At 59.1% G+C, this 57671-nt stretch carries 44 protein-coding genes and 3 pseudogenes (2 of these 47 cut by a window edge); 27 read left to right on the top strand and 20 right to left on the bottom strand.

The annotated features are described in order from the left end of the window. From brxC to PPTH39_RS22260, 6 genes are all read right to left on the bottom strand, one after another. Positions 1-1230 carry the 5' end (the start) of a BREX system P-loop protein BrxC gene (gene brxC / locus PPTH39_RS22285; protein ID WP_198417420.1) on the bottom strand. 2250 nt of this gene lie to the left of the window's left edge, so the window shows 1230 of its 3480 coding nt (coding positions 1-1230); the start codon lies at positions 1228-1230; its stop codon lies beyond the left edge, outside the window. Positions 1231-1286: 56 nt separating this feature from the next. Next, on the bottom strand, positions 1287-1832 hold the full coding sequence (locus tag PPTH39_RS22280; protein WP_095018751.1) for a BREX protein BrxB domain-containing protein: 546 nt from the start codon (positions 1830-1832) through the stop codon (positions 1287-1289). Continuing rightward, positions 1825-2604, bottom strand: coding sequence for a hypothetical protein (locus PPTH39_RS22275; RefSeq protein WP_095018750.1), 780 nt, complete (start codon positions 2602-2604; stop codon positions 1825-1827). Before PPTH39_RS22275 ends, PPTH39_RS22280 begins: the two co-directional genes overlap by 8 nt. Then, complete coding sequence (locus tag PPTH39_RS22270; protein WP_198417419.1) at positions 2604-3497, bottom strand: WYL domain-containing protein; 894 nt, start codon at positions 3495-3497, stop codon at positions 2604-2606. The genes PPTH39_RS22275 and PPTH39_RS22270 overlap by 1 nt, the downstream gene beginning before the upstream one ends. 130 nt (positions 3498-3627) lie before the next feature. Then, positions 3628-4296 carry an inovirus Gp2 family protein gene (locus tag PPTH39_RS22265; RefSeq protein ID WP_095018749.1) on the bottom strand — a complete coding sequence of 223 codons (669 nt, stop codon included), beginning with the start codon at positions 4294-4296 and terminating at the stop codon, positions 3628-3630. Positions 4297-4773: 477 nt separating this feature from the next. Next, complete coding sequence (locus tag PPTH39_RS22260) at positions 4774-5001, bottom strand: helix-turn-helix transcriptional regulator (protein ID WP_095018748.1); 228 nt, start codon at positions 4999-5001, stop codon at positions 4774-4776. Between the two features lie 414 nt (positions 5002-5415). On the opposite strand from PPTH39_RS22260, the gene PPTH39_RS22255 reads away from it, so the two are divergent. From PPTH39_RS22255 to PPTH39_RS22225, 7 genes and pseudogenes are all read left to right on the top strand, one after another. Then, positions 5416-6273: a hypothetical protein gene (locus PPTH39_RS22255; protein ID WP_130872496.1), complete on the top strand. Its 858-nt coding sequence runs from the start codon at positions 5416-5418 to the stop codon at positions 6271-6273. Positions 6274-6588: 315 nt separating this feature from the next. Next, positions 6589-6936, top strand: a pseudogene (locus PPTH39_RS22250) (Arm DNA-binding domain-containing protein); the annotation flags it as partial. Continuing rightward, on the top strand, positions 6936-7865 hold the full coding sequence (locus tag PPTH39_RS22245; protein WP_130872495.1) for an integrase domain-containing protein: 930 nt from the start codon (positions 6936-6938) through the stop codon (positions 7863-7865). The pseudogene PPTH39_RS22250 and the gene PPTH39_RS22245, both read left to right, overlap by 1 nt. Then, positions 7862-8137 (top strand): annotated as a pseudogene (locus tag PPTH39_RS22240) (hypothetical protein). Before PPTH39_RS22245 ends, PPTH39_RS22240 begins: the two are co-directional and overlap by 4 nt. Positions 8138-8395: 258 nt before the next feature. Further along, entirely contained in the window at positions 8396-12988 is a 4593-nt protein-coding gene (locus tag PPTH39_RS22235) for an NACHT domain-containing protein (protein WP_130872494.1), read from the top strand. Between the two features lie 644 nt (positions 12989-13632). Beyond that, positions 13633-16935 carry an NERD domain-containing protein gene (locus PPTH39_RS22230; protein WP_130872493.1) on the top strand — a complete coding sequence of 1101 codons (3303 nt, stop codon included), beginning with the start codon at positions 13633-13635 and terminating at the stop codon, positions 16933-16935. Between the two features lie 497 nt (positions 16936-17432). After that, on the top strand, positions 17433-17888 hold the full coding sequence (locus PPTH39_RS22225) for a nuclear transport factor 2 family protein (protein ID WP_130872492.1): 456 nt from the start codon (positions 17433-17435) through the stop codon (positions 17886-17888). Positions 17889-17901: 13 nt separating this feature from the next. On the opposite strand, the gene PPTH39_RS22220 is transcribed toward PPTH39_RS22225, so the two are convergent. After that, on the bottom strand, positions 17902-19104 hold the full coding sequence (locus PPTH39_RS22220; protein ID WP_130872491.1) for an NAD(P)/FAD-dependent oxidoreductase: 1203 nt from the start codon (positions 19102-19104) through the stop codon (positions 17902-17904). 202 nt (positions 19105-19306) lie between these two features. Between PPTH39_RS22220 and PPTH39_RS22215 the strand changes: the two genes are divergently transcribed. Next, positions 19307-19870, top strand: a complete 564-nt coding sequence (locus tag PPTH39_RS22215; RefSeq protein ID WP_095002523.1) for an RrF2 family transcriptional regulator — start codon at positions 19307-19309, stop codon at positions 19868-19870. On the opposite strand, the gene PPTH39_RS22210 is transcribed toward PPTH39_RS22215, so the two are convergent. Next, entirely contained in the window at positions 19791-20726 is a 936-nt protein-coding gene (locus tag PPTH39_RS22210; RefSeq protein ID WP_130872490.1) for an EamA family transporter, read from the bottom strand. The genes PPTH39_RS22215 and PPTH39_RS22210 overlap by 80 nt on opposite strands. Before the next feature lie 119 nt (positions 20727-20845). On the opposite strand from PPTH39_RS22210, the gene PPTH39_RS22205 reads away from it, so the two are divergent. Then, positions 20846-21628, top strand: a complete 783-nt coding sequence (locus PPTH39_RS22205; protein ID WP_095025623.1) for an AraC family transcriptional regulator — start codon at positions 20846-20848, stop codon at positions 21626-21628. A 59-nt stretch (positions 21629-21687) separates the two neighbouring features. Here PPTH39_RS22205 and PPTH39_RS22200 read toward each other — a convergent pair whose 3' ends face one another. Both PPTH39_RS22200 and PPTH39_RS22195 read right to left on the bottom strand, forming a co-directional pair. Further along, positions 21688-24597 (bottom strand): RHS repeat domain-containing protein, encoded by a 2910-nt coding sequence (locus tag PPTH39_RS22200; protein ID WP_130872489.1) that lies wholly within the window; start codon positions 24595-24597, stop codon positions 21688-21690. Positions 24598-24774: 177 nt separating this feature from the next. Then, positions 24775-25797: an aldo/keto reductase gene (locus tag PPTH39_RS22195; RefSeq protein ID WP_153328213.1), complete on the bottom strand. Its 1023-nt coding sequence runs from the start codon at positions 25795-25797 to the stop codon at positions 24775-24777. 281 nt (positions 25798-26078) lie between these two features. On the opposite strand from PPTH39_RS22195, the gene PPTH39_RS22190 reads away from it, so the two are divergent. The 7 genes from PPTH39_RS22190 to PPTH39_RS22160 are packed head-to-tail and all read left to right on the top strand — an operon-like array spanning position 26079 to position 34318. Then, complete coding sequence (locus tag PPTH39_RS22190) at positions 26079-26666, top strand: helix-turn-helix domain-containing protein (RefSeq protein ID WP_095020666.1); 588 nt, start codon at positions 26079-26081, stop codon at positions 26664-26666. 36 nt (positions 26667-26702) lie between these two features. Continuing rightward, positions 26703-27842, top strand: coding sequence for an LLM class flavin-dependent oxidoreductase (locus PPTH39_RS22185; protein ID WP_130872488.1), 1140 nt, complete (start codon positions 26703-26705; stop codon positions 27840-27842). A gap of 20 nt (positions 27843-27862) precedes the next feature. Next, entirely contained in the window at positions 27863-29491 is a 1629-nt protein-coding gene (locus tag PPTH39_RS22180) for an ABC transporter substrate-binding protein (protein WP_130872487.1), read from the top strand. Beyond that, positions 29484-30470 (top strand): ABC transporter permease, encoded by a 987-nt coding sequence (locus tag PPTH39_RS22175; RefSeq protein ID WP_095002516.1) that lies wholly within the window; start codon positions 29484-29486, stop codon positions 30468-30470. Before PPTH39_RS22180 ends, PPTH39_RS22175 begins: the two co-directional genes overlap by 8 nt. A 14-nt stretch (positions 30471-30484) precedes the next feature. After that, positions 30485-31363 (top strand): ABC transporter permease, encoded by an 879-nt coding sequence (locus PPTH39_RS22170; RefSeq protein ID WP_095002515.1) that lies wholly within the window; start codon positions 30485-30487, stop codon positions 31361-31363. Continuing rightward, positions 31360-33066 carry a dipeptide ABC transporter ATP-binding protein gene (locus tag PPTH39_RS22165; protein WP_095024406.1) on the top strand — a complete coding sequence of 569 codons (1707 nt, stop codon included), beginning with the start codon at positions 31360-31362 and terminating at the stop codon, positions 33064-33066. The genes PPTH39_RS22170 and PPTH39_RS22165 overlap by 4 nt, the downstream gene beginning before the upstream one ends. Positions 33067-33091: 25 nt before the next feature. Continuing rightward, the gene (locus PPTH39_RS22160; protein WP_130872486.1) at positions 33092-34318 is read left to right on the top strand and encodes an acyl-CoA dehydrogenase family protein; all 1227 of its coding nucleotides are present in this window, start codon (positions 33092-33094) and stop codon (positions 34316-34318) included. Positions 34319-34424: 106 nt separating this feature from the next. On the opposite strand, the gene PPTH39_RS22155 is transcribed toward PPTH39_RS22160, so the two are convergent. From PPTH39_RS22155 to PPTH39_RS22110, 10 genes are all read right to left on the bottom strand, one after another. Continuing rightward, on the bottom strand, positions 34425-35204 hold the full coding sequence (locus PPTH39_RS22155; protein WP_232527686.1) for a type 2 periplasmic-binding domain-containing protein: 780 nt from the start codon (positions 35202-35204) through the stop codon (positions 34425-34427). Positions 35205-35232: 28 nt separating this feature from the next. Next, complete coding sequence (locus PPTH39_RS22150) at positions 35233-36012, bottom strand: ABC transporter permease (RefSeq protein ID WP_095025630.1); 780 nt, start codon at positions 36010-36012, stop codon at positions 35233-35235. 2 nt (positions 36013-36014) lie between these two features. Further along, on the bottom strand, positions 36015-36881 hold the full coding sequence (locus PPTH39_RS22145) for an ABC transporter ATP-binding protein (RefSeq protein ID WP_130872485.1): 867 nt from the start codon (positions 36879-36881) through the stop codon (positions 36015-36017). Next, a complete protein-coding gene (locus PPTH39_RS22140) occupies positions 36881-37912 on the bottom strand; it encodes an ABC transporter substrate-binding protein (RefSeq protein ID WP_095002509.1) in 1032 nt (343 codons plus the stop codon). Before PPTH39_RS22140 ends, PPTH39_RS22145 begins: the two co-directional genes overlap by 1 nt. Before the next feature lie 100 nt (positions 37913-38012). Continuing rightward, positions 38013-39344 (bottom strand): LLM class flavin-dependent oxidoreductase, encoded by a 1332-nt coding sequence (locus tag PPTH39_RS22135; protein ID WP_130872484.1) that lies wholly within the window; start codon positions 39342-39344, stop codon positions 38013-38015. Between the two features lie 31 nt (positions 39345-39375). Then, entirely contained in the window at positions 39376-40140 is a 765-nt protein-coding gene (locus PPTH39_RS22130; protein ID WP_095002507.1) for an ABC transporter ATP-binding protein, read from the bottom strand. A 25-nt stretch (positions 40141-40165) separates the two neighbouring features. Then, a complete protein-coding gene (locus tag PPTH39_RS22125) occupies positions 40166-40954 on the bottom strand; it encodes an ABC transporter permease (RefSeq protein WP_095027123.1) in 789 nt (262 codons plus the stop codon). Then, positions 40951-41853: an ABC transporter permease gene (locus tag PPTH39_RS22120; protein WP_130872483.1), complete on the bottom strand. Its 903-nt coding sequence runs from the start codon at positions 41851-41853 to the stop codon at positions 40951-40953. Before PPTH39_RS22120 ends, PPTH39_RS22125 begins: the two co-directional genes overlap by 4 nt. A gap of 80 nt (positions 41854-41933) precedes the next feature. Further along, positions 41934-43028 (bottom strand): ABC transporter substrate-binding protein, encoded by a 1095-nt coding sequence (locus PPTH39_RS22115; protein ID WP_095002504.1) that lies wholly within the window; start codon positions 43026-43028, stop codon positions 41934-41936. Positions 43029-43064: 36 nt separating this feature from the next. Continuing rightward, positions 43065-43976: a TauD/TfdA dioxygenase family protein gene (locus PPTH39_RS22110; protein ID WP_095002503.1), complete on the bottom strand. Its 912-nt coding sequence runs from the start codon at positions 43974-43976 to the stop codon at positions 43065-43067. Positions 43977-44481: 505 nt separating this feature from the next. Between PPTH39_RS22110 and PPTH39_RS22105 the strand changes: the two genes are divergently transcribed. The 11 genes and pseudogenes from PPTH39_RS22105 to PPTH39_RS22055 all read left to right on the top strand — a co-directional run. Beyond that, a complete protein-coding gene (locus PPTH39_RS22105) occupies positions 44482-44721 on the top strand; it encodes a type II toxin-antitoxin system RelB/DinJ family antitoxin (RefSeq protein WP_130872507.1) in 240 nt (79 codons plus the stop codon). Then, positions 44711-44997, top strand: a pseudogene (locus tag PPTH39_RS22100) (type II toxin-antitoxin system RelE family toxin). Before PPTH39_RS22105 ends, PPTH39_RS22100 begins: the two are co-directional and overlap by 11 nt. A gap of 123 nt (positions 44998-45120) precedes the next feature. Then, complete coding sequence (locus PPTH39_RS22095) at positions 45121-46332, top strand: CmpA/NrtA family ABC transporter substrate-binding protein (protein ID WP_130872482.1); 1212 nt, start codon at positions 45121-45123, stop codon at positions 46330-46332. 14 nt (positions 46333-46346) lie between these two features. Then, on the top strand, positions 46347-46922 hold the full coding sequence (locus tag PPTH39_RS22090) for an ANTAR domain-containing response regulator (RefSeq protein WP_130872481.1): 576 nt from the start codon (positions 46347-46349) through the stop codon (positions 46920-46922). Between the two features lie 226 nt (positions 46923-47148). After that, complete coding sequence (locus PPTH39_RS22085) at positions 47149-48360, top strand: nitrate/nitrite transporter (RefSeq protein WP_130872480.1); 1212 nt, start codon at positions 47149-47151, stop codon at positions 48358-48360. 7 nt (positions 48361-48367) lie between these two features. Further along, on the top strand, positions 48368-50038 hold the full coding sequence (locus tag PPTH39_RS22080; protein ID WP_130872479.1) for a bifunctional protein-serine/threonine kinase/phosphatase: 1671 nt from the start codon (positions 48368-48370) through the stop codon (positions 50036-50038). 318 nt (positions 50039-50356) lie between these two features. After that, positions 50357-52810 carry a nitrite reductase large subunit NirB gene (nirB, locus tag PPTH39_RS22075; protein ID WP_130872478.1) on the top strand — a complete coding sequence of 818 codons (2454 nt, stop codon included), beginning with the start codon at positions 50357-50359 and terminating at the stop codon, positions 52808-52810. Beyond that, positions 52807-53124, top strand: a complete 318-nt coding sequence (nirD, locus tag PPTH39_RS22070; protein ID WP_095002498.1) for a nitrite reductase small subunit NirD — start codon at positions 52807-52809, stop codon at positions 53122-53124. Before nirB ends, nirD begins: the two co-directional genes overlap by 4 nt. After that, a complete protein-coding gene (locus PPTH39_RS22065; RefSeq protein WP_130872477.1) occupies positions 53124-55841 on the top strand; it encodes a nitrate reductase in 2718 nt (905 codons plus the stop codon). The genes nirD and PPTH39_RS22065 overlap by 1 nt, the downstream gene beginning before the upstream one ends. Before the next feature lie 10 nt (positions 55842-55851). Next, entirely contained in the window at positions 55852-56628 is a 777-nt protein-coding gene (cobA, locus tag PPTH39_RS22060; protein WP_130872476.1) for a uroporphyrinogen-III C-methyltransferase, read from the top strand. Between the two features lie 279 nt (positions 56629-56907). Beyond that, positions 56908-57671 carry the 5' portion of a purple acid phosphatase family protein gene (locus tag PPTH39_RS22055; RefSeq protein ID WP_198417418.1) on the top strand. It continues 637 nt past the right edge of the window, so 764 of the gene's 1401 nt are visible here — the first part of the coding sequence; the start codon lies at positions 56908-56910; the stop codon falls past the right edge of the window.

The following is a 57671-nucleotide window of genomic DNA, read 5'->3' as shown; positions in this document are numbered from 1 at the left end:
ACCGGTAGTGTCGACAATACGCAGCACACGCTCCCAGAAGCGGCGGCGCACAGGCAGCAGCGGGTAATCGGCCAACATGACTTTTTCGTCATCCTGGTGGTGCTCGATTTTGGTACCACGTAGCTGGCGCGAGATCTCGCCCAGATGCGATTGCAGCATCTGCTCTAACATCGGCTTGGCCGAGGCTTTCTTCTGCAGGATAACCTTACGGATCACCGACTCAACATCGGTATCGGACAGCTGAATTGGAATCTGGAAGCGACCAAGCAGACGCTGCAGATTAGGCATACCCGACAGAGCGCTCTGGCCGGTGGCAACAAAAAGCAGCTTGTTCTGGAAGATAGAATGCTTGCAGCAGGTTTCTACTACTTCTTGGACTTGGTGCGCTTTGTCGGTATCGGAGCCGACGTACTGTTGCACCTCATCGAGCACCACTAGGGTGAGCGGGAACTGACCTTCTTTGGATAGGGCGTCGTAAATAGCATCAACCATCTGCTGGTTGGTGACGTCCTGAACGTTTGGGTACTGCTCGCGCAGTAGTAGGCGCACACCTTTGACGTCATCGCCCAAGGTGCTGTCTACCTCAAGCAGTGCCCCGGCAATGCTTCGGGAGACGTAGAGGTCTTCTAGCTCGTCGTCCCAGCTGTCGCCCGCGGTTTCGACCTTGTCTTTGATCTGATCAAAAATACCCTGCTTTTTCAGCCACAGCACAAAGCGAGCCTGATGGTACTGCTCGGGAAGACCGGCGGACTTGAACACTATGTTGAGCAGCGCCAGACGCACGTTGTTGTTAGCACCGGAGCCCAAAGTACCAGAGGCGGCATGCAGACCGCCGTGGCGTTTTGCAGCGTTGCTCAGCTCCTTAAAGTGGTCTTTGATCTCCTGCGGCAAATCGGCAATATCGCGAGCAGAAACTCCATCGCTGAACGGCTGGTTAGTCCACAGTGCGCGTAACATTTTGGCCAGGTGCGATTTACCGGAACCGAAGAAGCCAGAGATCCACACGCCGGGCTGTTCGTGCTGGCTGCCCAAATTGCGCAGGTACGCAGATAGAATCTTATCGAGGCCGGCTTGGTATTCACCGTCGCAGACGAAAGTTTGCAGCTCGTAGCGAAGAGTCTTGAGTGCCTGAGCTGACTGGTCGTCCTTAACTTCGGCGACACCATTGTTTTCCAGACGATTCTGCTGCGGGTCGAGCTGGTAAATCTCGCGGTTCAACATCCTGGGCATGCTCCCTTTGCGCCTACTGCGCCAATCTATACGTTAGTGTCTTTATACGACTGAATTCAATTATCAGCGGTGATCGCCGTAGCCTGGTAACCCCAGCCGTCGCGGGCATCGAGCAGGCGGTAGCCGTTATTGATGTACTCGCCAGGGAAGAGCACCAACAGGCGCCCAGGAACATGCTCCGCAAGCTGCTTAACAAAGTCCGAGACGGAGGCAAAACCAAACAGAGTGCCGCAGCCCATGAGCGCGACGACGGTCTTTTCATCGGCTTGGCTGTTAATTCGCGCAGCTAGTTCTTCGACGGACTGGCGGACAAAGGTCTTGTACTTTGGAGCCAGGGTATCCGGATCTTCAAAGTAGTCTTCGCGGTACTTCTGCTTGGCCATCCAGTCAGAGAACAGGCGGGTAACATCCAGCTCCAACCACGGGTGGCCGGCGCTTTCAGTGGCAAGTCGAAACTCTTCAACCCTGGCTCGCAGTTTGAGTTCGTCCTCTTTGTGATAAACAGCAAATAACACCCGCTGTTCATTGGCCAAGCCCTTCATCCAAGGCAGGCTGATATGGTTGGCGTAGCTCTTGATCAGGCGATTCAGTCGGTTACTCATGCAACCAGGACTCCTCTTCCTTGCTCAGGTAGTCGGGGAAGGTCACTTCCACCACTTCACTGGAGTGTTTGAAATTAATCATTCCGCTGTAGCTGGCCTGACGGGCCAACTCCAACAATCGCTCCTGGCGGCGGCTAAGCAGGAGGGTCCATTTGCTGGTAAACAGACGGTTGCCGGTGGCGCCCTGCAGATAAGCGAGAAACAAGGCAAACACCACGTTGACCGGGCGCACTTCTGGCTCAGTACGGCGCTTTTTAGTTCGCCCTTTCAGAAAGCCCGCATTCGTCCAAGTACCATTCACGTTCTGCGCCAGTGATTTGAGCATCGCTTTGCTGTAGCGATCCGGAAATTGCTCGCCCAGCGCCTGCTCCATTTCCTCACGGGGCAGCAATTGACCTGGCGCCAGCGAAAGGATCTTGTCCTGGGACATGTGCAGCAGCGGGTCCCGAGCCAGCGCCATTTGGCAGGCAAGCATGGGCCTTGCCGATTCGTCGCTTTCCCATAAACGGCGAAAGGTCCGGAACAGCGGGATGTTGATATCCATGCCGTAAAGGTCGATCAGGTGCCGCCAAGTCAGCTTTCTTGCCTTCTCAGTTGGCTTATGCAGCACGTTGAATAGTTCTATGTCTTCCTGGTATTGGGCGAGGCTCGCCTCAATTCCACGACCATGAAACAGCTCGGTAATCTCTGCCAGCATCATGGTGCGGGCGGAGTGGGCACCGTTGCGGCCGAACTTGAAGCCAAATTTTTGTTGGGATTCGGTCGTGCTCATCAGCGGCCGTTCTCATCATTAAAGCCAGGGGCAATGGACAGGTTGACCTGGTTTGCGACCCACTCGGGGTCACGCAACGCCAGTTGATACTCATCAGGGTGCAATGATGCCTTGGGACTGCAGTCGACACCCCAACGCCGTAGCAGATAGCCGGCCATTACTGCCCGGACTGACAGTTTGATGGATTGCCCGGAGTCGAGACCGTAATCCAACTCGATGGCACGGGAATAGGTTGCGCGGGGGTGCGGACTCAGCTCCAGCTCCACTTCACGATTCCACTCCTGATCCTGAGCCAAAGACTCAACCGTTGCATCGATCAAACCGTCCACTTCGTCTGCGACGGTGATGCGGGTCAGCACAAAATCCCTGAACTCGGAATGCGATCTACAATAGGCGCGCGTATGCCAGCGCTGGCCAGTATTGACCAAGCTGTGCGGCACAATTTCACGTGTAGATTCACCGCTACTAACAGACACATAACGGATAGTCAGCGCCTTGGCTGAATACATCGCACGGGAGACTGCTGCCACAATATCCAGATCGGGCTGATTCAGTGTCGGCGCAGAGTCAACAAGAATCGGCTGATCACAGGCTTCCATCCCTACCCCCTGGCCCCAGGTCAGTGTTTGCAGGGTATGTTCACAATCATAGATAAACAGTGGCTGGAAGCATCTAGCCCGGCGATACACCTTGTCACTGTGATCATAATCCAGGTTATCAGGTGCCAACTGACGGTAGAGAGTGAAGTCCCGAGTGGCGTTTGACAGTGCAATGCCAAAGCGATGCACCAGATCCTGCCGGGACACCTGACCACGAAAACGCGCTAGGAAATCGATCTGCCAAAGGCGTTCGCGTTGATTAGGTGAGGCTCCACCCGGTGCCAGATTCGGCATTTAAATTGATCCTTTTCCACAATGCCATCATTAGTCATGCTAAAAATGATGATAACAGGGCATCTTAGGGACGAACCAGGGATTTCGATAACATTGACACCTCTACTCGAGCCAAGACCCGAATCGTGGTTTAGCTCCTGCTGCATCCAAAGCCATGATGGTTGTCCCCATATAACTTCGTAGCTGACTTGCACAGGTAGCTGGCGCGGTAGAACAGAGCCGGCAGCACGTCCTCATCGCCAGCACGCAGATACCGGTTTAATCGGTACTCTGCGTTGCGAGGGATCTCGACCAGCCCGTCAACTTGATCGTCAGGCAGGCCCAAAGCACTGGCCCATGCCTCCTCCATGCGACTAAAGATCCTTGGTCGTCTGGATACAAGCCGACCTACTGCTCGGTACGCATCTCGATTGAGCAATATCACCAGGTGGTAATGAGGCCTGTTGCCACGCCCTACTTCTCTGGCCCAGACGTAGCGGACCTTGCAGTCATGAGCGTACAGGCTCCGCTCACGAGCCTTGTCACGGTTATGCTCGATCTTCGCGCTGAAGGAAGCTACGAACCTACTTATGACCTCATTCGTGTACGCATATTCAGGTAGATCGACTCCGAGCGGCAGACGGAGATCCACTCTAAAGGCCAGTACTCTGGAGTATTGGCTAAGAGCCAAATCTATGGTGCGCTTCAAGCGGGATAGGTATTGCCGAACGAAGGGGCCTTTCTCGACCATGACTGGCAAGCCTTCGAAGGTGTCTTCGCGGTGCAGATGGAGATTGGTGTTATCGGGATGTCGAAGCATGGTTATGACTCTCAGTTAGTGAGTTACATAACTAGTGCCTACTGTGTAATTTTTAACCGCTACCTTTTCCGGGCCGATAGACCTCTACCGAGTAGATAGTTGTGATACCACCGGTATGCGAGCCAAAGGGGTAATAGCCCATCAGGTGATGATGTATCCAGCCTACTAACCTTACAGGTGGTAAGTAGTAGTAAAAGCATATTACCCATACCGAAAACACCTTCCTCGATGTGCCTGGGAAAATGACCCCGACTAACCAGCCACACCGTCATTTTCACCCTATGCCTCACTCCGGAAATAAATCATCGTCCGGCAGCTCCAACAGCTCCGGCACTGGCCCTCTGACCTCCAGCAACCCGAGCGGTGGGGAGCAACATAACCCGGACTTACTGGAGGGAGTGCCAAGTGGTCGGCAAGGCTCAACCGGCATAAAGGCCATGACGGGCATTCGCCCGGTCATGGCCTAAAAGTTAGCTACTAGCTGACCACGCCCAGGCGGCCGAGTCGGACTGGAGAGTCTTCAGCCGAATCGCGCTCCTCAATCCTTGCCAGGATCCAGCCGTGTACCTCGCTGGCTACCCAGCCGACGCAGCGATCCCCCAACGAAACCGGCTTCGGGAAGGTGCCCTCCCCGATGTACTTGTAGATGGTCGACCGTGCCAGGCCGGTCGAATCGATTACTTCTTTCAGGCGAATGATCCTCATGAGCGGGCTCCTCTGTTAGCTCAGAGGATCTGCAGTGGCAGTAAAAAAATACTGCTCAGGAACAATCCAAAATCGTAATCACGGCAATCACTCTGTAAGTGCCTGGACTTTCCGCATCAGCGTCGGTGCGAGCACTTATGCAGCAGTGAGCAGACCCACCATGGGAATAACTTCAAAGGAGCGTAACCATCCCTAATTAATCCTGACCTCAACGAATTGCTTATGTCACGCCGCTGGCATCGCAGGTTGCAGGTTTACCGACTTACCAAAAACCCCGCTTGTAGCACCCTTGAAAGCTGTAGGGGCCATACAAACCGGGCCACAATAGAAATTTATCCTTATCTATCACGCACCTATCTTACATCTAGAAATCGTCTTAATATGCTCTACAAAACATCTATAAGCGATCTACCCATGACCTTTGTTCTGAGCGAAGACACTCAAAAAGATGACGATGACAATCTTTCTGCCTTGCTGACTGGATGGTCACTAAATAACCGAGAGGTGGCCTGGCTGTGGCTATCTCTAGTCGGACGGGAAGGAGAGCGCCTCGATGACTGCCAATTCAATAGCCCTACGATGCGTGACAAAATCGCGCGGACACTCAAAGACAGCCGAAGTCTAAAGCGCGAAATTGAACACGCTCGAGAAACGCAACTCCTCCCGCTGGAAGCTTTTGGCTGGATAGAAAAGAACGGGCGGCAGCCGAAATGGTTGGCAGCAGAAGCCATGAGGAAGACCAACCTAAGGCTGCGCAACAGCATTTTCCGAACACTACCCAACAAGGATCAGGTGATAGTACTTTTCGACCTTTGGAATACGGAATTCAGCAGGAAAGAGAGGGCGTTACGCTACCTTTCGGAAGACTGGAATGAGCACCTGCGAACCGACAAAATCTTCAAGTGGTTCAAAGACCAAGATGAGCGAGAAAAATGCTCACTGGCGTGGAGTTGGCTAGAGCAGAACCAGCCGACGCTAATCCGACTCGAGAAGCCTTTCACCCGACATGGCGAGCTACTGGAGTTTTTCGACCACAGTAGCGCCTCATCCGGCGAAAAAGAGCTCTACGTGGAGAAGATCAAGAGACGCTGGAGCACGCAAAAGACGCGAGTGAACGCTACCCACAAGAAGCAGTACAACTTTGTGCTTAACAACAACATCAACGCCGCCCTCGATAAGCTTGCCGAAGAGCATCAGTTGTCCAGGACGAAAATTCTTGAGGAGCTCATACTGAGTGAGACAGCGCACAGGCTTTACCTCGTGACACGATAAGTTTTCTCAACCCAAAGCGTCCCGAATTCAAATTCATCGATGGGTATTCCAAAAGGTATTCCAAGAAAATACTTAATCGATATTTATCTATTAAAATCAACAACTTAATAGACCTGTTCAGATTACCCCGGCCCACCAAATCCACAAAAAAAGACGTCTTCGGACGTCTTTTTTTGTGCCTGGAATCCAGTAAATACGGGGTTTTCAGCGCTTTTTTGGGTTTAAGAAGATTTTGGAGTTCCAGACACTTTGGTATCCTAAGCGGTATCCCGGACTACCAAATGTTATTTTCAGGATACCAACACGGTGCTGGAGATAGCTCCCACGCCTACTAACGCAACCCGCATCTCCGATCGCCAGCTCAAGGCAGTCAAGGCAAATGATAAAGATTTCGTCCTCAGCGATAGTGATGGCCTACAGCTCCGAGTCAGGAGCAAGGGCTCGATTATGTGGAACTTCAACTATCGCGATCCGATAACCAAGAACCGTATCAACATGGGACTGGGGACTTATCCAGAGCTCTCGTTGGCAAACGCTCGAAAGAAAGTCGTTGAGGCACGTGAGCTACTTGCACAAGGCATTGATCCCAAGGTGCAACGCAATGCACAGGACGAAGCCAAACGAGCGAAGATGGAACATACGTTCGAGAACGTGGCCACCAGCTGAGCTATGCCGGCTCACAAGCGCTAAAGGATTTGTTTGCCGGCGGCCACTTCGCCACGGTCAAAGCGCATAGCTATCGCTGGCAAGCATTCGTGCGTTGGTGTCGATCAGAGGACGACCCCGATTACAACGATGCGCGCCAGATCGATAGACAGACGCTACAAGACTACGCCGCGTATCTGCGCCATCAGATCAAGCAAGGTGAACTCTGCATCGCCACCGCGCAGAACCGCCTGAGTAGCGTCAACCGCACCCTCTCTGCGCTGCGCGGTGATCAGGACGTGAGGATCGCCAGCCCAAGTCAGGCGTTGGGACAGAAGCGCTCAACCGTACGCACCCGCGCGCCGGATGGCCAAGACCACCAACAGGTGCAGCGAGTGCTTGAGGTACTTGGCGAACAGCACCACGAGCGGTTGGCCGCGATTGTCCTGTTGGCCCGAACAACCGGCATGCGCCTGCGTGAAGCGATCCTGGCTGACCTGCCACGCTTGCACCGCGAAGCCGAACACCTGGACCGCATCAACATCCAAGACGGCACCAAAGGCGGCCGCTCAGGCGCTTCAGCGCCGCGATGGATTGTGGTAAATGAAGAGGTGAAAGCGGCGTTGCAGTTGGCTCGTAATGCATCGCCGCCCCGCAGCCGTAACTTGCTGGCCCGAGACGAAAGCTACTCTGTATTCCTGCATCAGACCGTACTACCCGCCCGCCAAACGCTGCATGAACAAGGGCTGATGGGTTTCCATGAACTGCGAGCAGCCTACGCCTGCGAGCGTTACGAGCAGCTCACGGGCCACGCCGCACCGATCAATGGCGGCCACTGCTATCGCATTGATCACGTCCTTGATCAACGGGCGCGGCAACAGATCAGCCTTGAGCTCGGGCATAACCGAATTGATGTGGTTTCTGCCTTCATAGGACGCGTAACTTGAAAAAGCCCTTCGATATGGCGCTGTTCCTGAGCGGCGTACTGACCGGCGCGAAGGTCACTCAGCAACGACACCTGCGCCAAGCCCGAGCCATGCAAGCGGCCATTCAACAACGATGGCAGCGAGACAATCCCTGGACCTGGCAGCTCAAGCATGTGCGCTGGTTCTTGGTTCACCACCTGAAGGATCGCTCCGAGGCTACTCGGTAATACTATCGACTCACCGCCCTATTGATCTGGAAACGATTAGGGGATGATCGAGAAATGCTGATCTAACGCTTGAGCCGTGGATAGGCAAACCTCCAGGCTCGCTGCCCCACCTTCATCTATCTCAGCGTGGATATTCTCTTGCGGATGAACCTGCTCGAAAAACACCGCCGCAATGGCAAGGATCGAAAAGCTGTCGCTCAGCAGGCTATACCGTTATCGTCTCCAACCTAGTCCAGAGGCCAAACCAAAGCGCTCACCTGACAACGCTGCGAAGCCTGAAAACCACTGCCACTGTCCGCACAACTTTAGGTAGCGTCATCCATAATGAATACAGCAGACAAGATGCACGCAAAGGCGCTGCAGGACGCCCTTCTAGCCCTTGACCCTGAAGGCCCTGATGGGTTTGAAGGCTTTCTCGGCGTCATCCTGGGGGAGATCACAGGTCAATCCTTCCGTCTCGCAAAGTCAGGTACACAGCGAGGGCGAGATGGTGACTCCGCTTTCGATGGCGGTGCTACCTATTTCGAGGGCAAGCGCTACAAAGATGGCCTCTCGAAAAACGACATCACGATAAAGCTTTTTGACGTTGCGAACGACGACGCTAGCTTGGTGGATCTCTGGATACTCGGAGCCACCTGTGAGGTTGCATCCCAAACCGTCGATGATGGGCGGGCATTTGCCGCCAAACACGGATTTGGTATCGCGGTACTTGACTGGTCTAACAACGACTTTGGATCGCTGCTTGTCGCCGCTGTAGCGGCTGGGGCGAAATCCAAAACATTCATTGCACAAGGTCTTACAGGGCGGCCTGGAGCGGCCCTCGTTACGCCCGCCGCCAACGCGATAGACCACTTTGCAAATCATGGGGATTTTCCCTTCAGGGCCAGTGCGCTCAGAAGCGCGCTCGCCGAAGATGTTGGGTTGGGTAATGCCAAGACGCTCAACCAAGAGTGGCTGGGGCGGTTGTTTACAAACAAGCAGCAGGCACGCATCGAGTTCGGTCAGCCCCTCTCCCCACTTGACCCATCAGGCCCCAAGGCGCTCAATCGGCCCGAGCGTGCGTATCTTATAAACGCATTCTCCGGAGTGCCAGATAGTGAAATATATGCAATTGTCGGCGAGGAAGGTGTCGGCAAATCGTGGCTTACGGCTCAGAGCTGGAGCCTGTCAGTCCCCAAATCACTTCTCATCATGTGCCCCGCAGACGAGCTGATCGACGACGCAGAAAACTTCGATGACTTCCTAATCCACAAACTTATCCATCAAACGGGCGTGAATGCCACGCCGCAGGCGATCAAGCGATGGCAGCGCCGTTTCAAGGCTTGGCGCGCAAGCATCCCAGCAAGCTCTGTCCGTGTAACGCTCATAGCGGATGGTCTCAACCAGCCGCTCAAGTCCAACTGGGCGCGCTGGCTCGATCGCGCTGCGCAACGTTTGAGGGAGCTAGGTGGCTGTCTGGTGGTCACCACCCGTACGCAGCATTGGGCGCATGTCAAAAGCACGCTGTCCTCCAGCGTAAGAACAGTCCCACTCGCCGAATGGTCCATTGGGGACGTCAAGAAGATACTGGGCAGTCGCGGCATCGATTTCTCCAACACTAGGTTCGAGGTCCTCGAATCTGTTCGCAACCCCAGACTCCTCGGAATCGCAATTGAGCTGATAGAGGCCAAGACCATCGAGCTTCTGGAAGAGCTTAATGCCGGGCGACTCCTCTTTGAGCATATGCGCAGGATGCAACAACACGGAGCGGCTCTCATCTCGGCGCCCGCCTTCGCCGACCTTTTGAAGAACCTCGCAGCGGAGGTGTTGACTAGAGCGAATGCGCACGTTGCTGACGACCTCAGGCTGTTCGATGCAGCCCAAGAAACGCAACTCGAGGCTGTGGCATCGAGCCGGTTCTTCTCATCGGTGAAAGGGAGCGCTTACAAGTATGAAATAAAGCTCGAGGGACTCAATCTGGCGCTCGCGCTATACCTCGTCGAGCAACTCGAGCGGGAATTGCGTAACCAACGTGACCCACGGGAAAAGCTGGCAACAATACTGGAACCGATCAGCGCACTGGATGAGACCGCCGAGGTTGTCTTGCTCGCCACGCAGATCGCTTGCCTTGATGAAGAAACCAGCCCCAGCGTACGTTCCGCGCTAATCGAAAAATTCGTCTCGCTGCAAAATCTTCCTAACAGACAGGTCGACGCTTTTTCCATCCTCGCAAAATCGGCTCATCTCGCCTTCCTTCAAGCCGCTGAAAACGTGTATCTGTCACAGGAGCACATCGCCAGCAAGGAGTGGCTGCGTGACGCGCTTCTTAAGCGGCGCAACGAGCCACATATTTGGCAGAGCATTCTCGAATCGACGAAGCGATGGCTATCCTTCTATTCGCTCGCGCCCGAGCGTCGAATGTACAGGCCCCCAAGTCATGACTCTGACAGGAAGGTTGACGAAGAGCGAGCCAAGGTCTTGGTCGAAATTGAGGACCGTAAGGCAGCACTGACCGAGGCCGAGCGATCATTCATGACGACGAATCTCATTGCCGCTCCGCACCCTAGGTTCGATGGCATAAGCCGGTTTGCTTTCTATCTTCTGGCAAGCATGCCGCTGGCACAGGTCGCACCCTACTTCGTCCGTTGGCGGTTCTCTCACGCACTCAATCAATCAATCTCGGCGCCCTACGAAACATTCGAGCAAGTTCTTCGCTACAACCGCACTGACTGGCAGGAGACTCGAGCAGCGCTCTTGAAGGAGCTGGAAACACTGCCGGAGGAACGGTCGTCCCGTGTGGGCAGGTGGACCCGCATGGGTATCTTGCGCGGGACCGGAGATATCGACGACGCGCAAGAAAGTGCACGTATACATGTTGAACTCACATGCGACCAGGAAAGATCTGAAGGCTGGTCATTAATAGAAACCTATTGCACCGTCGATCCATGCGATCCGGGTACCGCCGAGCCCGAAAACGTTCTAGCGACAGCCCAAAACTACCGGCAAATTTATCCCGGAGATCTCGCCCAGAACCGTCAGATGGGCAAGCAGGACCATTTCTTTCGCGGCGCCCGCGCCGGCGTTGTGCGCTTCGTGCCCAATGATGCGATACACACGCACCGTGCGTTTGCGGACGATTTACTAAGTCGGGATGCAGATGCGCGACGCCTAGGCGTTTTGGAACTCATCCGGCACAGCGCGGCCCTTACAAAAGATCTTGCCCTACGTTTCCTTTCGGCCGGTGAGTCTTGCATCGCGTCTTGTGAAAACGACAAAGACGATAGAGACAAACTCCTCACAGCACAATTTTCAAAGCTCATCGCATTCCCGCATCTCACTGCCGACGAGCAGTTCGACGCGATCGCAACCACGCGATGCGATAACATTCTGCTGGAACTGCTCTATTGCGTACGGAAAGCCGCACCGGAAAAGGTGGAGCAGGTATTGGAACGCGTTCTTCGGGGTGGCGATGAGCATGTCCAGACCGCAGTTATTGCCGCAATCCACTTTTCGGAATCGCTGCTGACACCACGCGCTGCTGCTATAGCTAAAGGCTTCGTCCGATCTCCATTCAAGAGTCTCCGGCACCAAACGCTCGCCCTTGCGGCATCAAACGGCGACAAATTATTACTGCAGGAAGTGGTAGATAGTGGGTGGTGCGCGGAAAAACCGGCTAACCGCGACAGCAGCTTCGAGGACTGGTACGGGTCGGCAGCAGTATTGGAAGCGTTGCAAGCGGGCTTGATTGAGATGGAGCCTGCGCTTGATCGAATGAGCCTTTGCCACTACGGATTTGCTGCCGAAACGCTACCTACCGGAGAAGGCAATGTGATTGCCGCGCGCATCGAAGTCGCGCTTGTGAAGGCGTTGAGATATGCAGGGAATGTGGAGTTGCCGGATATCTCTACTGATACGCCGAAAAAGTCCGACCCTACGCCGGCCCTGGCTTCACTATCAGAGCGGGTCCCTCCGGAGAACGACTTCTCATCCCAGATGAACCGGCTCTCAGAAACACATGAACAGTTTGACGAACGTCAACGCCGCATGAATGAGGCCTATAAACGCTTTACCGGTGAGATCACGACCTTAGAAGCAGACCTGATACTTTCCGACCTCACGTTCGAAGGCATCAAAGCCATCATTGGATCGGATGCTGATCGCGGTAAGCGCTGGCTGGATATGTTGATCGCCACCCCCGACCGCAACCTCCGCCATCTCCATCATGTCGCGCTGCAGGTCGCGATTGCGCTCAGCGACAGCAACATTTCGTCAGTACCTGACTTCGTCACTCGCGTGCTGGCATTGGACCCGACCATACGCCGCGTCACTGGGCCTGCAAAAATCTCTGTAGCGGTCGTTAGTCTCTGGAGCAACGCAATTAGCCCGGCGATGGTCGACATTTGCAAACGGCGCCTTCGAACACCGCGAACCGACAGTGACATCGCGAGCGAGGTCATGGCGGCTCATCTCGGTGGAAAAGTGGCATTACTGCAGACATACATCGATGAATTTCTCGCAATCGGCCGACCGTACGAGACCGCGCTTGCCCTCATGATCGCCGGCTTTTGCGACGAAAGCGTCCACGCTGAAGCTGTCCTTTCGCGCTTCGACGGTGCCGTTGGTTTCATCGGTACAGTCCACGCTGCCGCGCGCGATGCATATTCAAGGAATATTTGGGCGAAGACCTGGTACGCAGAGATGCTGAATGCTCAACGGCCAGAGGACTTCTGGAGAGCGTCCATTCTGTTTTTGAAAATCATCGATGGTCGTTTTGGTATCTGGCCCGAAGTTCCTAGAGCACCGTCAGCCGTCTTCACGGCCTTTATGCCAACATTAAATCAGGAGATAGGCAATAGGGCAGCCAAGATCCAAAAAGCGCGCGGGAAAGAGCTGTTTGGTGAAAAAGCTCCTTCGTCACTCATGTTTAGTGCCGAATAGCTTGAGCCATTGACCATGGTGCGTGGCTCAACTCAAGCCGCGCACCATGGTCAAGGTGTTGAGCGTTTGTGCTTAAGCTGCACACTCATTCCGCACATCGGCCTGTGCCTCGAACGGCTTTGGATAAGAGGTGCGCTGGCGCACGGTGATCTCTGTCCTTAATACCGGGATTCTGAACGTGTGTTCGCTGCACGCTTACGGACGTCCGCTTTGGGTCGAGGGTGCATAGTGATGAGTGGCCGCTTTCGGCCTCGGCCCACGCTGTGTGAAAACGTTTTATAGCGAGTTTGACAGTCACAATCGGCACGAAAACGCGTTCCTACGTAAAGTTCAGGTCTGCAGACTATCCAAATAACGACAGAATTTGCGTAGCAACGCAGACTTAAAAACGGGGTATGCGTTTTTACACAGCCTAGACCCAAATCGGACATTGAGCCTCGGAGAATTAGGGGACAATGGAGGCGCACGCATAGTATCGTTTGGCCATGCGTACCGAAGGAGTGCCAAATGGTCCGAGGCGATTTTGGATCGCTATATGCAGGGAGCCCGCGTCATCGGGCGCGTATGACGATGTTTGTTGAAAGATTAACGCTAACCTATTTCCGCAGTTTTGGGGCCGAAACAAACATTGACTTGAGGCACACATGCTTTTAAGCACTATCGCCCTCTACATTGGCGCACCCATAGAGGAAGAGTCTGAACGAGTAGTGCTTCGAGCTCTACTGGCAATACTGGAGGAGCGTGCCGTTCCTGCAACGGTGTTTGCAAACCTGCACATAGGTGGTCGCCAACTCGACTTTGTTATAGGTACCGATCAGCTCACCTTAGTTATTGAGGCGAAAGGGGCTTCATACCCACTACGCGGAAGTTACAACGGTGACTGGGCTGCATTGACGCGGACTGGGCGGTGGAAGCCCTATCGAAACGCCTATATTCAGACTCTTCAGGCTAAGAACGTATTACGTGATGCCATGCGAGCACACGATGCCTCGTTGTCTGGGTACCCTAATGCTTGCGTGATGTTCACCCGCTCACTGCCTACCGGCTCTGATCTTCCTACAAGCAATCACAAAGTAAGCCTCAATGATCTTGGCGAGCTCTCAACGCTGATCGACCAATGCTCCGAACTCCGGTGGAGTCCTGACCGCTGGCATCACTTTGCTGAGGCACATGGCCTTCAGCGGATTACCAATGCAGAGAGCGCGTCCGACACGCGTTTGCTCGACGCAGAACAATCCCTGCTTCGTTATACGAGCGCGTTTGCGGCCACCTATGGGCCGATAGCCGCACGATACTTGTCGGACATCTACGATCAGGACGGACAGGCCTACGAGCTCGGTGACATTGAGGTCGCGCTCTTGCGCGAGCGGTCGGACCTACTAATTCGCGGTCCCTCAGGATGTGGAAAGACGTTGCTGTCCCTCTGCCTTGCCAACCGCGTCGTTGCTAGAGGTATTGTCCCTGTCTTAGTTGACTGCAAGTCCTTCGACGGCCAGTTGGCTACATCGCTAGACCGCGAAGCCGCACTGCTCGACCTACGATCCGCTGCTGCCCTGATTGCTGCTGCTCGGCATATGTCCCGACCGATTGCAGTGTTTGTCGATGGCTACAACGAGTGTCAGGAGGCTAGTAGGGCTCAACTCATAAGGGCTCTTCGCGCTGCATCGGTCAGATACAACGCGCTGATTGTTATCACATCACAGATCGATATTGAGCGACCCGACCTGCTACCGCTTCGACATGTCAGCGTCGGGCGGCCAGGGAATGAGCTGAAGGCAAAAATTGCAAGTATCAACCTCTCCTCAGATACATCCCTAATTCCCCTCCTTGAGGCGGCCACCACTGGTATTGAGGCGGACCTCGTTGGCCAGATTGGGCGCGAGATTCCGCAATCTTCGAGTAGGTTCGCGCTCTTCGACTATTTCGTGCGACGTAAGCTAGGTGACTCAGCCACCGATGGCATACACCTGCTTTGCGCAATAGCGAAGCGACTGGTGGATCGCATGACATTCAGCTTGTCGATCAGAGAGGTGGATCGGCTCTTAACGGAACTCGACTTACCAGCCTCGACGCTGCGGCAGGCTCATAGCTCAGGCGTTCTAAACCTGCGGGGCGATCGTGTGAGCCTGTGCCACGAGATGTACCGCAGCGTCTTTGCTACGGAGGCTCTAGTTCGCCAGACAGGCCACGATGATGGAGCGATTCTAGCCGCCCTTACAGTACCGAAATACGATGCCTTACGTACATTTATCATTGGTGCTATTGAAGACGAGTCGCTGCTAGCGGTGATCCTCAGCAGGGTATCTGACAGCAAGTTATTGGAAGCATGTTTAATTGGTGAATGTGGCAGTGCCGCGCGCCTTCTCATCACAGATGCGATAGCTGCTCTCCCAGCGCGACTCACCGAGGAGGCAACGAGGCTGAGGTTTGATATCACTGCGAACCGTTTGTGGAAGGTGGCAGTCAACCCTGGCAGCCTCACAACTTGGTCAGATCGCGACTTTGCGCTTCTTTCAGTGCTTACGGCCGGGATGGCAGAAGGAAGCTGGATCAAGGAGGTACTCGGCGCGGTGAAGAGGATGGATGCCACTCTCGCCGCAGAATTCCGGAGGCTGCATCCGGAAGCAGCGGAGAAACAGATCAACATTCGCAGTGGCCTGTTCGCGGTCACGTACGTGTTCGGCTCAGGTAACGTGGGCCTCACCCGTATAGCCTCGGACCTCCATAGTGGCTTTCTCAATTTACGCAGAACTAGCACTTCAAGTTTGGCCGCATCACTGGAACTTGCATGGCGCGACGTCGAGTCACCCGGGCAGCTTTACTTTACTTTAGCGCTATCACGCCAGGCATATGAGGTTCGGAATACCTTCGCCCAGTATGTGTTGCCGTATCTTCAGCAAGAGCGTTGGAAATTTCTTACCTATCATGTTCATCTTGACCTTCTCGATTATGCACACGCCCTTCGTGAAGTCCCGGACCATATCCGACAAGGGTACGTCGATGCACTCCAAGATCTCCTGCCTGATCTGCATCCATGGTTAACCCAGACAGCCATTGAGGCACTCAGCGGACTGGGCGCTTTGCAAGAAGAGGAAGATCAGCACGTAGAGACTGTTCGTCTCCAAGTATGCGAAATTCTGTCTTCTGAGTCCCAAGAGGCTCCCGGCGCAGCGTGGGGGTTCTACAACGCTCAATTCGACCATCCCTTCAGCAGTGCCTACATACAGGTACTTGAGGAGTTGCCAGCCCAAGAACAGCTATCATTGCTGCGTCTCGCATGCGAAGGAGCTGAAGGTGACGATTTCTTTCTTAGCTCCCTTATTGATGAACTTGCACGGCAGGGAGATCGCCTTGCTATCCCCTACATCATGCGCTGGACTAAGCTGCCATCGCAGCAGTCGAAGCTACCTCAACAAGCTATTGAAACGTTCGTTGCTGCTTTCGTGGCGCTTGGCGCCCTTGAGAATGACCTACCCGCCGAAACCCTTCGATTCGGAGGGGAGCCTCGTGAGGACGCGCTTCTCGCATGTGGCGTTCTTTACCATTGGCTTCAGCGGCGGGATGCTAGCTCTGTGCTGGAGGAAAATCAGGCGGCATCAGCACTCGAAGTACTTCAGTCAAGCCCTGACGTAACAGTAGGGGTTCTCTACACCATATCCAGGTCTATTTCCGTTTGCGGGGGGCGCTCGGTTGAATTGGTGCGTGCATTCCCCGATCAAGCACTAGAAATATGTCGTGCGGCGCTCCAGAGTCCTAACATCCAGCCTGGCTACTTCGATGGAGCATTCTTTACGAATCACGCCGAGACACTAAACTTTGCCATCAATGTCATAGGTAGGTATGGCTCTGTAGGAGACCTAGCACGACTCCGGTTGTTAATTGACGATTCGCAATCCGCTCTTACTGCCTTGAGCGCGATAAAATCGATCGAAGAACGTAGAGAGTAAGGGGCTTATCGACGCAGGCATTCAGTCTGACAACGCTTAATGCCCTTCTTGTTGCGCCCGCGGGATACCTTAGCTCCACAGAAATGTTCAGCGTCCGTGTCTGACTGACTGCGGCCCTGACAGGCCGCTTAGGGCAGTTCACTGCCAATCATGGTTACGAAGCGTGCTGGTCAGATCGAATGCAAGCGGGTGGTCAAGTGGAGTGTAATATTCCAATTGGTATTCAAACTAAATATTAAAATAGTTATTAATGTTACAAATCAATAGCTTACAGAACAAATTCAAATTATCCCGGCCCACCAAATCCACAAAAAAAGACTTCCCAAGACGTCTTTTTTTGTACCTGAAACTCAACAACCCCACGCAATCCAATGCCATTAAGCCGATCCCCTCACCCCCCCACAAATAGTCCAAACGAACGATGAGCCCCTCCCCCAGTCAGGCCGAGCATCAGCTCAGCGCCAACCCAACCGGCAGACTGAAATAGAGGGGACAAGATGGACATCAAACAATTGCTGCTTGAGCGCGAGCTCAATGCAGTCCTTTCTCGCTATGCACGGGCTTGTGATCAGCGCGACTGGGCTGCCATGGATGATGTGTTCCTCAAGGAGGCGACTGCCGACTATGGCGGTTTGCATCAGCTTCAAGGTCGCGGGCCGATTGTGGCCATGATTCGTGTGCACCTTGAGGGCTGCGGGCCTTCGCAGCACTTGCTCGGCAATCTGTTGGTCGAGTCCAGCGATTCAACAATCGTGAGCCGCGTGTATGTGCGGGCCGCCCATCGCGGCGCCGGCAGTATGCAAGGCTTGACCTATGAATCGCTGGCCGAATATCAGGATCGCTGGGTTTCAACATCAGACGGCTGGCGTATTGCCCATCGGCGCATGGATATCAGCCACGAGCTGGGGTGCCGCGATATCCTGCGCCCGACCACCGAAAGCGCGCAGGGTTAAGCACCCTGATATTTCAGGCAATCGGTATCAATGGGTCCGCTGCCGCCCAGGCTACATCGCGGTCGGCAGCCGGCGGGTAGATCCACACCGTATTGATCTGTGTCTTCAACGATTTGCCTTCCTGGCGGGTCAACTTGACCTGGCGATCCCAACCTTCGGTGTAGACCGCTCCCCAGCCACCCAGGTCCAGGCAGGTAACGTACTTGGGCTGGCTGTAGGCAACCGGGGCTACGCCCAGTATCTGCGCGGCAACGTTATTGCCCGCGTGGCGCCCCAGGACGATGGCGTGCTGGCAGGTCATCAGCGCATGGTTGCCCAGGTCATCCGTGGCGGCATAAGCCACGTCGCCGGTGGCGAAGATGTCTTGCTGGCCTATGACTTGAAGGTGCGCGTCCACATGCAGACGCCCAAGCCCATCACGCTCCCCCGGGATTTGCGCCGTCAGCGAGCTGGCCCGTACACCGGTGGTCCAGATCACTGTTTTCGCTTCGATTCGTTGACCATCACCCAGGGTTACGCCTTGCTCGTCGACGGCTACCACAGACGATTTCAAGCGCCAGGTCACCCCCAGCTCATCGCTGGCTTCGGCGATCGACTGGCTGATTTCGGCGCCCAGTGAAGCCCCGACTTTTTCACCCCGATCCACGATGATCACTTCCATGTCTGCATGCTCGCCCAGTATGGCGCGCAGACGGGCCGGCATTTCGGTTGCCGTTTCAATGCCGGTGAAGCCTCCGCCCGCCACAACCACCGTGTTGCGACCACGGCTTGGTGGTAGTTCTGCCAGGGATTTGAGGTGGTTTTCCAGGCGTATGGCTTGCTCGATCTGGTCCACGTCGAAGGCATATTGCGCCACACCTTGGGTGTCAGGCAGCGCAAGGCCGCTGCCAGTAGCCAGGACCAGTTTGTCGTAGTGATGAATTTGTCTGGCGCCTGCAGCATCGGTGTAAACCACATGTTTTTGCTGCACGTCGATGGTCTCTGCAGCGCCCTTGATAAAGGTGACACCTACCGCGTCGAGCAGTTCGCCAATGGGCGCGACCAGCCGGTGCGCTTCAGGCTCGTAAAAACGCGGGCGTATGCGCAGCTCGGCCTGAGGGGCCAATACGTTCACTTCGACTTGGTTGTGGCCGTGAATATCCAACAGCCGCGTTGCACTCAAAGCGGTCCACATGCCACCGAAGCCTGCGCCAATAATCAGAATCTGCTGTTTCATTTTTTATCCCCTGATGAGAAGCCCGAGCAAAGCAACCCCGAATGACGATCACCACCGAACCTCAATAACGGCGACTATATTAGTCGCAGTTGCAGAGAGCAATCTTTATTTGTGGTTCATGCCACTGCTGTCACGCCCAAGGAGCGTTGCTCGCCTGACTGATCACTGCTAAAATATGCGACTAATTCAGTCGGAGATTTTGATGTCTCTTTACAGCGCGGGCGTTGAGTACGGCATTCACTGCCTGCTCTTTTTGGTAGGCGATGGCGGCGAAAGCCGTGAGGCGAGCGTGCGTGATCTTGCAGAGTTGCAAGGCGTGCCTCAGGACTATCTGGCGAAGATCTTCACCAAGCTGGCCAAGGCCAAACTGGTCGTGGCCACCGAAGGCGTGCGCGGCGGATTCAAACTGGCCAGGCCTGCTGACGAAATCAGCATTCTCGATATCGTCAACGCTATCGACGGCCAAAAGCTTATTTTCGATTGCCGGGAAATTCGTGGCCGCTGCGCACTCTTCGAAGGCTCGCCGCCTGCCTGGGCGCTGGACGGCCACTGTTCGGTTCACGCGGCGATGATGACGGCACAAAAACGCATGGAAGAGGCCCTGGCCCAACAAACCATTCTTGATCTTGCCCGAAAGGTCGGCCGTAAATCACCCGCCGAGTTCCCGGCACAGGTCGGCAAATGGATCAACGATCGTCGAGAGAAGAAAAGCGCCGCGCAGACTTCTGACGACCAGGCCATCCCGGTAACTGAAATCTCGGACTAAGCCCCGGCCCTTTTACAAACCCCACTGCCAGCGCCGCCAATATCAGCACAATCGCAAGCCCTTCATTGAACCCAACCTTGTGCCCCAGCATCAGCATCGAACCTGCGATCCCGAAAACCGGAATCAGCAGGGACAGCGGCGCCACCCTGGATACCGGGTACTCGCGAAGTAACAGATTCCAGCCCCAGTAACAGAAATGCGTCGCCGCGTAGACCTGAAACAACAGGGAAAACAACGCCACCCACTCAAAGTGGGTGACTAAAGAGGTAAAAGGCGCAGATCCGTGGGCAAGCCAGGTAAGAGCCAACAGCGGCAGCGGCGCAAACACACTGGCCCACACCACAAAGGCGAACATCTCCCGCACTTTCGACTGTTTGATAATGACGTTGCCGATACTCCAGCTCAGGGCACTGATCAGCAACAAGCCATAACCCAGGGTCGTGCCCCGGCCGGGGCTGGCCACAATGATGCTGATCAGCCCCAACAGTGCCAGCCCCATCCCCAGTATCTGGCCGAAGCCCAGACGCTCGCGAAACAGCAATACCCCCCAGCCCAGGGTGAAAAAAGCACTGAACTGGATCAGCAGCGCAGCGGTTCCTGGGGGCACGCCCCATTCAATACCCAGATTGATCAGGGCCCACATGGCTACTCCAAAAATCAAGCCATAAGCAGCCAGCCACTTGATGGCAATCGGCGGCCGTTTGACGAAAAATACCCACGGCAACGCCGCAAGGGTAAAACGCAGCGCTGTTAGCAACAGCGGATCGATAGCTGCCAGGCCCAGTTTAGTGATGGGGAAGTTCAGCCCCCAAACGGCCGTCACCAGCACGGCCAGGATCAGATGTTTCTTTTGCATAGGTGGGGGGCTTCCAGTGGCAAGGCGGGCGGCGTCATGCACCAACCAAAATGCCACTATGCACACTTGCCGTATCGGCCCGCTTGCACTATCAGGTCAAAGATCATTAAATTCGGGCCATGGGCGAATTTGAATCCGACACCTGCGAAAATATCCCCCGCGACGCTGTGGTCACGGCCATTGACTATGCCGACGGGCAGCGCTTTGCCCTGCACAGGCATAACCGCGGGCAGTTTGCCTATGCCGCCTGCGGTGTCATCACGGTGTTTACCGACCAGGGCAACTGGGTGGTACCGCCGCAACGGGCCATTTGGGTACCGGCGGGGGTGCCCCACGAAATGAGCATGAACGGCCCGGTGACCCTGCTTAACACCTATATCCGCGAGCCCGCGTCTGTGCGCCTTGGGCTGCCGGCGCATTGTCAGGTTTTCGGCATATCGCCGCTGCTGCACCAGTTATTGATCCAGGCCACGGATATTCCGGCGCTCTATGACGAAACCCGCAGAGAGGGGCTGCTGATGAATCTGCTGCTCCACGAAATAGCCGAGATGCCACCCCTTTCGCTCAATGCGCCGCTACCGGGTGAGCCCAGGCTGGCGCGGGCCTGCCGCACACTGCTGGAGCAGCCGTCGCTGGATATCGGGATTGATGATATGGCCCGGCAGGTTGGCATGAGCCGCCGTACCTTTACCCGCCTGTTTCGCCAGCAAACCGGCATCAGTTTTGTCGAATGGCGCCAGCAAGCCTGCCTGTTGGCAGCGGTGGTGCGCCTTGGCCATGGCGAGGCCGTTACGCAAGTGGCGACCGATCTGGGCTATAGCAGCCCGAGCGCTTTCACCAGCGTTTTTCGCCGGGTGCTGGGCGAGGTGCCAAGCCGGTACTGCCTGAAGGAACCGAGTTGAACCAACTGGCCAGCCCCGCTGCCGGCAAACACAGCACCCGACTCAAAAGGGTATGTGCCTCAGTGCGGATTTCGTATCCCCACAACGCGGTAGGCAGCGCTCCCCGTGCGCTCGAACATCAGGCGCCAGGCGCCTCGCCTGCGGCTGTTGTTATAGCCAATAAGGTCAGCGGACATTAATCGATCGCTATGGGGGTGCCAGTTAATCGACCGCAAACGCCCCTCGCGCAAATGGCTTAAGGTCAGGGCAATACTGATACCCGCAGAGCCCGCTGGCAAAGGTGTCACCGCTGAATCATCGATCGTCAGGGCGGCAGGCGAACGGGGGGGCGGGAGCGCAGCGGCGACCGGCCTCGCGCTTTGCAGGGGCTGTTTTTTTGCGGCCGCGCTTTTACCGGGCAATCGGGTCATGGCCGTTGCCTCGGGTGTCCCCGTGGCGCTCGACGGGCCTGCGGCCTGTGGTTCCCGGTGTGCACGAAGCAACAGACTGCGAACGCCAAGATGCCTCAGCTCACGGGTGGGTGGCCGCCCTGATGCCACTACAGCGCGCAAACGCTCCCGATACTCGACGCCCACGACATATCCGTATAGGTCACCACGCACGGTGGGGTAAACCGCCAACGCCACACCTGTGCTCTGCAGAACCTGACTGTGCTGGCTGTAAAAAAAGTTGACCAGCTTGACTGTTTCTTCAGGGCTCAGCGCCATGTCCCGGGCAAACTCCAGGGCTTTTTCCGTGACGCTTTGCGCCAGCTCATATTCCTGCGCATCCCTGAGGCCTGGTGCTGGCTGTTGCGCCTCGGCCAAATCCAGATACCGGTTCAAGGCAAAGAGTGCCGAGCCTGCCACTGCCCCCAGTCCTGCAACGGCTTGAGCAGCATTAAACAGCCAGCCCAAGGCATAGCCAAGGGCGGTAAAAATGACGATCAGGCTCAGACCGGCAACGACCCGATAGCGTTGGGGTAGATCTTCTTCCCGCCCATCAGGATCTATCCGATTTATCGGGTTGTTACCGACCATGGCATAAACATTCAAGCCGTCGATGGTCCCTGCCGGGTCTGCACTGATCCAACGCTGGAGCCAGGCCGCGTAATAACGCAAACCGTAGTAGTAAAGCCCGGACGCATCGCGTTCCTTGCCCGAGTAACGCAGGGTCTTGAATGTGGCTTCAAGCGCGCTTTTCGCCGCCCACCATGCCGTCGCCCCGAACGGGTAAAAACCCTCCTGGCTGAGCAGTGCCGCGCGCTCATCAAGCTCCAGTACGCCGCTGCCCAGGTGATCGCAAAGGCTGAAGCGCACATGCTCATTCTCGACCCCATCGGGCAACCCCTGCTCCCAGGCAAGTAAACGCACCCCGGTGCGGCCTGCTTGCAGCGTCAAGGCACTTGAGCGCTCTCCCGTGGCCCGGTTGAGGCGCAGCTCCAGCCCTGGCAAATAACGCACTTCATCCACATGGGTGAGGTTTGCGGCCCGGGTCGTTCTACGCTTGAAAACCCGCTGCCCCTGACCGTCGTAGACGTAGGCTTCTTCATCATTCTCACCGTTGGTGCGCTGCACGCTGGTGACACGGCACAGTTGATTGCGCACATTCCACTCCAGGGCCTGACCACGCACCAAGACCCGTTGATTGCCACAGGCATCAAACGCCTCGCCTGAAGCCAGCAGAGAACCGGGCTCAATCATCTGGCTGCGGTTACTGGTTTGTGACACGGACATACGCCGGGTGTAGCCCTGGCCGGCAGAAGGTACATGCTGCATCTGTACCAGGTTGGCGCCGGCATCGTACTGATAGTGCCGCGTGTAGTTGCGCCACTGCTGCGTGTCCGTCGTGTCAAAGAGCACCGCCGCAGGGGTACTGGCGCCACCGGGGTGGCGCGCATTTTCTCGTCCGCTGGCTTTGACCAGTTGGTAGAGGGTGTCGTAGGTAAAAGTGCTCGAAGCCTGGATCATCGCGTTGCTGGCCCAGGTGGTCGGTTGAGCGCCATCCACCACATGGGTCACATTGCCTACCCGGTCGTAGGTGTAGGTCAGATCCTGCAAGATGCCACCCTGTGCCCCCCCGCGACTGGCCTGCAACCGTCGCAAACTGCCATCATCGTCAGCGTAAGTAGCCCGGGTGACAACACCGTTGCCTGCCCGCTCGCTCGTCACTTGCCCGGCGGCGTTGTAGACCAGCTCATCCACCAACAGTTTTGACTTGCCACCTGCCGTAAGCAGGACAACACCTACCTGTTCCCCTGCAACGTTATATTCCAGGCGCTGCCGGTTGCCCCTGGCATCACGCAGCCCGAGCAGTTCACCCAGCGCATTGCGATGCCAGGCCGTCAGGTAATGCCGAGCCTCCAATTGTCGATCGCGCCACGCTTGCGGCTCAGGCCAGTCGAGCGCTTCAGGGGCCTGGCAGAAACGCCGCGACTGGCTGTTTGCCTCGCCGGTCAAATCGTAATGTTCGTTGATGACGCTGCCAGCCGGGTCATCATGGCGGACCAGACGGCCGCATCGGTTCCGCGCCCTGTCCGCTGCATCGGCCGCCCCGTAGGTAAAACGCTCAAGACATCGGCCGTGGGGCTCATCACTGCGCTGTTCATGAACGGCCACAAGCCTGGACTGGGCATCGTAGTCAAAACACTGCTGATGCCCGCGCCCGTTCCAGGTTTTGCGCATCTGCTGCGCGACGCCAAACAGAGTGATGTGCCATCCGCTATCGACACTGTCAGTGCGCAACGCCAGCCCTGAAAGGCTGGAAATCTGGCGTTGATTGGCCGCGACTGTGGCCCCATGACGACGCAACGCCCCCAATCGTGGGTCCCACTGCCCGAGTACAAAACCGGTGGCGCCAAAGACAGTTTCGTGAATCCGCGCCCGGGGGCTCTGCTGTGTACTCAGACGGTGGTATTGCACCCTGCGTACACTCAAGCCCCTGGGGTCAACCGCCGTCAGTGACGGTGTGTGGTGATGCACATGGGTCATGGCGCCTGGCCTGTTTAACGAAATGGAGCAAAAAGGCTATGGCTCAAGTCGAGGGCAAAGGTGGTAAATAATTAGTTTTATTTAAAATCCGCAGCCCCAAGGGTCTGGGCTGAGGGCGGATTTATCGCGCTCACAAAAAAACGCCCGAAGGCGTTTTTATATCTGACAGCCGGGGTTTCACACCCGCGACTTGCGTCCGAAAAACGGATGGCTCGGGTCGTTGTAGCCCGGTGTCGTCGAGTGCCCGGTGACCACCAGATCATTGATAAAGGCTTCGTCCTGCGCGGTGAACCTGTAGTTCAACGCTGGCACATAGTCTTCCCATTGCTGCTCAGTTCGCGGCCCGGCAATGGCCGAGGTGATCAGCTGGTTATTCAGCACCCAGGCCAAAGCGAACTGGCCTGCGGTAATGCCTTGCCCTTCGGCATAGTCACGAATGCGCTGGGCCAGGTTGAGGGACTCGGGGCGCCATTCGGTTTGCTGCAGGCGCGGGTCGTTGCGCCCGGCGCGGGTGTCCTGGCCAGGGGCCTGATCGGGGTCGTATTTTCCGGTGAGCACACCGCGCGCCAGCGGACTGTAAGAGATCACGCCAATGCCGTAATGCTCCGCCGCCGGCAGGTGCTCGACTTCGATCTGACGGTTGGCCAGGTTGTACAGCGGCTGGCTCACGCTCGGACGCTGGATGCCCAGCAGGTCGGCGCTGCGGCTGAATTCGGCAAGTTTCCAGCCGCGGTGGTTGGACAAGCCGTAGCCACGAATCTTGCCCGCCCGGATCACGTCATCCAGCGCGCGCAGGGTTTCGTCCACCGGGGTGTCGTGGTCTTCGCGGTGCAGGTAGAACAGGTCGATATAGTCGGTATTGAGGCGCTTGAGGCTGGCGTCCACCGAGGCAATCACGTTCTGGCGCGAGGCTCCGCTGTTGTTCGGCCCGCTGCCGCCCGGGTTGGGATTGACGAACTTGGTGGCCAGTACCCAGTGCTGACGACGATCACCGATCAAACGGCCCACCACGGCTTCCGAGGCACCGTCGTTGTAGCCGTTGGCGGTGTCGATGGAGTTGATGCCCTGCTCGAAAGCGCGGTCGGTGATGCGCCGGGCGACGTCGTCCGGGGTCTGCCCGCCGAACATCATGGTGCCCAGAGTAATGGGTGAAACCTTCACGCCGTTGCGGCCCAGGTTGCGGTATTGAATGTCGCTCATGCTGACTCCCTGCGTGGTGATCGTGAAATCAAGTGGCGCAAACAGTAGTCAGCCGTGTTCTGGCGGTCAACGCCCAACGGGGCATAACCATAGAGCGGTTTTGTCAGGGTAGCTCTTATTCAAAACGGGTCTTTAAACGTCGGAATTAATTATTTATGGATCTAAAAAACCCTCGGTAATCTCATGACTTTTCGGACCGCATGAAAAGGAATCATCATGAGCCGTCGCCCCCATGGCCCTGACAATTCACCTGCATTCACCTCACTTGCAGGTTCACGCCCATGAATATCCCTACCGGTTTTCTCGACAGCAGCGGCAGCGTTCCCTTCAGCTTGCCCGAGCGTGATCCACAGGGCGACGATCCTGTCGCCAAACGTATCAGCCACAACCTGCAGCGCTTGCGCGACAAGCGCCAGTTGTCCCTGGAAGCACTGGCCCATGCCAGTGGTGTGCGCCGCGCGATGATTGCGCAGATCGAAGCGGGCCGCAGCTTCCCCTCGGTCAAGGTGCTGAGCAAAGTCGCCGCCGCACTGAAAGTGTCCATCGCCGAGTTCCTCGACCCCGACGGCGCCGGCATGGTTATACGCCGCGCCCTGCCCCCTGAGCACGCCGCCCCCCTGGTGACGTTCAACGAGCTGCGCCTGGGGCCCCAGGCCGAGGAAAGAGTGCCCGGCAACCCCCATGGCGTGCAAAACCACCTGCTGGTGGCCGAGGGCACTCTGGAGCTGAAAATCAATGACGAACTGGTTGTGCTGCACGCTGGCGACTCGATCCTGTTTCGCGCCGAACGGCCCCACCGGTACCGCAACCCGCACAACAGCGAAGCCGTCGCCTACCTGCTGACCAGCCCTGCGCAAGTGCAGGAATAGCCCGCGTTTTCCTATCCCCTGCCTGGAGCCTTCGCCTTGTCACGTCAGCCCTCCCCTCTGGATTTTCCTCAAAGCCCGCTGTCCCGTGCCTTTGAACAACCGTTGTTTCTGGGCCTGTTCCTGCCGGTGCAGTCCGGTGGCTGGAGCCCTTCGGCGCTGCCACGCAGTACCACCTGGACCTTTGACTACAACCGCCAGTTGACCCTGCGCGCCGAAGAGTTGGGTTTTGACCTGGTGTTTGCCCTCGCTGAATGGTTGGGCAAAGGCGGCTACGGGGGCGATATCCGTTACCACGACGAGTCGCTGGATGCCTTTATCACTCAGGCAGCGCTGGCGTCGGTAACCTCGCGCATCCTGCTGATCTCTACCCTGCATGTGCTCTATGGCCCCTGGCATCCACTGCACCTGGCCAAGTTCGGCGCCACCCTTGACCATATCAGCAAGGGCCGCTGGGGCCTGAACCTGGTGACCGGGCATCGTCATCGCGAACACCGGCGCTTCGGTCAGGCCCCCATCGAGCACGATCAGCGCTACCGCCAGGCCGACGAATTTATCCGCGTGGTGCAGGAACTGTGGCACAGCCCGGACAACGTCGATTTCAGCGGCGATCATTACAAGCTCGAAGAGGCCTATGTCAGCGTCAAACCGTCCTTTGGCCGTCCGGTGCTGGTCAACGCCACCGGCTCACCCGCCGGTATCGACTTCGCGGCACGGCATTCCGACATTGTGTTCACCACCAGCCCCGGCAGTGCCGAGATCGAAAACGCGCTGGAGAAACTGCCCGAGCATTTGCAGCGCATCAAACACGCCGCCCGTGACTATGGCCGTCAGGTGCGCACCCTGATCAACCCGCTGGTGATTTGCCGCGACAGCGATGCCGAAGCCTGGGAAGTCCACGCCGCGATCACGGCCGCAGGTGACCCCGGTGCACTGGAGGGCCATGCCCGTGAAGCCAGTGATGCCCATGCCTGGCGCGGCCATCAACCGGCCGAGCGTTATGTGGGCGGCAATATCCAGCTGGTCGGCAGCCCCGAGACCGTGGTGCGCGACATCATCCGCCTCAAAGAGGCCGGTATCGACGGCTTGCAACTGAGCTTCTTCGACTTTGCCCCCGACCTTGAACAGTTTGGCGAGCGCGTGTTGCCCCTTTTGCGCCAGGCCGGCCTGCGCCGCTAACCCACCCCAGGAAGACCGCCATGCCCTTTACCCGTCGTCAATTTGTTGTTGGCCTGTCTGCCCTGTCCGCGCTCGGCGCCAGCGTGCCGTTCCTGCCCACTGCCCTGGCCGATGCCACGGGGCAGGCCGTCAGCGGACGCCGGGTGTTCAACTTGCTGATCAATCCCGAGCCGCCATCACTGAGCTCTTTCAACACCACCGCCGGTACCAGCGTCACCGCCAGCAGCAAGGTGCTGGAGGGGCTGCTGACTTACGATGAAGCCCTCAATGCCCGCCCTGCACTGGCCACCGCCTGGGAGGCCGCGCCCGATGGCTTGAGCTACCGCTTCACCCTGCGCGAAGGGGTCAAATGGCATGACGGCGAGCCGTTCACCTCGGCCGACGTGGCGTTCTCCCTGGACCTGATCAAGCGTTTTCACCCCCGGGGTTCCAGTACCTTTGCCAACCTGGAGCGGGTCGATACCCCCGACGACCACACTGCCATCGTTCATTTGAGCAAGCCGGCGCCGTACTTGATTCGCGGTTTTGCCGGCGGTGAAACGCCGATCCTGCCCAAGCACCTGTATGCCTCGGGCGACCCGCTGAGCAATCTGCACAACAACGCCCCGGTGGGCACCGGCCCCTTCCGTTTCAAGCGCTGGGAGCGCGGCAGTTTTATCGAGTACGAACGCAACCCGAACTACTGGGACCCGGCGGCAACGGTTGTCGATACGCTGATTCTCAAAGTCATCCCCGACGGTGCCGCGCGCCTGGCCGCGTTTGAAAACGGCACGCTGGATGCAGGCGGGCAAAGCCCGGTGCCGCTAAGCGAGCTGGAGCGCCTGACCAAATCCGGCCGTTTAAAAGCCACTACCCGCGGCTATCGCTACACCATTACCCCGACCATGCTCGAGTTCAACCTCGATAACCCGCTGTTGTCTCGCCTCGAGGTGCGCCAGGCAATTGCCCATGCCCTGGACCGCGAAGTGATCCGCAAGGTGGTGTACTACGGCTACGCCGAAGCCAGCTATTCACCGATCCCGAAAAGCTTCGCCAACTACGTCTACGAGGGCCCCAACCCGTATCCCTTCGACACCGAGGCAGCCAATGCATTGCTGGACAAGGCCGGGTTGGTAAAAAAAGGCACCTGGCGTTTCAGCCTGACCCTCGACCCGCTGCCCTACGGCGACAGCTACAGCCGCACTGCCACCTATGTGCGCAGTGCCCTGGCACGCATTGGCATCGAAGTGAAACTGCGCGCTCAGGACTTTCCCACCTATATCAAACGTATCTACACCGACCGCGACTTTGACTTTGCCGTGGTCGGCATGGGCACCCTGTATGACCCCACGGTAGGTGTGCAACGCCTGTTCTGGTCGAAGAATTTTCGCCAGGGCGTGCCGTTTTCCAATGGCACCCACTACAACAATCCCGAAGTCGACCGCCTGCTGGAAAGCGCCGCGGTAGAGACCGACGAACAAAAACGCGGCGAGCTGTTCAAGGCGTTCCAGAAGATCGTGATTGAAGAAGTGCCTTCGATCACCCTGGTCATGCAGCAACAGGTCTCGGTGTACAACGCCCGGGTCAGCGGTTTCGAAGATGACGCCAACGGCCTGGACAGCAGCCTGGCCAATATCAGCCTGGCTGACACCGGAGGCGCCCATGCTTGAACGGCGCAGAATGTGGCGCCTGTCACGGCGCACCTTGTGGCAGGCCATCCCCACCGTAGTCGGCATCCTGTTGCTGAATTTTTTGCTGCTGCGGCTGATCCCCGGTGACGCCGTGGATGTGCTGGCCGGTGAGTCCGGCGGCGCCAGTGCCGAAACCCTGCTGCAGTGGCGCAGCCATTTTGGCCTGGACTTGAGCCTGCTGGAGCAATTGCAACGCTACCTCGGCCAACTGGCCCATCTGGACCTCGGCCTGTCGCCACGCTTCAACCTGCCAGTCAGCCACCTGGTACTCGATCGCCTGCCCAATACCCTGGTGCTGATGGTCGGCGCATTGGGGCTGGCGCTGGCCATCGGCATCGCCGCCGGTACGGCAATGGCCACCTGGGTCGGTCGCTGGCCTGACCGCGTGTTGTCACTGGCGGTGTTGCTGCTGTATTCCACGCCGGGGTTCTGGATCGGCTTGATGGCGGTGCTGCTGTTTTCGGTCAAGCTCGGCTGGTTGCCCAGCAACGGTTTTCAGACCCTGGGCCTCGATCTGCACGGCACGGCCTGGCTGCTCGACCGCCTGCAGCACGCCGTGCTGCCAGTGCTGGCGCTGGCCACGTTCTATATCGCCCTGTATGCCCGCCTGACCCGTGCCGCGATGCTCGAAGTGCAACGTCAGGACTACGTGCGCACCGCCCGGGCCAAGGGCCTGGCGCCATGGCGAGTGGTGTCGCGGCATGTGCTGCGCAATGCCCTGCTGCCGGTTTCGACCCTGGCCGGGCTGCATTTCGCCGCCCTGCTCGGCGGCGCCGCCGTCACCGAAACCCTGTTCGGCTGGCCCGGCCTGGGCCGTCTCACCCTCGAGGCGGTGATGTCCCGTGACTACAACCTGCTGCTGGGCATCCTGCTGCTGTCATCGATGCTGGTGGTGGTGATCAATATCGCCGTCGACCTGCTGCAAGCCTGGCTCGACCCGCGCATCCAGGCCGACTGAAAAGGAGCTGCCCCATGACCACTGCCGTACTGCCAAACGCTCCGACCGGCTACAGCGAAAGCGTCTGGACGGCCCTGTTGCGCAATCCCTCGGCGCTGATTGGCGCGACCATGCTGGCACTGGTGCTGACCCTGGCACTGCTGGCGGGCACGCTCTACCCCGGTGACCCGCTGGATATGGTCGCCATGCCGATGCTGTGGCCCGGCGACGATCCGGGCTACTTTCTGGGCAGCGACTCACTGGGCCGCGACGTAGCTGCCGGGATCGCCCACGGGGCCCGCGGGTCTTTACTGATTGCCGCCAGCGCCACCCTGATCAGCGTACTGATCGGCGGGCTGGTCGGGGCTCTGGCCGGCTACCACGGCGGCAAGCTGGGGGATGTGCTGATGCGCCTCTGCGAAGTGTTCCAGACCGTGCCGTCTTTTTTGCTGGTGATCGTGATCGTGGCCATCGGCAACCCGACGCTGGGGGTTATCGCGCTGGCGATCGGTATCTCCTCATGGCCCACGGTGGCACGCCTGGTACGCGCCGAGTTCCGTACCCTGCGTGAAGCCGACTTTGTGACTGCCGCGCGCAGCCTGGGCTTCGGCAACAGCGCGATTATCCTGCGCGAAATCCTGCCCAACGCCCTCGCGCCGCTGGTGGTCACCACCTCGATCCTGATCGCCCAGGCGATTCTGGTGGAAGCCGGGCTCGCCTTTCTGGGGATGAGCGACCCGAATCAGGCCAGTTGGGGCGCCATGCTCGGCAGTGGCCGCGAGCAGATCGCCAGCGGCTGGTACCTCACCGCCCTGCCGGGGCTGGCAATCATCTTCGTGGTGCTGGCCCTCAACCTTCTGGGCGACGGTCTCAATGACGCCCTCAACCCTCGCCTGCGACGGTATATCCCATGAGCCTGCTGGACGTACGCGGTTTGCGCGTGAGCTACGACAACGCCGATGCCGTCAAAGACCTGAGTTTCACCCTGCAAGCCGGCGAGACACTGGCGCTGGTGGGTGAGTCCGGCTGCGGTAAATCCACCACGGCCCTGGCCCTGATGGCCCTGCTGCCGGACAACGCCCGGCTGGGCGGTCAGGTCTTGTTCGAAGGCCGCGACCTGCTGGTCATGCCCCCCCGCCAACGGCGCCAATTGCAGGGCAGTGCACAGGGCATGATCTTTCAGGACCCGCTGTCGAGCCTCAACCCCGTACTCACCCTGGGTGAGCAAGTCAGCGAAATCCTGCTGACCCACACTGACCTGACCCGGCGCCAGGCCTGGCAGCGGGCCGAAGAACTGTTCGCCCTGGTGCAATTGCCGCGCCCGGCAGCGCATTTGCGTGAGTACCCACAGCACTTGTCGGGCGGCCAGCGCCAGCGGGTGGTGATCGCCATGGCGATTGCCTGCCAGCCCCGACTGTTGATCGCCGACGAGCCGACCACGGCGCTGGATGTCAGCGTGCAGGCGCAGATCCTTGAGTTGCTGGCTCGTTTGCGGGGCGAGCTGGGCATGGGTCTGCTGCTGATTACTCATGATCTGGGCGTGGTCGGCCAGCACGCCGACCGGGTCATCGTGATGCACGATGGCCACGCCCTGGAAAGCCGGTCGACCCGCGACCTGATCGAGCACCCGCAACACCCCTACAGTCGCGGCCTGCTGCAGGCGTCGCTGGGGGCTGAACATAAGCAGCATTACTTGAGTAACCGTCTGGCTGAAATCAATGTCGAGCGCCAGCCGGAGCAGGCCACCCGCTATGGCGTCAAGTCCACCCTCTACGCGCCGGGCCGCCAGCCTCGGGCACCCACGGGCAACCCGGCGCTGCTCAAGGTCAGCGACCTGACCACCGGCTATGGCAACAGCACCGTACTTGACCGCATCAGCCTTGAAGTGGGCGAGCGCGAGAGCGTGGGCCTGGTGGGCGAGTCGGGTTGCGGCAAGTCGACCCTCAGTCGCACCCTGCTGCGTTTACTGCCCGCACGCAGTGGCACAATCGAATTCGACGGACGCGATATCGCCAGCCTCAAGGACGAGTCGCTGCTGGGCTGGCGCCGTCAGGTGCAAATGATTTTTCAGGATCCCTACGCGGCGCTTAACCCGCGCCACAGCGTGGAGAGCATTCTCGATCGTGTGCAGCGCCTGCACGGGCAGACCGACCCGGGCCAACGCCAGCAGGCCCGCTTCGCAATGCTCGATGCCGTGGGGTTGGCGCGCAGCAGCCTGGCGCGCTTGCCCCATCAGTTTTCCGGTGGCCAGCGCCAACGCATCGGCATTGCCCGGGCGTTGATCCTCAAGCCGCGGCTGGTGATCTGCGACGAACCGGTGTCGGCGCTGGATGTTTCGACCCAGGCGCAGATCCTCAACCTGCTGGTGGAGCTGCGCGAAGAGCTGGGCCTGTCCTATCTGTTTATCTCCCACGACCTGTCGGTAGTGCGCTATTTCGCCGACCGGATTCTGGTGATGGAGCAAGGGCAAATCGTCGAACAGGCCACCCCGCAAACCCTCTGGCATTCACCCCGGCACCCCTACACCCGTCGCCTGCTGGCGGCGATCCCCGGCGCCGCTGCGCCGGAACCGGCCCCTCAACCTGTATCCGGCCTGCGCTTTGCCGTCGGCTGGTAATCCGTTCAACGCCAAGGAGCACGACATGTCGCAAATTGACTCTGCCTGGGGCGCCGTCCCGTCGGCGCGATACGAAGCATTGGCGGCCCGTTATCGGCCGGTCTTTGCGCAGATTCGTCAAGGAGCCGTAGATCGCGAACTGGAACGGCGCTTGCCGCTCCAGGAGTTGCAATGGCTCAAGGAGGCAGGCTTCACCACCCTGCGTGTGCCCAAGGAATATGGCGGTGCCGGCGCCAGCCTGCCGGAACTGTTCAACCTGCTGATCGAACTGGCCGAGGCCGATTCAAACCTGGTGCAATCATTGCGCGGGCACTTCGGTTTTTGTGAAAACCTGCTTAACAGCCGCGACCCTGAGTATCAGGGCGTGTGGCTGGAGCGCCTGGGTCGTGGCGAAACCGTCAGCCCGGCGTCCGGCGAAGTGGGCAATGCCAAACAGCTTGAATTCGGCACCCGCCTGAGCCTGCACGGCGGCCACTGGCAATTGAGTGGCAGCAAGTTCTACACCACCGGTGCGCTGTATGCAGACTGGGTCGATGTCAGCGCCAACAACCCGGATGAACAGCGCGTATCGGTGACGGTGCGCACCAATGATCCGGGGGTGGAAATCATCGACGACTGGAATGGCTTTGGCCAGACACTGACCGCCAGTGGTACTGCGCATTTTCGCGAAGTGCCGGTGGACCCGCTCAATGTGATCCTGGCTGAAAACCGTTTTCGCTATTCACCGGCTTTTTTCCAGTCTGTGCACACGGCAACCCTGACCGGGATTGGCCGCGCGCTGGCCGACGAAACTGCCGGGCATGTGGCCAGGCGCACCCGCAGCTTCAGCAGCGGCAATGCACCGCGCGTGGCCCACGACCCGCAAGTGCTGCAAGTGGTGGGCAACCTGCGCAGCGCGGCCTATGCCGCCGGCGCTATTGCAGCGCAGAACTTCCAGGCGCTGGAGCGAGTCCATCAGGCCCATTTGAGCGATGATGAACACGCCCTGAGCCACGCCGTGAATATTGCCGAACTGGAAGTGGCGCAGTCGCAAACCATAGTCTCGGACTTGATCATCAAGGCCAGTGGCGATCTGTTTGATGCACTGAGTGCATCGGCCACCCTCAAGCCCTTGGGACTGGACCGTTTCTGGCGCAATGCGCGCACGCTGTCGTCGCATAACCCGCGTATCTACAAGAGTCGCATCGTGGGGGATTTTGCGGTGAACGGCACACCGCCACCGGCGCAATGGCGCATTGGTGTGGCGGAGTAAACCCTGTGGGAGCGGGCTTGCTCGCGATGGCATCGACGCGGTTTGCCTGACAGACCTCACCGTTTGCATCGCGAGCAAGCCCGCTCCCACCGTGGCGTGGTATCGCTCAATGACACACCAACCCGTCGCCTATTTTCAGGCTGTCCACCAGCAACGCATTGCTGCGCAGCTCCCATGCACGGGTCTGGCCGCCACGGGCCTGCCAGTCGCGCAGTGCCGCATTGATCAACGCGCGGCTTTGCCTGTCGACTACGGGCAGGTAAACCCGCAGGTCGCTGCTTGCCTTCAAGGTCTGCGGTAACAGCGCATAGAAGCGCCAGTCCGGTGCCTGTGCCAGCGCCTGCAAGCTGTTGCGCTCTTCAGCCAGCAGGTTGCACTCGCCCGCCATAAACGCCACCGCGGCACGGATCGACGACACATAAGTGCGCAGCTCGGCGCCCTGTTGCTGCAGGGTTTGCGCCCACGGGCTACCCATCGCCAGGCATACGCTTTGCCCGCGCACAGGACGGGCGGGAGCATTGCGCAAGCCAATCAACGCTCCCGCACGGTACTGCACCGGTAAATCCCGCAAGCTCGCCACCCGGTCAGCTTCGACCGGCAGTTTCAGACTGCCGGCAATGACCAGGTCGAGGTGGCCGTCACTCAACGGGCCACTCTGCGGCAATGCCTGCAACTGCACCTTCAGTCCAAGGTAAGCGCCCAGGGCCTCGGCCAACTGACTGTCCAGTTCATCCGGCTCAGCCACCAGCGCCTCTTGCCCCAGGCTCGGCCGTGGGTAACTGCGTACGCCCACACGCAAGACCTGGCGCTGTTCGGCTGCCTGCAACAGCGGCCCACGAGGCATCTCACCCGGTGCCAATGGCCATTGCCAGGCGACCAGCGACACAGCGCCAACCACCACTGCTGCCAGCCACCTAACCACCGTGGCGCAAGCCCCGGCGCCAGTAGGTAAAGCGCCGTTCCAGCAAGGCCAGCAAAAAGTTGAGCAGCAAACCCACCACCGCCAGCAGCAAAATGCCTGCGTACATGCTGGGAATCTGGAACACCTCCTGGGAGTTCAGCGTGAGGAAGCCCAACCCGGAATGAGCACCAATCATCTCGGCGGCCACCAGTGCCGTGATGCAATACGCCCCCGCCAGACGAATCCCGGTAAAGATCGACGGCGACGCCGCCGGCAGCACTATTTTGGTAAACAGAAACCAGCGGTTCGCGCCCATCGACAGCGCCGAGTTGATCAGCAACCCGTCGACCTGCTTAACGCCGCTGATGGTACTCAACAGGATCGGCCAGAACGACGCCCAGAAAATGATCGCGATTTTCGACAGTTCACCGATACCCAGAAACAGAATAAACACCGGAAACAATGCCAGCGCCGAGGTCTGGCGGAAGAACTGCAACAACGGATCAAGCACATGTTCGACCCGTGCAAACCAGCCCATTATCAACCCCAGGCTGACACCGCAGGCAATCGCCAGCAGCAGTCCGGCAAAGGAACGAAACAGGCTGGCCTGCAAGTGCTTGATCAGATCGCCACTGCTGGCCAGATCCAGCACCGCACCCAGCACCGCCGATGGCGGGCTCAGGTAGCCGGGGTTGACCACGCCCAATTGCGGCAAGGCCTCCCAGAGGGCGAGGAACAGGAGGATACCCACCGAGCTGTCGATCACCCGTCGTGAAGTCAATTTAAAGCCCATGTTTACACTCCAATCCGATAACCACCCAGGGTCGCGATGCTCTGCCAGTTCTGAGGCACTGGCGCCGCAACGGGCTCACGGGCCACGTCTGTGACCTCGTCGCGCAGGGCTTCCCAGGCACGCTGGCGGTAGTGCACAAAGGCCTGGGTATTACGCAATTCCGGCTGGCGCGGGCGCGGCAGGTCGATGTCGAAGATCTCCTTGATCCGCCCCGGGCGCTGGGTCATCACCGCCACCCGGTCCGACAGGAAAATCGCCTCGTCCAGGCTGTGGGTAATAAACACGATGGTTTTTTTGTGCGTATCCCAAATGCGCAGCAACTCACTCTGCAGGGTCTCGCGGGTTTGCGCGTCGAGGGCGGCGAAAGGTTCGTCCATCAGCAGCACATCCGGGTTGTAGGCCAGCGAGCGGGCAATCGCTACGCGCTGGCGCATGCCGCCGGACAACTCGTGAGGGTAGCGCGAGGCGAAGCCATTGAGGCCCACCAGCTCCAGGTATTCGCGGGCAGTTTCCAGCCGCCGGGCCTTGGCCACCCCGCGGATCTCCAGGCCCACGGCAATGTTGTCGAGCACCGTGCGCCAGGGCAGCAATGCATAGCCCTGGAACACAACACCCTGGTTACGGTTGATGCCCTGCAGGGGCCGGCCATCGACCAGAAGGTCGCCGCCGGTCTTGTGCGCAAGCCCTGCAAGGATATTCATAAAGGTCGACTTGCCGCAGCCCGAAGGCCCGAGGATGGACAGGAACTCGCCCTCGCGTACCTGCAGTTCAAACCCCTCCAGCACGGGCACCCGCTCCTCTCGCCCCGCATCATTCAAGGCCCGGTACTCCATGCTCAGGTCACGGGCGACGATCTTGTGTTCCGGCATCAGGCATGCCCCCGGGCGAACGGGTTGAAGTCGTTGGTGTAGACATCCTTGACCCCTATCGAACCTTTTTTGATCTTGCCTTCGTTTTCAAGAATGTCGATGTAGTACTGAATCGGCGGCTCGGTCACTACCAGGTCATCGACATAGGCAAAGCGCTCCACCAACTCGAGCTTCATGCCGATGCGCTCGGAGGTGATTTTGCGCGCGTCGTCGGGGTTGGCATTGACCCAGTTGGCCGCGCGGGCGATCGCGTTTACAACGTCGCGGGTAGCCTCCGGGTTCTCGCGGCTGAACTTGCCATACACACTGTAGGGCGCCATGCCGCCCAATCCGCCATCCAGATCGTAGTCGCTCCACAGCTTGCGTAATGCCGGGTTGTGCTCGGCACCGCCGGACGATGGCGGATGAATGATTGCAATGTCGATATTGCCGGTGGCCAGGGTCTGCTCGGCCTGGTTGTCCGGCACCACCACCCAGTTGATCTTGTCGACATTGACGCCCTGCTCGCGCAGGTATTTTTTGGTGACAAATTCGGCGCAGGCGCCAAAGCTGTTGAAGCCTACGGTCTTGCCTTCCAGGTCTTTGGGCTTGACGATGCCGGAGTCGTCGCGCACGAAGTATTTCATGTGCGGAGCCTCTTGCAGGGTCTTGCCGCCGGCGGCCACCACCTTGAGGTCAAGACCACTGGCGATGGCTGAAATCACCAGCGGTACCATGCGCGCGCCGAAGTCTATTTCGCCGGTGCCGGTCAATGGAATGATCTGGGGCGCGGCAATACGGCCGATGTACTTGGGCCGTGCCCGCGAGCCTTCGAAATAGCCGAGGGAGTCGGCGACATAGACCAGATCGAATGAGGGGTTGTCGGGGTATTTGAAGTCCACCACCTGATCGGCGCGGCTCTTGATCACGGCGGCGCTTTTAGCGCCGCTGTCCTTTTTTTCGCAACCGGGCAGCAGAATGCCCGCAGCGCCGACCGCACCCAATACCGCGCAACTACGCAGGAATGCTCTTCTGTTGTTGATCGGGTTCATGCCCGCTCCTTGTGGGTTTTGAATTGTGGGAGCGAGCCTGCTCGCGAAGGCATCAAGGCCAGCTTCGCGAGCAGGCTCGCTCCCACTAGGGTGGGGGGAGTCAGGCGGTTTTCAGGGTGTAGCGCGACTCCGGGCGAGTCAGGCCGTAGTGTTCGCGCAAGGTGCTGCCCGCATACTCACTGCGGAACAAGCCGCGCTGGCGCAAGATCGGCAGCACTTCGTCGAGGAAGACTTCAAAACCATCGGGGAATGCCGGCGGCATCACGTTGAAACCATCCGCCGCACCGCTGCGGAACCACTGCTCAATCAAGTCGGCAATCTGCACCGGGGTACCCACCGGCACCCAATGCCCGCGCGCCCCCGCCAGGCGGTTGATCAGCTGGCGCAAGGTGACGTTTTCGCGGTCGACAATATCGATGATCAGCTTGAAGCGGCTGGACTGGCTTTCGACGCCTTCGAAGTTGATCAGATGGCGCGGAAACGGGGCGTCCAGATCCTGACCCGACAAATCCACACCCAACATGCGCCGCAATTGGCCCAGGGACACGTGGGGCAATACCAGCTCATTGAGCTCATCAAACTTGCGCTGCGCTTCGGCTTCGGTGCTGGCGATATACGGGCTGATGCCCGGAAGAATTTTCAGCTGGCGCGGGTCGCGGCCCACGGCTTTCGCCCGGGCGCGGATGTCATTGGCAAATTCCGTGGCGCTTTGCAGCGTCTGGTGCGCGGTAAAGATGGCTTCAGCATGCCTGGCGGCAAAATCACGACCATCCTCGGATGAGCCGGCCTGCACCTGCACCGGTCGCCCCTGGGGCGAACGCGGCGAGTTCAGCGGGCCCTTGACCTTATAGTAAGCGCCGACGTGGTTGATCGAGTGCACCTTGCCGCTGTCGGCAAATACCCCGGCGGTTTTATCCAGCACCAGCGCATCGTCTTCCCAGCTGTCCCACAGGTCACCGACCACCTGCACGAACTCTTCGGCCTGGGCGTAGCGATCATGGGCCGAAGGGTGTTCATCAAGCCCAAAGTTGGCCGCTGCGGCAGCCATTGACGTGGTGACAATGTTCCAGCCCGCACGGCCCTTGCTCAGGTGATCCAGCGCGCTGAACGAACGCGCCAGGTTGTAAGGTTCGCTGTAGGTGGTGCTGGCCGTGGCAATCAGGCCGATGCGCTGGGTAACCGCCGCAATGGCTGCCAGCCAGGTCACCGGCTCGAAGCGGATGCGCAGGCCTTCGCGGCCGCTTTCGGCCAGTGACGGCGAGTCGGCAAAGAAAATCGCATCGAGCTTTTCGCGCTCGGCGCGTAACGCCAGCTGCTGGTAGTAGCCAATGTCCATGGACGACTCCGGCACTGACTGCGGGTGGCGCCAGGCGGCTTCGTGATGGCCGTTGGGGTAGATAAACAGGTTGAGGCTGAGCTGACGTTCGGACATGTTCTGTTCTCTGAATTCAGGTGGCAGGGGTTCAATGCAATTCGGCGAAGTCACTCAGCACGTCGTCGCGCAGGGCGATAAAGCGGCTGTCACTGCGGTTGCGCGGGCGCGGCAGGTCGATATCGAGGATGCGCCGGATACGCCCGGGGTTGGGCTGCATGACCACCACGCGATCACCGAGAAACACAGCCTCATCCACATCGTGGGTCACCAGGATCATGGTGATTTTTTCCTTGGCCCAGATGTTTTGCAGCTCGCCCTGCAAGCGCGCCCGGGTCAGCGCATCGAGGGCGCCAAGGGGTTCGTCGAGCAACAGCACGCTGGGGCGGTTGACCAGCCCCCGGGCAATCGCCACACGCTGGGCCATGCCGCCGGAAATCTGGTGCGGGTAGGCGTCGATAAAGTCCTGCAGGCCCACCAGTTCGATATGTTCGCGCACGGTGTCGCGCTTTTCCTTTGTGCTCAGCGGCGAGTTTTTCAGCGCCACGGCAACGTTCTGTTCAACGTTGAGCCAGGGGAACAAACGGTGATCCTGAAACACGATGCCGCGCTCCAGCCCCGTGCCGTCGATGGGCTGGCCATTGAGCAGGATGCGCCCCTCATACTCTTCGTCCAGGCCCAGAATCAGGCGCAGCAGGGTGGACTTGCCGCAACCGCTGGCACCGACGATGCTGATAAATTCGCCGGGAGCGATATCCAGCTGGATATTGTCCAGCACTTGCAACTGGCTGCTGCTACCGGGGCGCGAAGCAAAGCGCTTGCTGATGTTTTCCAGGGTCAGGCTGTTATTGAGCATGCTGCAATCCTTTTGAAAGTGCCGATTAACGCGGTTCAATGCCGTACAGGCGTTGCATGCGTCGCTCAAAAATTCGGGCCAGGGCATTGAGGCTCCAGCCCACCAGGCCGATGACCACCATGCCGAACAGCACCAGGTCCATCATGAAATGCTCGCTGCCATCGATCAGCGTGTTGCCGATGCCCTCCCCCGACACCAGCAGATATTCGGCGCCGATGGTCGCCAGCCACGAGTACACCAGCGCCAGATACAGCCCGGTGAAAATCGAGGGCAAGGCGGCGGGCAGCATGACTCCGACGATGGTCTGCCAACGGCTGAAGCGGTAGACCCGCGCCACTTCCAGCAGGTTGGGCGGCACATTGCGCAGGCCGTCGCAGGTATTGACCACCACCGGCACCAGGGCCGCCAGTGACAAAAACACCACCTTGGCCACATCGCCCAGGCCGAACCACACCGAGATCAGCGGGATCCAGGCGAACAGCGAAATCTGTTTGAAGGTGTTGAAGCTCGGGCCTACCAAACGCTCGAAATAGTGCGACAGGCCCAGCAGGCAACCCAGCACCAGGCCCAGGGCGGTGCCGATAAAAAAGCCGCTCAGGTTGCGCGTCAGGCTGGCGCTGATGGCCCGCCAGAACTTGCCCGAAGCGATCTGGTCCCAGGCCGTGGCCGCCACTTTCTCCGGTGAAACCAGCAGCCCGGACTGGCTCCAGCCCAAATGCGAAGCCAGCCACCACAGGGCGACGGCACTGATCGGCAACACCCAGCCGCGATAGCGACGGCTGCTGCCATGACTGATAGCCAATGCGCTGCTCATGACAGGCGCCCCGCTACCGATGCGCGGCCACGATTAAGGCGGCGCTCGGCATAATCAAAACCACGGTCGATCACCAGGCCGATCGCCCCGACCACCACCACGGCGGCCATCACCAGATCCAGCTGGAACAGTTGGCGACCATAGACAATCAGGTAACCCAGCCCTTCGCTCGACGCCACCAGCTCAACCACTACCAGCGACAGCCAGGCCTTGGTGAAGCCCAGGCGCAGGCCGGTAAACAGGGTCGGGATAGCCGCCGGCAACACGATAAACACCACACTTTGCCAGCGGCTGAAACCATAGGCCCGCCCTGCTTCCAGCAAGCCCTTGGGCGCCTGGTGGAAAGCCTGCAAGGTGCACAGGGTGATCGGCACCATCGCCGCCTTGGCAATCAGCACGTACTTGAGCGGCTCGCCGATGCCGAACAGCAACAAGGCAAACGGCAACCAGCCCAAGACCGGGATTTGCACAATGGCATTGAAGGTGGGCAGCAGATAATCCTCGACGGTTTTCGACAACCCCATCGCCAGCCCCAGCGCCACACCAATAGCGCCCCCCAGGGCAAACCCGACGACTACCCGCTGCAGGCTGGCGGCAGCATTTATCCACAGGTCGCCAGAAGCAAAGAGATCCGACAGGGTTTCGTAAACATAGGCTGGCGGCGGCAAGACCTGCTCTGACAGCCAGCCCTGCTCAACCCCCAGATACCACAGGCCCAGCAGGGTCAGCGGCAAGAGCCAGGGCAAGCTCCGGTCACCCAGGGTCGTGGCCCAGGCCGAGGTGCGCGGCACTTCGACCTTGCGTACCGGGCGTGCCGGGGCCGGTGGCAAACGCTTGACGTTGCCCTTGGGTAGCGCCGGTGCGTACTGCTGCGGTATGACGGTCTGTGCCCTGGCCATATGCCTGGCTCCTTTGTTGCTACTACAAAAAACGGATTCCCTGTGGGCTCCCACAGGGGTATCCCCATAAGGGTATGCAGCTACTTGCCCGCTACCGCATTGCCGGCGGGCTGTTTGCCATCCACGCCATAGGCCGTCCAGAAGCTCTCCAAGCCCTTGGCTTTCAACGCGGTCTGCAAATAGTTCGGCTCAAACCAGCCTTCGATACTCACCGGGCGGCGGATCAGCTTTTCGTCCTTGGCCTGCTCTGCCACTGCCTGGTAGCGACTCACCAGAAAGGTGTCGATCAGCGGCGAATTCCGGTCCCGCAAACTGACCCCGGTAAAGTCGGCGCGCAGTGAGTCCACCGGGTCGTTGCTCTTGGCCCACTCGCTGAACACCTCATCACGATGGCTGTCTTCGGACGCCCATTTCGCCGCATCCACCAGGGTATCGACGACTTTTTGCACATTGCCCGGGTGCTCTTTTTCATAGGCACCGCGCACCACCAAGGCGGTCTGACGGGTGTAGCGCACATCCTGGGCAGGGTTGTCGTAAACGATGTCGATCAGGCCCTTGTCACGCAGCTTGAACAGCTCACGACCACCGAAGGCCGCATCCACGCCATTGGAAACCAGGGCTGCCTGGGTACTGCCGGCATCGAGGTTGATCACCTTGATATCGCGCTCGCTCATGCCGTGCGCTGCCAGCAGGTTGATCGACACCAGATGACCGTTGGTGCCGCGAAACACCGCGACCTTCTTGCCTTTGAGGTCTTCGATGGTCTTGATGTCAGAGCCCTTTGGCACCGCCAGATACAGGTTGGCCCGCACCCCCAGTGCTGCCAGCAGTTTGGTGTCCAGCCCGTTGGAGCGCCCGACCACCGCCGGCAGATCACCCTGATAGGCGAAGTCCAGCTGCTGGTTGGACAACGCTTCGTTGACCGCAGGGCCAGCGCCTTTGAAGAAGAACCACTGCACCTCGGTGCCGGTACCGGCGAAGGCTTTTTCCAGCAGTTGCTGGTTGCGCACGATGCCCAGCGGCGAGCCACTGAACGTGACCGGATCACCGCCACCGGCGCTCGCCACACCGACGCGCAACACATCGGCCTCGGCCAGCGGAACAGCCATGACCGCCGCCAGCACGGCGGCAATGCGGGTCTTGCGCAACAGGGCATTTACTTTGAATGTGGCCATGGGCAGGTCTTCCTTGAAGCAATAAGGCGCGGCCCGTCAGGCGGCGAGGTGTTTTTTGTCGGCTTCGGTTTTCGGCGAGCGGGTGTCCGGGGTCGGCTTGAGCGCCTGGCTCAGGCGGCCGTCGACACCCACCGGCACATCGCCGTCGATGGTGGTGCGACGTACGATGCGCGGGGCATCGCCGTAGTCGTTGATCGCAATATGCTGGGTGGCGCGGTTATCCCAGATCACCACATCACCTTCCTGCCAGCGCCAGCGCACGGTGTTGTCGACATGGGTAATGCGGTCATGGAACAGGCGAATCAGTTGCTTGGAATCGTTGCTGCTCACACCCTGAATATCTTTGACAAAGTGGCCCAGCAACAAACTTCTTTCGCCCGATTCCGGGTGAACGCGAACCAGCGGATGTTCAGTTTCATAAACTTCGGCAGTGAACTGTTCGCGATAGCGCTTGAGACCGGACTCATCGGTACCGCGAGGCGTCGCATAGTCATAAACATTGGTGTGCAGGGCGCGCAAGTTGTCCGCAAGTTGCTTTAACGGCTCGGGTAAATCGTTATAAGCCGAGGCGGTATTGGCCCACACCGTGTCGCCGCCATAGGGTGGAATGACCACACCGCGCAAGATGGAGATTTTCGGGTAATTGGCCACAAAGGTCACATCGGTATGCCAGGAGTTGGCGCGGGTTTCCTTGGCGTCCAGGTGCAGGATGGCGGAACTTTGCTCGGCAGAGCGCACGGTCGGGTGGGGCACCTGATCACCGAAGCGGCGGGAAAATGCTTCGTGCTCGGCGTCGCTTAAATGCTGGTCGCGAAAGAACAGGACTTTATATTTCAACAAGGCCTGATGAATAAACTCGAATGTTTCGCCACTGATATCACCGCCCAGTTTTACGCCTTCAAGTTGTGCACCAATTCGACCCGCTACGGGTTTTACTTGAATAGTAATCGCCCCACTCCTGCTTCACGAGTTGTTGTGAACAGATCATAAAGGCATAAAAACTCGGGCAGCCAATCACTTTTTAGTCTAACGATAGATGAGCAGTTTTATAGAACATGTCCGGTGTTAGCGGCGTTAAATGGTTATAAACTTTTCAGTTGTAAGTTAATAACCCTTTCAATTATTCACCTGTTTGCCTGGCTCGCGCATAACCGCTTTACGACGTGGCAACCGGCCATTGAGCAGCGGTGGAGCGAGACTCTTCCCCGATTTGGACAGCCGCAAGCGAGCGGAATTACGCTCGGATGTTTCACGGGAATGAAAGCGAATCGTCGTACGAATCACCTGATTATCTCTAGCTAGGCTCACAGAACTGACCACCCTTCTTTGGTTTGGTGGCTTAAATTCAGGAGCGCATATGAACAACGCAGAACACTTAACCGCCCAATGGCACTTGCAAAAGAAACGGGCAGAGGTCAGCGTAATGACAAACGTCATTACACGAGTCAAAGCCATGGCCTCCATCAACATTCGCATTGACGATGAACTCAAAGCCCGCGCTTACCAGGAACTTGAGCGCCTGGGTGTCACCCCCTCTGAACTGGTCCGCCAGGCATTTCAGTACGTAGCCGAACGCGGCCAACTGCCCTTTCGCCCCATGCTGGTAACCGAAGAAGACGAAGCCCTCATCAACACTGTGCGCGAACGCCTGGCTGCACCGCAAAGGGTCAAGGTAACACTGGATAACCTTTGATCTTGAGTTTGACCAGCGCGCACTCAAGGAATGGCACAAGCTCGCAAACCGGTCATGCAGCAACTCAAGAGCAAACTGTCAGAGGTGTTGCTCAACCCCCGCGTTGAAGCCAACCGGCTGCGCAAGCTGCCCGATTGCTACAAAATCAAGTTACGCAGCGCGGGTTACCGACTGATCTATCAGGTCATTGATCAAGAGGTTGTGGTGTTCGTCGTCGCCGTTGACAAGCGCGAACACGAGACCGCGTATCGCAAGGCGCAAGACCGCTTGAAGTAAGCCACCCCATTAAAGGCAAGCGCAAATCCAAAGCCCTGTAAAATCCAGGTTTTCAACTGGGTCAACACCTCTGGCATATGCCTTGCACCCTCGCAGTATGCTTTTGCCAAGGTGCTGCCTCCCATGAACGAATCACTCGCCGGCCCTCTGGCCTGGGTCAACGGCAGCGATGCCCCGGAAAAAACCGAAATCAACCTTGGTTTTATGGCCCTAAGCGACTGTGCCTCGGTGGTGGTGGCCGCCACTCAAGGGTTCGCCCAGCCATTCGGGCTGACGCTGAACCTCAAGCGCCAGTCGTCCTGGGCCAGCCTGCGGGACAATCTGGTCAACGGCCAGCTCGACGCCGCCCACAGCCTCTACGGGCTGATCTACGCCGTGCACCTGGGCATTGGCGGCGTGGCGGCCACCGACATGAGCGTACTCATGGGGCTTAACCAAAACGGCCAGAGCCTCAACCTCTCCCACGGTTTACAGGCCCTGGGCGTGACCCGTCCTGAGGCGCTGCAACAACACGTGCACCAAAGTCGATCGAAACTGACCTTCGCCCAGACTTTTCCCACGGGCACTCATGCCATGTGGCTGTATTACTGGCTGGCGAGTCAGGGCATTCATCCGCTGCAAGACGTCAACAGCGTAGTGGTACCACCGCAACAGATGGTTGCGCACTTGCTGGCAGGTCGCATTGACGGCTTTTGCGTCGGCGAGCCGTGGGCTGCCAGCGCGGTTGCACAGAATATGGGGTTTACCCTCGCCACCACCCAGGCGCTGTGGCCCGATCACCCGGAAAAAGTCCTGGGCTGTACCCGGGCGTTTGTCGAGCAGTACCCCAATACCGCCCGGGCGCTGGTGATGGCGATCCTGGAAGCCAGCCGCTTTATCGAGCAGAACGACGAAAACCGGCGCAGTACCGCGCAGTTGCTGAGCGCCCCCGAGTACCTGAATGCACCCGTAGAGTACATCGCGCCGCGTCTGCTCGGCGACTACAACGACGGCCTGGGCAAGCACTGGCAAGACCCGCACGCCCTGCGTTTTTATGGTGACGGCGAGGTCAACCTGCCGTACCTGTCCGATGGCATGTGGTTTATGACCCAGTTCCGCCGCTGGGGCTTGCTGCGCGAAGACCCGGACTACCTCGGTGTTGCCCGTCAGGTTCAGCAATTGGCCCTGTACCGCGACGCGGCCAACGCCGTTAACGTGCCGGCAGGTGCCGCAAACATGCGCAACAGCCAGTTGCTCGATGGCAAGGTGTGGGACGGCTCGGATCCCGCAGGCTATGCCCGAAGCTTTGCGCTGCATGCCATGAGCACCCGCGCTCCTCTTGCTGCCCGTCGTTGACCGGAGCCACCCCCATGCTGCGTATCTTGCTGATCAACGACACGGCGAAAAAAGTCGGCCGCCTGAAAGCCGCGCTGAGTGAAGCCGGATTTGAGGTAATCGATGAGTCGGGCCTGACCATCGACCTGCCTGCTCGCGTCGAAACGGTGCGCCCGGACGTGATCCTGATCGATACCGAGTCGCCAAGCCGCGATGTGATGGAGCAAGTGGTGTTGCTGTCTAGGGACCAACCACGACCGATTGTCATGTTCACCGACGAGCACGACCCCGGCGTGATGCGTCAGGCGATCAAGTCAGGGGTTAGCGCCTACATTGTCGAAGGCATTCACGCACAGCGCTTGCAGCCAATTCTCGATGTGGCCATGGCTCGCTTCGAGAGCGACCAAGCCCTGCGCGCCCAACTGCATGCCCGCGACCAGCAACTGGCCGAGCGCAAGCGCATCGAACTGGCCAAGGGTCTGCTGATGAAGATGAAAAGCTGCAACGAAGAAGAGGCTTACACCCTGATGCGCCGCCAGGCCATGAGCCGCCAACAAAAACTGATACAGGTGGCGGAACAGATCATAGCCATGAGTGAGCTTCTGGGTTGACCCATGATCCTCCTCAATTGGCACAGTTTTCGCTAAGCAATCCTTACCGGTAACCAACGGCGGTTGCCCCATCTACGACAGAGACGTCGCTCCCCTGATTCGCCCATGGCGGATCCGGCAGCGGCGTTTTTTCGTTTTGGCCCCAGCGACCGGGGCCGGTGGTGCGGCCGTTACGGCGCCCCATCGCAACTCTTCTTCTAAAAACGATCAACCGTTGAGGTGCGCGATGAATTCAAGCTTCTGGAAGTCCGGCCATACTCCAACCCTGTTCGCGGCGTTTCTGTATTTCGACCTGAGTTTTATGGTCTGGTATCTGCTCGGCCCACTGGCCGTGCAAATTGCCACCGACCTGCACCTGACCACGCAACAGCGTGGGCTGGTGGTGGCCACGCCGATCCTCGCGGGGGCCGTGCTGCGCTTTGTGATGGGCCTGCTGGCTGATCGCCTGTCTCCCAAAACCGCCGGGCTGATCGGTCAGGTCATTGTTATTGGTGCGTTGTTTGTGGCCTGGAAGCACGGTATTCACAGCTACGAGCAGGCTATTTTGCTGGGACTGTTTCTGGGCATGGCTGGCGCCTCGTTTGCCGTTGCGTTGCCGCTGGCCTCGCAGTGGTATCCACCGCAACACCAGGGCAAGGCAATGGGCATCGCCGGTGCAGGCAACTCTGGCACGGTGTTCGCTGCGCTACTGGCCCCGGTGCTGGCAGCGGCCTATGGCTGGAGCAATGTGTTCGGCTTTGCCCTGATCCCGCTGGTGCTGTGCATTTTCGTGTTTGCCTGGTTGGCCAAAAACGCCCCGGAACGGCCCGTGGCCAAGTCCATGAGCGATTACTTCAAGGCCCTGGGCGACCGCGACAGTTGGTGGTTCATGTTTTTCTACAGCGTGACGTTCGGCGGCTTTATCGGCCTGGCCAGCGCCCTGCCCGGCTATTTTAACGATCAATACGGACTAAGCCCGGTGACTGCCGGCTACTACACCGCGGCCTGTGTGTTTGGCGGTAGTTTGATGCGGCCGCTGGGCGGTGCGCTGGCGGATCGCTTCGGCGGTATTCGTACCCTGTTGGGGATGTACACCCTGGCGACCATCAGCATCGCCGCCGTAGGTTTCAATCTGCCAAGCTCCTATGCAGCACTGGCGCTTTTCGTCTGCACAATGCTGGGATTGGGTGCAGGTAACGGGGCAGTTTTCCAATTGGTGCCTCAGCGCTTTCGTCGTGAAATTGGCGTTATGACGGGCTTGATCGGCATGGCAGGCGGCATCGGTGGTTTCGCCCTCGCAGCAGGCATGGGCGCGATTAAACAAAGCACCGGCAGCTATCAATTGGCCTTGTGGTTATTTGCCAGCCTTGGCGTACTGGCCTGGTTCGGCCTGCACGGGGTCAAGCGCCGCTGGAGAACAACGTGGGGCTCGGCTGCCGTGACCGCTGCCCGAGTGTGAGACTGCGATGAGTCTGCAACTGAGTTTCGCCCACGCCAGCGCCATCGGCCCTCGCGCAGAGAATCAGGACGCACTGCGCGAAGTCACGCCTGTGCCCATGCTGGCGGCAAGCAAGGGGCATTTATTTGCCATTGCCGATGGCGTCAGCCAATGCGCCGATGGCGGCCTGGCCGCCCGTTCGACGTTGCAGGCACTGGCGCTGGACTACTACGCCACACCAGAAACCTGGAGCGTCGCCCAGGCACTGGAGCGTTTGCTGCAAGCGCAAAATAGCTGGCTGCGGGTCAATGGCGGCGGGCAACCGCTGCTGACCACGGTAAGTGCTGTGGTCATGCGCGGCAGGCGTTTTACGTTGGCCCATGTGGGTGATTGCCGGGTCTACCGCTGGCACGCCACAACCTTGCAGCGCATCAGTGAAGACCACGTCTGGGACCAGCCGGGTATGCAGCATGTGCTCAAGCGGGCGCTGGGGCTGGATCAGTATCTGGTGGTGGATTTTCTGGACGGTGAACTGCAACAGGGCGAGACCTTTGTGCTGCTTAGTGACGGTATATGGTCGACCCTGGGCGATACCGCCATAGCCGCCCTGTTGCGTGATCTACCCGACCTGCAAAGCGCCGCCAGCACGCTGGTGAATGCCGCGCATCGGGCAGGCAGTCAGGACAATGCCAGCGCTCTGCTGGTGAGGGTCGACGCTCTGGGGGAAAGCGCCATCGGCGACGCCCTGGCGCAACTGCAGCAATGGCCACTACCGCCCGCGCTCAAACCGGGGCAACACTTTGAAAACTGGCAGGTCGAAAACCATGTTGGCCAGAGCCAGCAATCACTGCTCTACCGGGTGCGGGATGCGCAGCAACAGCCCTGGCTACTGAAAACCCTGCCGGCCCATCTGCACGACGATCACCTGGCAGGGCAAGCGCTGCTATCGGAAGAATGGTTCCTCAAGCGCGTGGCGGGTCGTCATTTCCCCGAGGTGCACCCCGCCAGCCAGCGTCAGCATTTGTACTACGTGATGCGTGAATATCCAGGCACCACCCTGGAAAATCTCTATACCAAGCGCGGGCCTCTGCCCCTGGCACAATGGCTGGATCTGGCCGAGCGCCTGTTGCGAGCTGTGGGCCTGTTACACCGACGGCAGATTTTTCATCGCGATATCAAACCGCACAATCTGTTGCTGGGTGACGACGGTGAATTGCGCTTGCTGGACTTTGGGCTGGCCTACTGCCCCGGTCTGTCGGAGGATCTGCCATCAACGTTGCCCGGCACACCCAGTTATCTCTCCCCGGAAGCCTTTCGCGGCGAAAAACCCAGCCCCGGACAGGATCTCTACGCCGTGGGCGTGACGCTGTATTACCTGCTGACCGGGCATTACCCCTACGGAGAAATCGAAGCATTTCAGCGTCCGCGCTTTGGTATGCCTGTCAGCGCCAGTCGTTATCGACCCGATCTGCCGGAGTGGATTGCCCATAACCTTGAGCGCGGGGTTGCCGCCAATCCGGCGCAACGCTTTGAAACGGCCGAAGAATGGCTGCTACAACTGGAGCAGGGTGAGCGCCAGAGCTTGAGCGTGCGCCCCCGGCCCTTGCTGGAGCGCGAGCCGTTAAAGGTATGGCGGACGGTGGCATCAGTGTCGTTGTTGATAAATCTGGTGCTGATATTTTTGCTGTCTCACCCATAAAGGTGTTCGCTACAGGGCAAGCGGCGCCCCAATAACGGGCGAGGCGCATTGCATCGGTGCACAAAAACACCCCGCGAATATCCAGACATCGTGTAAACACGGGCTCTTGTCAACTTGGCACAACCACTGCATTAGCTAATCCATCAAACATAAAACCCGGTCTTCAACGACGAATACCAGGTTTCCCGAGAGAACGGGACAAGGACAAAGGCGTCCTCGCTAGGCAACTAGCGGGACGCCTTTTTTTGTTTTTGCACAATGTGTCGAACAAGGCCGCAATGCCCCCCCAGAAGGCCGGCCTTGCTCGCGGAGAACCTGATGAAAAAACTCAAACTGGTGATGATCGGCAACGGCATGGCCGGGGTTCGCACCCTGGAAGAGTTGCTCAAACTGAGCAACGAGCTGTACGACATTACGGTCTTCGGCGCCGAACCTCACGCCAACTACAACCGTATCCTGCTCTCGCCCGTTCTGGCCGGGGAACAGACCTTCGAGGAGATAGTGCTCAACGATCTGGACTGGTACCTGGACAACAACATCAAGCTGCTGCTCAACCGCAAGGTGGTGCAGATCGACCGGGCCAGGCGCCGGGTTATCGCCGAAGACGGTACCGAAGCCGAGTACGACCGTCTGCTGATTGCCACCGGCTCTACGCCCTTTATCCTGCCGATCCCCGGCAACACCCTGGACGGTGTGATCGGCTACCGCGATATTGCCGATACCCAGGCGATGATCGATACCGCCAAAACCCATAAACACGCGGTGGTCATTGGTGGCGGACTGCTGGGGCTGGAGGCAGCCAATGGCCTGATGCTGCGCGGCATGCATGTGACCGTGGTGCATATCGGCGAATGGCTGCTGGATCGCCAACTCGACCCGATCAGCGGCCAACTGCTGCAAAATGCTCTTGAAGCACGCGGCCTGCATTTTCGCCTGCGCGAACAGACCAATGCCCTGCACGATGCTGGCAATGGCCGGGTGGGCTCGGTGGAGTTCAAGAACGGCGAGATCATCCCTGCAGATCTGGTGGTGATGGCTGCCGGTATTCGGCCCAATACCGAGCTTGCCGAGCAGGCGGGCATCCCCTGCAATCGCGGCATTCTCGTCAACGACACCCTGCAAACCTACGACCCGCGCATTTACGCCATCGGCGAATGCGCCAGCCATCGCGGCATCGCTTACGGCCTGGTGGCGCCACTGTTCGAGCAGGCCAAGGTCTGCGCCAACCACCTCGCGCAACTGGGTTTTGCCCGCTATCAGGGCTCGGTTACGTCGACCAAACTGAAGGTCACCGGCATCGATCTGTTCTCGGCAGGCGACTTTATGGGCGGTGAAGGCACTGAAATCATCACCCTCAGCGACCCGATCGGCGGGGTCTACAAAAAGCTGGTGATCAAGGACGACATTCTGGTGGGTGCCTGCCTGTACGGCGACACCGCAGACGGCGGCTGGTACTTCCGGCAAATCCGTGAGAATCACGCCATCGGTGAGATCCGCGATCATTTGATGTTTGGTGAAAATGCCATAGGCGATGTCGGCCATCAGGGCCAGGACAAGGCCATGAGCATGGCCGACACCGCCGAAATCTGCGGTTGCAATGGCGTGTGCAAGGGCACCATCGTCAAGGCTATTCAAGAGCACGGGCTGTTCAGCGTTGATGAGGTCAAAAAGCACACCAAGGCGGCCAGCTCCTGCGGTTCATGCGCGGGGTTGGTGGAGCAGATTTTGATCAACACCGTGGGGGGCGCGGCGGACGTCAAACCCAAAAGCGAAAAAGCCATCTGCGGCTGCAGCGACCTGAACCACGGACAAATCCGCCGGGCCATTCGCGAGCAACATTTGCTGACCATCGCCGACACCCAGCGCTACCTGAACTGGCGCTCGCCCAACGGCTGCGCCACCTGCCGCCCGGCGCTCAACTACTACCTGATTTCCACCTGGCCGGGAGAGGCCCGCGATGATCCGCAATCACGGCTAATAAACGAAAGGGCCCACGCAAACATTCAAAAAGACGGCACCTATTCCGTCGTCCCGCGGATGTGGGGCGGCGTCACCAACCCGTCCGAGCTGCGGCGTATCGCCGATGTGGCCGACAAGTACAACGTGCCGATGGTCAAAGTTACCGGCGGGCAGCGCATCGATCTGCTGGGGATAAAAAAACACGACCTGCCGGGCGTGTGGAAGGATCTGGACATGCCCTCGGGGCATGCCTACGGCAAATCCATCCGCACGGTAAAGACCTGCGTGGGCAGCGAGTTCTGCCGCTTCGGCACGCAAAACTCGACGCAACTGGGCATCGAGCTGGAACACGACCTGTTCAATATGTGGTCGCCGCACAAGGTGAAGCTGGCGGTGTCCGGTTGCCCGCGTAACTGCTCGGAAGCTGGCATCAAGGACGTAGGCATCATCGGTGTGGACTCCGGCTGGGAGATGTATATCGGCGGTAATGGCGGGATCAAAACCGAGGTTGCCGAGTTCTTCGTCAAACTCAAAACGGCTGAAGAAGTCCGCGAGTACAACGGTGCCTTTTTACAGTTGTATCGCGAAGAGGCCTTCTACCTCGAGCGCACCGTGCATTACCTTCAACGGGTCGGTATGGAGCACATCAAAAAGGCTGTGCTTGAAGACCCCGAACGGCGCAAGGCGCTCAATGATCGCCTGCAGTTTTCCCTGTCGTTTGAGCAAGACCCGTGGAAAGAGCGCCTGGTGCAGCCGTTGCTGAAAAAGGAGTTCGAGGTCATCCCCGTAAAAAATCTGGAGGTGCTGGCATGAACTGGCTCGATATCTGTTCACTTGAGGAGATCAACACCCTGGGCTCACGGATCATCAGCGGACCGAAGGGTGATATCGCGATTTTTCGCACAAGCGACGACGAAGTGTTCGCCCTCGACGACCGCTGCCCGCACAAGGGCGGCCCGTTGTCCCAGGGTTTGATCTACGGCAAGCGCGTCGCCTGCCCGCTGCACAACTGGCAGATCGATCTGCAAAGCGGCGAAGCCCAGGCTCCGGACATCGGTTGCGCCCACCACCATCAGGCGCGGGTGGAAAATGGCCGTGTGCAGTTGGCCCTGCGGGACGCAGGCTGATGAGCCGCCAGATCACCGCCTCCACCTGCTGCTACTGCGGGGTCGGCTGCGGCGTGCTGATCGAACATGATGGCGAGCGTATTCTCGGCGTTAGCGGCGATCCGACGCATCCGGCCAACTATGGCAAGCTGTGCAGCAAAGGCTCGACCCTGCACCTGACCGGCGACCTCAATGCCCGCGCGCTGTACCCGCAACTGCGCCTGGGCAAGGCACTGGCCCGTGGTCGCATCGACTGGGACAGCGCCCTTGATCACGCGGCCAATGTGTTCGCCGCCACCATCGCCGAGCACGGCCCCGACAGCGTGGCGTTTTATATCTCGGGGCAGTTGCTGACCGAGGATTACTACGCCTTCAACAAACTGGCCCGGGCGCTGGTGGGCACCAACAATATCGACAGCAATTCGCGGCTGTGCATGTCCTCGGCCGTGGTCGGCTACAAACGAAGCCTGGGCGCCGATGCGCCGCCTTGCAGCTATGAAGACCTGGAGCTGAGCGATTGCGTGATGATCGTCGGCAGCAATATGGCCTACGCACATCCGGTACTGTTTCGCCGCCTGGAGGAGGCAAAAGCCCGACGTCCGCAGATGAAAGTCATCGTTATCGACCCGCGGCGTACCGATACCTGCGATCTGGCCGACCTGCATCTGGCAATTTTACCGGGCACCGACGTCGCGTTGTTTCACGGAATTTTGCATTTATTGCTGTGGGAAGACTGGGTCGATCGCGACTTTATCCAGGCCCACACTCAAGGCCTGCCCGAGCTGAAAAGCCTGGTGCGCGATTACACCCCGCAGATGGTCTCGCAATTGTGCGGCATCAGCGTCGAGCAACTGCAGCAATGCGCCGAATGGGTGGGCACCTCGCCAAGTTTTTTATCGCTGTGGTGCATGGGCCTGAACCAGTCCACCGCCGGCAGCGCGAAAAACAGCGCCCTGATCAATCTGCATCTGGCCACCGGGCAAATCGGCCGCCCGGGTGCAGGGCCGTTCTCGCTTACCGGTCAGCCCAATGCCATGGGCGGGCGCGAAACCGGTAGCCTGTCCAACTTGTTACCCGGCCATCGTGATGCGGCCAATGCCGAACACCGGGCCGAAGTCGCCGCTTACTGGGGTGTTGAGCAACTGCCACAGAACACCGGCCTGAGCGCCATCGAACTCTTTGAGCAAATGGCCAGCGGCAAGGTCAAGGCCGTGTGGATCGCCTGCACCAACCCCGCGCAATCCATGCCGGACCAGACTGCCGTGCGGGCGGCGTTGCAGGCCTGCCCGTTTGTGGTGCTGCAAGAGGCGTTTCACACCACCGAAACCGCGGCCTTCGCCGACCTGCTGTTGCCCGCCGCCAGTTGGGGGGAAAAGGACGGCACAGTGACAAACTCTGAGCGGCGTATTTCCCATGTACGCAAAGCCATTCCGGCACCGGGGGAAGCCCGTCCGGACTGGGCAATTACGGTGGATTTCGCACAGCGCCTGGAAAAACATCTGCGTCCCGAGCACAGCAGCCTGTTTGCATTTGAAACTGAAGCCCAGGTGTTCGACGAATACAAGCACCTGACCTCTGGCCGTGATCTGGACCTGTCGGGTATCAGCCATGCAGTGCTCGATGCCATCGGCCCGCAACAGTGGCCTTTCCCGATAGGGGCCCGTGAAGGCACTGCGCGGCTGTATCTGGACGGGGTATTCCCTACCGCCACCGGTCGTGCGCAGTTCGTGGCCGAGCCCTACCGCGCCGCCAAAGAGCAGCGCGACGCACGCTTCCCCCTCACGCTGATCACTGGTCGCCTGCGCGACCAATGGCACGGCATGAGCCGCACCGGCACGGCCTCGCAATTGTTCGGTCACGTCAGCGAAGCGGTGTTGAGCCTGCACCCGGACGAGTTGCGCCGTCATCGCCTGCAGCCCGGAGATCTGGTCAGCCTCAAGAGTCGGCGCGGCGCCGTGATTGTTCCAGTCAGCAGCGACGACAGCGTGCGCCCGGGGCAGGCGTTTTTGCCGATGCACTGGGGTGACCGCTTCCTCAAGGGCGGGGTCAACACCTTGACCGTGCCAGCGTTTGACCCGCTGTCCAAACAACCGGAACTCAAACACAGCGCCGTGCGCCTGGAACCGGCGCAATTACCTTGGCACCTTTTCGCCCTGATCGAGGGTGATGTTCAACAGAACTTCGAGACACTGCGCCAGCTCTGCGAAACCTTTTCGTACGTCAGTTTCAGCCTGACTGGCCGCGAGCGCCCTGCGTTACTGATCCGTGCCGCCAGCGCCAGCGCACCCGATCCGCAACTGCTACGCGAGATTGATCAATGTCTGGGGCTCAACGAGGGGCCGGTACTGGCTTACGACGACCCGCGCCGCGCCATTGGCAAGCGGGTGCGCATCGAGCACGGAAGCATCACTGCGATTCGTCTGGCGGGCGAAACCCTGGCACGGCACTGGCTGCAAAACCTGTGGCAGGAAGGCCGCGCCGACGAGCAATTGCGCCGCTGGCTGCTGGCGCCACTGAGCGCGCCACCGGGCAACGCCAACGCCCCGACCGCTGGCAACTCGATTGTGTGCAATTGCAAGAACGTCAGTCAGAGCGTGATTGAGGCTGGCATCGCCCAAGGGCTGGACTTGCAGGGACTGAAAAGATCGTTGGGCTGCGGGACGCAATGCGGCTCCTGTGTCCCGCAAATCAAGCGCTTGCTGACTGCCCAGGCGCAGCCGGTCGCCATTAACCCGTGAGGAAATCACAATGAGTGCAAAAGTCTGGCTGGTGGGCGCAGGGCCGGGTGATCCCGAACTGCTGACGCTCAAGGCCGTGCGCGCCCTGCGCGAAGCAGATGTCGTATTGATTGACGATCTGGTCAGTGACGCGGTGCTGGAGCATTGCCCCGCTGCGCGGGTGATTTCGGTGGGCAAACGCGGAGGGTGCCGTTCGACTCCACAGGCGTTTATTCATCGCCTGATGCTGCGTTATGCCCGCCACGGCAAATGCGTGGTTCGACTCAAGGGCGGCGACCCATGCATTTTCGGCCGTGGCGGTGAAGAGGCACAGTGGTTGCGTGAACACGGGGTTGAGGTGGAACTGGTCAATGGCATCACGGCCGGCCTGGCAGGCGCGACGCAATGCGCTATCCCCCTGACCCTGCGCGGCGTGGCCCGTGGCGTGACGTTGGTGACGGCACACACCCAGGATGACAGCCAGGTGGACTGGCAGGCGCTGGCGCAAAGCGGCACGACCCTGGTGGTGTATATGGGGGTAGCAAAGTTGAGCGAGATCCGCGAACAATTGCTGGCGGGCGGCATGACGGCGGACATGCCGGTGGCCATGATCGAAAATGCCTCCCTGCCCCACCAGCGCGAATGCCGCAGCGACCTGACGGCGATGGAGAAAGATGCCCAGGCGTTTGAACTCAAGAGCCCGGCGATTCTGGTGATTGGTCGCGTGGCAGCATCCAGCGCGGCACAACCATCACGGGAGGAGAATGTGTGGGAGCCGGGCTTGCCCGCGATGCAGGCAACCCGCTAGTTCTGAAGGGAATTTTAACTGTGGGAGCGAGCCTGCTCGCGAACGACTTTCGCGAGCAGGCTCGCTCCCACAGGGAGGGTTGACCGGCAACAGAGTATCTACAGAAATGGCGCAGAAGGGGTGATCTCAAACGACCCCCTTCGCCTCAACGTTTACCCCGCTGCGGGCCACAAGCCACGCGCAAAGCGACTTGTGACTGAGCCAAATCGACCCCCGCCGTCATCCCGGTGTCATGGGGCTTTGTTTCCTTGACGGGCATTCAGCCCTCAAGGAGCCCCCATGATTCGCCCCACATTACTGGCCCTCGCGCTTTTTTCCGTGATCAACAGCGCTTGCGCCGCCCCCGACACGCCGCTGCCCCACTCCCCCGGCGCGCCTTATGCCGCCAGTGGCCTGGCCGACCGTATCGTGCTGACCCCCGGGGCCGATCCTGCCAGGGAAATGGCCGTTACATTCCGCACCGATACCCGCCAGCAGACCAGCCAGCTGCAACTGGCTCCTGCCCTCGATGGCCCGCAACTGGCCAAGGCGGCGCATGAGGTCCAGGGCACAAGCATCAGCCTGGACATCGAGAACGGCGCGGCGTTGTTCCACCAGGTACGCCTGCACGACCTGCAGCCGGGCACGGCCTATGTGTACCGGGTCAAGGGCAGCGACGGCTGGAGTGAGTGGTTGCAGTTCCACACTGCGACCAAGAGTTTCAAGCCGTTCAACTTTATTTATATGGGCGATGTGCAGAACGACATTCTGTCACTGGCCTCGCGCAGCATTCGCCAGGCCTTGCAGAGCGTGGCCAACCCCGCGTTGATCGTGCATGCCGGGGACCTGGTGTCGCAACGCGAAGACCTGGTACACGACGATCAATGGGGCGAATGGAACCAGGCAGGTGGTTTCAATTACGGGATGATTCCCCAGCTAGTGGCCGCCGGCAACCACGAATACCTCGACGGCCTCAACCCCGACGGCAGCGAAACCCGCACTCTCGGGCCGCACTGGAGCCGCCAGTTCGCCCTGCCGCAAAACGGTGTTGATGGGCTCAAAGA

Origin of the sequence: Pseudomonas bubulae (assembly GCF_900618535.1) — a bacterium.
Lineage (GTDB): Bacteria > Pseudomonadota > Gammaproteobacteria > Pseudomonadales > Pseudomonadaceae > Aquipseudomonas > Aquipseudomonas bubulae.
The sequence above is the reverse complement of the archived record's forward strand: the minus strand, read 5'-3'. Positions and strand labels throughout refer to the sequence as shown.

Coding starts and splice junctions, on each gene's coding strand:
- PPTH39_RS22280 (WP_095018751.1), bottom strand. CDS start 1,832: ATGAGTAACCGACTGAATCGCCTGATCAAGAGCTACGCCAACCATATC.
- PPTH39_RS22275 (WP_095018750.1), bottom strand. CDS start 2,604: ATGAGCACGACCGAATCCCAACAAAAATTTGGCTTCAAGTTCGGCCGC.
- PPTH39_RS22270 (WP_198417419.1), bottom strand. CDS start 3,497: ATGCCGAATCTGGCACCGGGTGGAGCCTCACCTAATCAACGCGAACGC.
- PPTH39_RS22265 (WP_095018749.1), bottom strand. CDS start 4,296: ATGCTTCGACATCCCGATAACACCAATCTCCATCTGCACCGCGAAGAC.
- PPTH39_RS22260 (WP_095018748.1), bottom strand. CDS start 5,001: ATGAGGATCATTCGCCTGAAAGAAGTAATCGATTCGACCGGCCTGGCA.
- PPTH39_RS22255 (WP_130872496.1), top strand. CDS start 5,416: ATGACCTTTGTTCTGAGCGAAGACACTCAAAAAGATGACGATGACAAT.
- PPTH39_RS22235 (WP_130872494.1), top strand. CDS start 8,396: ATGAATACAGCAGACAAGATGCACGCAAAGGCGCTGCAGGACGCCCTT.
- PPTH39_RS22230 (WP_130872493.1), top strand. CDS start 13,633: ATGCTTTTAAGCACTATCGCCCTCTACATTGGCGCACCCATAGAGGAA.
- PPTH39_RS22225 (WP_130872492.1), top strand. CDS start 17,433: ATGGACATCAAACAATTGCTGCTTGAGCGCGAGCTCAATGCAGTCCTT.
- PPTH39_RS22220 (WP_130872491.1), bottom strand. CDS start 19,104: ATGAAACAGCAGATTCTGATTATTGGCGCAGGCTTCGGTGGCATGTGG.
- PPTH39_RS22215 (WP_095002523.1), top strand. CDS start 19,307: ATGTCTCTTTACAGCGCGGGCGTTGAGTACGGCATTCACTGCCTGCTC.
- PPTH39_RS22210 (WP_130872490.1), bottom strand. CDS start 20,726: ATGCAAAAGAAACATCTGATCCTGGCCGTGCTGGTGACGGCCGTTTGG.
- PPTH39_RS22205 (WP_095025623.1), top strand. CDS start 20,846: ATGGGCGAATTTGAATCCGACACCTGCGAAAATATCCCCCGCGACGCT.
- PPTH39_RS22200 (WP_130872489.1), bottom strand. CDS start 24,597: ATGACCCATGTGCATCACCACACACCGTCACTGACGGCGGTTGACCCC.
- PPTH39_RS22195 (WP_153328213.1), bottom strand. CDS start 25,797: ATGAGCGACATTCAATACCGCAACCTGGGCCGCAACGGCGTGAAGGTT.
- PPTH39_RS22190 (WP_095020666.1), top strand. CDS start 26,079: ATGAATATCCCTACCGGTTTTCTCGACAGCAGCGGCAGCGTTCCCTTC.
- PPTH39_RS22180 (WP_130872487.1), top strand. CDS start 27,863: ATGCCCTTTACCCGTCGTCAATTTGTTGTTGGCCTGTCTGCCCTGTCC.
- PPTH39_RS22175 (WP_095002516.1), top strand. CDS start 29,484: ATGCTTGAACGGCGCAGAATGTGGCGCCTGTCACGGCGCACCTTGTGG.
- PPTH39_RS22170 (WP_095002515.1), top strand. CDS start 30,485: ATGACCACTGCCGTACTGCCAAACGCTCCGACCGGCTACAGCGAAAGC.
- PPTH39_RS22165 (WP_095024406.1), top strand. CDS start 31,360: ATGAGCCTGCTGGACGTACGCGGTTTGCGCGTGAGCTACGACAACGCC.
- PPTH39_RS22160 (WP_130872486.1), top strand. CDS start 33,092: ATGTCGCAAATTGACTCTGCCTGGGGCGCCGTCCCGTCGGCGCGATAC.
- PPTH39_RS22150 (WP_095025630.1), bottom strand. CDS start 36,012: ATGGGCTTTAAATTGACTTCACGACGGGTGATCGACAGCTCGGTGGGT.
- PPTH39_RS22145 (WP_130872485.1), bottom strand. CDS start 36,881: ATGCCGGAACACAAGATCGTCGCCCGTGACCTGAGCATGGAGTACCGG.
- PPTH39_RS22140 (WP_095002509.1), bottom strand. CDS start 37,912: ATGAACCCGATCAACAACAGAAGAGCATTCCTGCGTAGTTGCGCGGTA.
- PPTH39_RS22135 (WP_130872484.1), bottom strand. CDS start 39,344: ATGTCCGAACGTCAGCTCAGCCTCAACCTGTTTATCTACCCCAACGGC.
- PPTH39_RS22130 (WP_095002507.1), bottom strand. CDS start 40,140: ATGCTCAATAACAGCCTGACCCTGGAAAACATCAGCAAGCGCTTTGCT.
- PPTH39_RS22125 (WP_095027123.1), bottom strand. CDS start 40,954: ATGAGCAGCGCATTGGCTATCAGTCATGGCAGCAGCCGTCGCTATCGC.
- PPTH39_RS22120 (WP_130872483.1), bottom strand. CDS start 41,853: ATGGCCAGGGCACAGACCGTCATACCGCAGCAGTACGCACCGGCGCTA.
- PPTH39_RS22115 (WP_095002504.1), bottom strand. CDS start 43,028: ATGGCCACATTCAAAGTAAATGCCCTGTTGCGCAAGACCCGCATTGCC.
- PPTH39_RS22105 (WP_130872507.1), top strand. CDS start 44,482: ATGGCCTCCATCAACATTCGCATTGACGATGAACTCAAAGCCCGCGCT.
- PPTH39_RS22095 (WP_130872482.1), top strand. CDS start 45,121: ATGAACGAATCACTCGCCGGCCCTCTGGCCTGGGTCAACGGCAGCGAT.
- PPTH39_RS22090 (WP_130872481.1), top strand. CDS start 46,347: ATGCTGCGTATCTTGCTGATCAACGACACGGCGAAAAAAGTCGGCCGC.
- PPTH39_RS22085 (WP_130872480.1), top strand. CDS start 47,149: ATGAATTCAAGCTTCTGGAAGTCCGGCCATACTCCAACCCTGTTCGCG.
- PPTH39_RS22080 (WP_130872479.1), top strand. CDS start 48,368: ATGAGTCTGCAACTGAGTTTCGCCCACGCCAGCGCCATCGGCCCTCGC.
- nirB (WP_130872478.1), top strand. CDS start 50,357: ATGAAAAAACTCAAACTGGTGATGATCGGCAACGGCATGGCCGGGGTT.
- nirD (WP_095002498.1), top strand. CDS start 52,807: ATGAACTGGCTCGATATCTGTTCACTTGAGGAGATCAACACCCTGGGC.
- PPTH39_RS22065 (WP_130872477.1), top strand. CDS start 53,124: ATGAGCCGCCAGATCACCGCCTCCACCTGCTGCTACTGCGGGGTCGGC.
- cobA (WP_130872476.1), top strand. CDS start 55,852: ATGAGTGCAAAAGTCTGGCTGGTGGGCGCAGGGCCGGGTGATCCCGAA.